General features: G+C 61.3%; 57 protein-coding genes, 1 tRNA gene and 1 rRNA gene (1 of these 59 cut by a window edge). 39 read left to right on the forward strand and 20 right to left on the reverse strand.

Features of this window, described 5'->3' with window-relative positions; translation table 11 throughout:
• Positions 1-205 precede the first annotated feature (205 nt).
• Together rrf and IE061_RS13510 are read left to right on the forward strand one after the other, a co-directional pair.
• Positions 206-321 (forward strand): 5S ribosomal RNA (gene rrf, locus IE061_RS13505).
• A gap of 357 nt (positions 322-678) precedes the next feature.
• Entirely contained in the window at positions 679-867 is a 189-nt protein-coding gene (locus tag IE061_RS13510; protein WP_016915953.1) for a hypothetical protein, read from the forward strand.
• A 128-nt stretch (positions 868-995) separates the two neighbouring features.
• On the opposite strand, the gene IE061_RS13515 is transcribed toward IE061_RS13510, so the two are convergent.
• Positions 996-1,847: a Tim44 domain-containing protein gene (locus IE061_RS13515; protein ID WP_144984767.1), complete on the reverse strand. Its 852-nt coding sequence runs from the start codon at positions 1,845-1,847 to the stop codon at positions 996-998.
• A 142-nt stretch (positions 1,848-1,989) separates the two neighbouring features.
• Here IE061_RS13515 and IE061_RS13520 point away from each other — a divergent pair, with 142 nt between their 5' ends.
• Positions 1,990-2,565: an isochorismatase family protein gene (locus tag IE061_RS13520; RefSeq protein WP_144984764.1), complete on the forward strand. Its 576-nt coding sequence runs from the start codon at positions 1,990-1,992 to the stop codon at positions 2,563-2,565.
• Here IE061_RS13520 and yaaA read toward each other — a convergent pair.
• A complete protein-coding gene (gene yaaA, locus IE061_RS13525) occupies positions 2,562-3,347 on the reverse strand; it encodes a peroxide stress protein YaaA (protein ID WP_193461840.1) in 786 nt (261 codons plus the stop codon). The genes IE061_RS13520 and yaaA overlap by 4 nt on opposite strands.
• A gap of 150 nt (positions 3,348-3,497) precedes the next feature.
• Positions 3,498-4,529, reverse strand: coding sequence for an NADP(H)-dependent aldo-keto reductase (locus IE061_RS13530; RefSeq protein ID WP_144984761.1), 1,032 nt, complete (start codon positions 4,527-4,529; stop codon positions 3,498-3,500).
• Positions 4,530-4,778: 249 nt separating this feature from the next.
• Between IE061_RS13530 and IE061_RS13535 the strand changes: the two genes are divergently transcribed.
• Both IE061_RS13535 and IE061_RS13540 read left to right on the forward strand, forming a co-directional pair.
• Positions 4,779-5,276, forward strand: a complete 498-nt coding sequence (locus IE061_RS13535; protein ID WP_039183448.1) for a tetratricopeptide repeat protein — start codon at positions 4,779-4,781, stop codon at positions 5,274-5,276.
• 50 nt (positions 5,277-5,326) lie between these two features.
• On the forward strand, positions 5,327-5,836 hold the full coding sequence (locus IE061_RS13540) for a hypothetical protein (protein WP_039183447.1): 510 nt from the start codon (positions 5,327-5,329) through the stop codon (positions 5,834-5,836).
• Here the strand turns inward: IE061_RS13540 and IE061_RS13545 are convergent, their stop codons facing one another.
• The 5 genes from IE061_RS13545 to IE061_RS13565 all read right to left on the reverse strand — a co-directional run bounded on the left by IE061_RS13545 (position 5,837) and on the right by IE061_RS13565 (position 8,587).
• On the reverse strand, positions 5,837-6,382 hold the full coding sequence (locus IE061_RS13545; protein WP_039183446.1) for an LOG family protein: 546 nt from the start codon (positions 6,380-6,382) through the stop codon (positions 5,837-5,839).
• 50 nt (positions 6,383-6,432) lie between these two features.
• Positions 6,433-6,954 carry a DUF501 domain-containing protein gene (locus IE061_RS13550; protein WP_193461841.1) on the reverse strand — a complete coding sequence of 174 codons (522 nt, stop codon included), beginning with the start codon at positions 6,952-6,954 and terminating at the stop codon, positions 6,433-6,435.
• Positions 6,955-6,966: 12 nt separating this feature from the next.
• Positions 6,967-7,269: a hypothetical protein gene (locus tag IE061_RS13555; protein WP_016915962.1), complete on the reverse strand. Its 303-nt coding sequence runs from the start codon at positions 7,267-7,269 to the stop codon at positions 6,967-6,969.
• A gap of 39 nt (positions 7,270-7,308) precedes the next feature.
• Positions 7,309-7,716, reverse strand: coding sequence for an acyl-CoA thioesterase (locus IE061_RS13560; protein ID WP_039183441.1), 408 nt, complete (start codon positions 7,714-7,716; stop codon positions 7,309-7,311).
• 64 nt (positions 7,717-7,780) lie between these two features.
• Entirely contained in the window at positions 7,781-8,587 is an 807-nt protein-coding gene (locus IE061_RS13565) for a hypothetical protein (protein ID WP_039183438.1), read from the reverse strand.
• Between the two features lie 66 nt (positions 8,588-8,653).
• On the opposite strand from IE061_RS13565, the gene IE061_RS13570 reads away from it, so the two are divergent.
• Positions 8,654-9,013 carry a hypothetical protein gene (locus tag IE061_RS13570; RefSeq protein ID WP_039183435.1) on the forward strand — a complete coding sequence of 120 codons (360 nt, stop codon included), beginning with the start codon at positions 8,654-8,656 and terminating at the stop codon, positions 9,011-9,013.
• 19 nt (positions 9,014-9,032) lie between these two features.
• On the opposite strand, the gene IE061_RS13575 is transcribed toward IE061_RS13570, so the two are convergent.
• Positions 9,033-9,464 carry a hypothetical protein gene (locus IE061_RS13575; RefSeq protein WP_193461842.1) on the reverse strand — a complete coding sequence of 144 codons (432 nt, stop codon included), beginning with the start codon at positions 9,462-9,464 and terminating at the stop codon, positions 9,033-9,035.
• A 38-nt stretch (positions 9,465-9,502) separates the two neighbouring features.
• Here IE061_RS13575 and IE061_RS13580 point away from each other — a divergent pair, with 38 nt between their 5' ends.
• Complete coding sequence (locus IE061_RS13580; protein WP_193461843.1) at positions 9,503-10,666, forward strand: MalY/PatB family protein; 1,164 nt, start codon at positions 9,503-9,505, stop codon at positions 10,664-10,666.
• Between the two features lie 23 nt (positions 10,667-10,689).
• On the opposite strand, the gene IE061_RS13585 is transcribed toward IE061_RS13580, so the two are convergent.
• On the reverse strand, positions 10,690-11,634 hold the full coding sequence (locus IE061_RS13585) for a tetratricopeptide repeat protein (protein ID WP_081193835.1): 945 nt from the start codon (positions 11,632-11,634) through the stop codon (positions 10,690-10,692).
• A 437-nt stretch (positions 11,635-12,071) separates the two neighbouring features.
• Positions 12,072-12,148: transfer RNA gene (locus IE061_RS13590), tRNA-Met, on the reverse strand.
• A gap of 276 nt (positions 12,149-12,424) precedes the next feature.
• On the opposite strand from IE061_RS13590, the gene phbB reads away from it, so the two are divergent.
• Entirely contained in the window at positions 12,425-13,171 is a 747-nt protein-coding gene (gene phbB / locus IE061_RS13595; protein WP_039183428.1) for an acetoacetyl-CoA reductase, read from the forward strand.
• Positions 13,172-13,270: 99 nt separating this feature from the next.
• On the opposite strand, the gene IE061_RS13600 is transcribed toward phbB, so the two are convergent.
• Positions 13,271-16,084, reverse strand: a complete 2,814-nt coding sequence (locus tag IE061_RS13600) for a DUF349 domain-containing protein (RefSeq protein ID WP_193461844.1) — start codon at positions 16,082-16,084, stop codon at positions 13,271-13,273.
• Between the two features lie 181 nt (positions 16,085-16,265).
• Between IE061_RS13600 and minC the strand changes: the two genes are divergently transcribed.
• From minC to sbcB, 4 genes are all read left to right on the forward strand, one after another.
• Positions 16,266-17,012 carry a septum site-determining protein MinC gene (minC, locus tag IE061_RS13605; protein ID WP_144984738.1) on the forward strand — a complete coding sequence of 249 codons (747 nt, stop codon included), beginning with the start codon at positions 16,266-16,268 and terminating at the stop codon, positions 17,010-17,012.
• Between the two features lie 158 nt (positions 17,013-17,170).
• A complete protein-coding gene (gene minD / locus IE061_RS13610) occupies positions 17,171-17,989 on the forward strand; it encodes a septum site-determining protein MinD (protein WP_144984735.1) in 819 nt (272 codons plus the stop codon).
• Positions 17,986-18,237 (forward strand): cell division topological specificity factor MinE, encoded by a 252-nt coding sequence (minE, locus tag IE061_RS13615; protein WP_016915987.1) that lies wholly within the window; start codon positions 17,986-17,988, stop codon positions 18,235-18,237. Before minD ends, minE begins: the two co-directional genes overlap by 4 nt.
• A gap of 121 nt (positions 18,238-18,358) precedes the next feature.
• The gene (sbcB, locus tag IE061_RS13620; protein ID WP_189463768.1) at positions 18,359-19,852 is read left to right on the forward strand and encodes an exodeoxyribonuclease I; all 1,494 of its coding nucleotides are present in this window, start codon (positions 18,359-18,361) and stop codon (positions 19,850-19,852) included.
• A gap of 13 nt (positions 19,853-19,865) precedes the next feature.
• Here sbcB and IE061_RS13625 read toward each other — a convergent pair whose 3' ends face one another.
• Both IE061_RS13625 and IE061_RS13630 read right to left on the reverse strand, forming a co-directional pair.
• Positions 19,866-22,709 carry an insulinase family protein gene (locus tag IE061_RS13625; RefSeq protein WP_189463767.1) on the reverse strand — a complete coding sequence of 948 codons (2,844 nt, stop codon included), beginning with the start codon at positions 22,707-22,709 and terminating at the stop codon, positions 19,866-19,868.
• On the reverse strand, positions 22,709-23,395 hold the full coding sequence (locus IE061_RS13630) for an SOS response-associated peptidase (RefSeq protein WP_096921550.1): 687 nt from the start codon (positions 23,393-23,395) through the stop codon (positions 22,709-22,711). The genes IE061_RS13625 and IE061_RS13630 overlap by 1 nt, the downstream gene beginning before the upstream one ends.
• A gap of 199 nt (positions 23,396-23,594) precedes the next feature.
• On the opposite strand from IE061_RS13630, the gene IE061_RS13635 reads away from it, so the two are divergent.
• On the forward strand, positions 23,595-24,209 hold the full coding sequence (locus IE061_RS13635; protein WP_039183407.1) for a TetR/AcrR family transcriptional regulator: 615 nt from the start codon (positions 23,595-23,597) through the stop codon (positions 24,207-24,209).
• Entirely contained in the window at positions 24,206-24,868 is a 663-nt protein-coding gene (locus IE061_RS13640; protein ID WP_039183404.1) for a 1-acyl-sn-glycerol-3-phosphate acyltransferase, read from the forward strand. The genes IE061_RS13635 and IE061_RS13640 overlap by 4 nt, the downstream gene beginning before the upstream one ends.
• Before the next feature lie 5 nt (positions 24,869-24,873).
• Here the strand turns inward: IE061_RS13640 and IE061_RS13645 are convergent, their stop codons facing one another.
• Complete coding sequence (locus IE061_RS13645) at positions 24,874-26,148, reverse strand: HlyC/CorC family transporter (RefSeq protein ID WP_039183401.1); 1,275 nt, start codon at positions 26,146-26,148, stop codon at positions 24,874-24,876.
• A gap of 69 nt (positions 26,149-26,217) precedes the next feature.
• Positions 26,218-27,015 carry a cytochrome C assembly family protein gene (locus IE061_RS13650; RefSeq protein ID WP_096921549.1) on the reverse strand — a complete coding sequence of 266 codons (798 nt, stop codon included), beginning with the start codon at positions 27,013-27,015 and terminating at the stop codon, positions 26,218-26,220.
• A gap of 257 nt (positions 27,016-27,272) precedes the next feature.
• Between IE061_RS13650 and ffh the strand changes: the two genes are divergently transcribed.
• The 11 genes from ffh to IE061_RS13705 all read left to right on the forward strand — a co-directional run bounded on the left by ffh (position 27,273) and on the right by IE061_RS13705 (position 38,254).
• A complete protein-coding gene (gene ffh, locus IE061_RS13655) occupies positions 27,273-28,700 on the forward strand; it encodes a signal recognition particle protein (RefSeq protein WP_189463766.1) in 1,428 nt (475 codons plus the stop codon).
• A 301-nt stretch (positions 28,701-29,001) separates the two neighbouring features.
• Positions 29,002-29,250, forward strand: a complete 249-nt coding sequence (gene rpsP / locus IE061_RS13660; RefSeq protein WP_009098555.1) for a 30S ribosomal protein S16 — start codon at positions 29,002-29,004, stop codon at positions 29,248-29,250.
• A 57-nt stretch (positions 29,251-29,307) separates the two neighbouring features.
• Entirely contained in the window at positions 29,308-29,853 is a 546-nt protein-coding gene (rimM, locus tag IE061_RS13665; protein ID WP_016915997.1) for a ribosome maturation factor RimM, read from the forward strand.
• Positions 29,854-29,942: 89 nt separating this feature from the next.
• Positions 29,943-30,719 carry a tRNA (guanosine(37)-N1)-methyltransferase TrmD gene (gene trmD, locus IE061_RS13670; protein WP_039183457.1) on the forward strand — a complete coding sequence of 259 codons (777 nt, stop codon included), beginning with the start codon at positions 29,943-29,945 and terminating at the stop codon, positions 30,717-30,719.
• A 149-nt stretch (positions 30,720-30,868) separates the two neighbouring features.
• Complete coding sequence (gene rplS, locus IE061_RS13675) at positions 30,869-31,225, forward strand: 50S ribosomal protein L19 (protein WP_016915999.1); 357 nt, start codon at positions 30,869-30,871, stop codon at positions 31,223-31,225.
• 104 nt (positions 31,226-31,329) lie between these two features.
• Complete coding sequence (xerD, locus tag IE061_RS13680) at positions 31,330-32,211, forward strand: site-specific tyrosine recombinase XerD (protein ID WP_016916000.1); 882 nt, start codon at positions 31,330-31,332, stop codon at positions 32,209-32,211.
• A gap of 7 nt (positions 32,212-32,218) precedes the next feature.
• Positions 32,219-32,977 carry a DsbC family protein gene (locus IE061_RS13685; RefSeq protein WP_230478470.1) on the forward strand — a complete coding sequence of 253 codons (759 nt, stop codon included), beginning with the start codon at positions 32,219-32,221 and terminating at the stop codon, positions 32,975-32,977.
• An 84-nt stretch (positions 32,978-33,061) separates the two neighbouring features.
• The gene (locus IE061_RS13690) at positions 33,062-34,378 is read left to right on the forward strand and encodes a homoserine dehydrogenase (RefSeq protein ID WP_081193954.1); all 1,317 of its coding nucleotides are present in this window, start codon (positions 33,062-33,064) and stop codon (positions 34,376-34,378) included.
• A 2-nt stretch (positions 34,379-34,380) separates the two neighbouring features.
• On the forward strand, positions 34,381-35,769 hold the full coding sequence (gene thrC, locus IE061_RS13695; RefSeq protein WP_193461845.1) for a threonine synthase: 1,389 nt from the start codon (positions 34,381-34,383) through the stop codon (positions 35,767-35,769).
• Positions 35,770-35,847: 78 nt separating this feature from the next.
• Positions 35,848-37,566, forward strand: a complete 1,719-nt coding sequence (locus tag IE061_RS13700) for a single-stranded-DNA-specific exonuclease RecJ (protein WP_373294986.1) — start codon at positions 35,848-35,850, stop codon at positions 37,564-37,566.
• 70 nt (positions 37,567-37,636) lie between these two features.
• The gene (locus IE061_RS13705; RefSeq protein ID WP_193461847.1) at positions 37,637-38,254 is read left to right on the forward strand and encodes a YitT family protein; all 618 of its coding nucleotides are present in this window, start codon (positions 37,637-37,639) and stop codon (positions 38,252-38,254) included.
• Positions 38,255-38,329: 75 nt separating this feature from the next.
• Here IE061_RS13705 and IE061_RS13710 read toward each other — a convergent pair whose 3' ends face one another.
• Both IE061_RS13710 and IE061_RS13715 read right to left on the reverse strand, forming a co-directional pair.
• Positions 38,330-40,876 carry a heavy metal translocating P-type ATPase gene (locus IE061_RS13710; RefSeq protein ID WP_016916006.1) on the reverse strand — a complete coding sequence of 849 codons (2,547 nt, stop codon included), beginning with the start codon at positions 40,874-40,876 and terminating at the stop codon, positions 38,330-38,332.
• Complete coding sequence (locus tag IE061_RS13715; protein ID WP_040461254.1) at positions 40,843-41,286, reverse strand: MerR family transcriptional regulator; 444 nt, start codon at positions 41,284-41,286, stop codon at positions 40,843-40,845. Before IE061_RS13715 ends, IE061_RS13710 begins: the two co-directional genes overlap by 34 nt.
• 268 nt (positions 41,287-41,554) lie before the next feature.
• Here IE061_RS13715 and IE061_RS13720 point away from each other — a divergent pair, with 268 nt between their 5' ends.
• From IE061_RS13720 to rimI, 8 genes are all read left to right on the forward strand, one after another.
• Positions 41,555-42,901: an OmpP1/FadL family transporter gene (locus IE061_RS13720; protein ID WP_193461848.1), complete on the forward strand. Its 1,347-nt coding sequence runs from the start codon at positions 41,555-41,557 to the stop codon at positions 42,899-42,901.
• A 256-nt stretch (positions 42,902-43,157) separates the two neighbouring features.
• A protein-coding gene (gene prfB / locus IE061_RS13725; RefSeq protein ID WP_139788488.1) for a peptide chain release factor 2 occupies positions 43,158-44,256 on the forward strand; the annotation gives its coding sequence in 2 pieces (ribosomal slippage) (positions 43,158-43,232 and positions 43,234-44,256; 1,098 coding nt in all).
• Positions 44,257-44,290: 34 nt separating this feature from the next.
• Entirely contained in the window at positions 44,291-45,802 is a 1,512-nt protein-coding gene (gene lysS, locus IE061_RS13730) for a lysine--tRNA ligase (protein WP_081193964.1), read from the forward strand.
• An 89-nt stretch (positions 45,803-45,891) separates the two neighbouring features.
• Positions 45,892-46,278 (forward strand): hypothetical protein, encoded by a 387-nt coding sequence (locus IE061_RS13735; protein ID WP_016916012.1) that lies wholly within the window; start codon positions 45,892-45,894, stop codon positions 46,276-46,278.
• Between the two features lie 89 nt (positions 46,279-46,367).
• A complete protein-coding gene (locus tag IE061_RS13740) occupies positions 46,368-47,771 on the forward strand; it encodes an MFS transporter (RefSeq protein ID WP_100732346.1) in 1,404 nt (467 codons plus the stop codon).
• Between the two features lie 42 nt (positions 47,772-47,813).
• Complete coding sequence (locus IE061_RS13745; protein WP_081138839.1) at positions 47,814-48,122, forward strand: BolA family protein; 309 nt, start codon at positions 47,814-47,816, stop codon at positions 48,120-48,122.
• The gene (locus IE061_RS13750) at positions 48,119-48,940 is read left to right on the forward strand and encodes a hypothetical protein (RefSeq protein WP_230478471.1); all 822 of its coding nucleotides are present in this window, start codon (positions 48,119-48,121) and stop codon (positions 48,938-48,940) included. The genes IE061_RS13745 and IE061_RS13750 overlap by 4 nt, the downstream gene beginning before the upstream one ends.
• Entirely contained in the window at positions 48,924-49,370 is a 447-nt protein-coding gene (gene rimI, locus IE061_RS13755) for a ribosomal protein S18-alanine N-acetyltransferase (protein ID WP_100732344.1), read from the forward strand. The genes IE061_RS13750 and rimI overlap by 17 nt, the downstream gene beginning before the upstream one ends.
• Here rimI and IE061_RS13760 read toward each other — a convergent pair.
• Together IE061_RS13760 and rsmD are read right to left on the reverse strand one after the other, a co-directional pair.
• Complete coding sequence (locus IE061_RS13760; protein ID WP_016916017.1) at positions 49,367-49,561, reverse strand: cell division protein ZapB; 195 nt, start codon at positions 49,559-49,561, stop codon at positions 49,367-49,369. The two genes, rimI and IE061_RS13760, sit on opposite strands and share 4 nt — an antisense overlap.
• A 105-nt stretch (positions 49,562-49,666) precedes the next feature.
• Positions 49,667-50,287: a 16S rRNA (guanine(966)-N(2))-methyltransferase RsmD gene (gene rsmD / locus IE061_RS13765; protein ID WP_193461849.1), complete on the reverse strand. Its 621-nt coding sequence runs from the start codon at positions 50,285-50,287 to the stop codon at positions 49,667-49,669.
• Between the two features lie 90 nt (positions 50,288-50,377).
• Between rsmD and ftsY the strand changes: the two genes are divergently transcribed.
• From ftsY to rpsT, 6 genes are all read left to right on the forward strand, one after another.
• Positions 50,378-51,715: a signal recognition particle-docking protein FtsY gene (gene ftsY / locus IE061_RS13770; protein ID WP_193461850.1), complete on the forward strand. Its 1,338-nt coding sequence runs from the start codon at positions 50,378-50,380 to the stop codon at positions 51,713-51,715.
• Positions 51,712-52,380 (forward strand): cell division ATP-binding protein FtsE, encoded by a 669-nt coding sequence (gene ftsE / locus IE061_RS13775; RefSeq protein ID WP_016916020.1) that lies wholly within the window; start codon positions 51,712-51,714, stop codon positions 52,378-52,380. Before ftsY ends, ftsE begins: the two co-directional genes overlap by 4 nt.
• A complete protein-coding gene (gene ftsX, locus IE061_RS13780; protein ID WP_081138844.1) occupies positions 52,377-53,435 on the forward strand; it encodes a permease-like cell division protein FtsX in 1,059 nt (352 codons plus the stop codon). Before ftsE ends, ftsX begins: the two co-directional genes overlap by 4 nt.
• 206 nt (positions 53,436-53,641) lie before the next feature.
• Positions 53,642-54,511: an RNA polymerase sigma factor RpoH gene (gene rpoH / locus IE061_RS13785; RefSeq protein WP_026001966.1), complete on the forward strand. Its 870-nt coding sequence runs from the start codon at positions 53,642-53,644 to the stop codon at positions 54,509-54,511.
• A gap of 205 nt (positions 54,512-54,716) precedes the next feature.
• Positions 54,717-55,427: a P-loop NTPase family protein gene (locus tag IE061_RS13790; RefSeq protein ID WP_081138845.1), complete on the forward strand. Its 711-nt coding sequence runs from the start codon at positions 54,717-54,719 to the stop codon at positions 55,425-55,427.
• 233 nt (positions 55,428-55,660) lie between these two features.
• A protein-coding gene (gene rpsT, locus IE061_RS13795) for a 30S ribosomal protein S20 (protein ID WP_016916025.1) crosses the window boundary here: on the forward strand, positions 55,661-55,807 show its 5' portion. The gene runs 120 nt beyond the window's last position; only the first 147 of its 267 coding nucleotides appear in the window; the start codon lies at positions 55,661-55,663; its stop codon lies beyond the right edge, outside the window.

The raw sequence follows: 55,807 nt of genomic DNA on the forward strand, positions 1-55,807 counted from the left end.
CGCTGCAAGGCGTTGAGCTAACGTGTACTAATGGCCCGTGAGGCTTGACCCTATAACACCCAAGGGGTCTGGTCGTGATGATAACGAAGAGTGTGAACGCACTCGCAACACCGGATACGCCGCAGTGAGCCAGAGCGCTTGCTGACAAGAGACGCACACAATACACGTCAACGAATACTCAGCATGATATGCATTACCTGTTACGCCTGACGACCATAGCACGCGTGAACCACCTGATCCCATGCCGAACTCAGAAGTGAAACCGCTTAGCGCCGATGGTAGTGTGGGGTCTCCCCATGTGAGAGTAGGTCATCGTCAGGCACTTATTACGAAACCCCGGCCTTATGGTCGGGGTTTTGTTTTTTGGGGGTCTCCCCCTGAAGAGTAGCGGAGCGCCGCCCGCCGGGTGGCCGGCCCGAACATCGTCAGGCACTTATATCGTAGAAAGCCCCGAGCACATTGTGTTCGGGGCTTTTTGCTGTGCGTTGCATATCTCAGGTGCTGAATACGCCGTATCGCTGATCAATGTATCGCTGATCAATGCACGATATTTGCTCAAAGCTGGCTGGCTTAACATAATTTATAACAACTCCTTACCCTTCTCATCTGGTGTACAACCCTGTGCTCTTTTAGGATATGACTGAACGATCTGGAGTTATGGCTCAGGAGGAGAACTACATGAATACGACGATCATCAAGAAGCTGGCGACTGCGCTTTTCATTGCGCTGATGGTAGGTGGTCTGGCGGCCTGTGATAATCAGGGCCCCGCCGAGGAGGCTGGCGAAAGCATTGATAACAGCATCGAAAGCGCCGGTGAAAGCCTGGAAGAGATGGGCGAGAGCATCGAAGAGTCTGCCGAAAACTAAATTTGAAAAACCAAATCTGAAAAACGAAGCAATGCATTACCCGCTATCCGAACATGACGGGTCAAGCATAAAAAAACAGCCGCTGAATCAGCGGCTGTTTTGCGTTGCAGCGGTCAATGACCAGCGTATCAGGCACCCGGGTTCTGCTCGATGCCTTGCAGGTACCAGGGAGCCTGGTCACGCATGGCGCGTGTGAGGTGCCAGGTTTCGTTGAACTCGGTCTGTTCGCCGTTCTCTTCCAGTAGGCCATGGAAGATGACCGTGGCTTCGGCAACGCCGTCGTACTCATTGATATCGCCAAGCTCGGCGAACAGGCGCACGACTTCCGTGCGGTTGTTGGCAGGCTCCTGCGCGCGCTCTTCGCGCAGCAGGTTGTAGAGCTCGGGGGTCACGTACTCCTGAATCTGGCTGAAGTCGTTATTGTCCCAGGCGCGCTGCAGCGTCATGAAGTGCTCCTTGGCGCCGCCGAGAAAGCGCTCTTTGTCGAACCAGTCAGGTGTGCTTTGCAGGCCGCTGGCTAAACTGCCGGGAGCCGCAGACGAAGAGAAGCTGGTGGGAGCGGGGGCAGCGTTACCATGCTGCTCGCGCTGGTAACCCGCTTGCGTGGCAGGACGACGTTGGCGCATGAAGGCGCGGAACGCAAAGATGGCGAGCGCCGCAACACCTACCATGACCAGCAGGTCCATCATGCGCAGCTCATCGAAGGCACCGCCAAAGAACAGCGCTGCCAGCAAGCCACCGGCCAGCAAGCCGCCCATCATGCCTCCCATACCGCCACGGCGTGCTGCGGCAGCGCCTGCCTGGCCCTGCTGGGCAGGCTGTGCCTGTTGCTGTGCGGGCGTGCTGGCAGGGCGGTCCGCCGAGCGAGACATGCTGCCCACGTTACCACCACCGCCCATGCGTCGTGCTTCGGCATGCTCGATGGCAGCACTCATACCCATCACGCTGACCAGCAGCATGACAAAAAACTGTCGTAACATTGAGGTTTCTCCCTTCAGGATGCAGAAAACGGAAGGCGCTGGGGACCCAGCTCCCAATCCATAAGCGATGGCCAGTGTACCGTGTAACGTCCTGTCTGGGTTATGCTGACACTCACTATAAAGACAAAAGTAGGGTGAAAAAGTGCGTATTCAAAAGACAGATAGTCTGCTGCTGCTGATCGATTTCCAGGCCGGATTGCTCCCCGTCATCGAGGGTGGCGAACTGGCCATTCGCGAAGCGGCCTGGCTGGCTGGAGTAGCCGAGATGCTGCAGGTGCCACGCTGGCTGACCGAACAGTACCCGGAGCGTTTAGGCGGCACGGAGGCGGGGCTGGTAAAGGCCGTGGGCACACATGAACGATGGCAAAAAACGCATTTCAGCGCCATGGAAGAGCCAGATTTTGCACAGGCCCTCAAAGCGCTGGGGCGGCATCAGATCGTCGTGTGTGGCACGGAAGCCCATATTTGCGTACTGCAAAGTGTGTTGGGCCTGCGAGAGGCGGGCTACGAGGTGTTCTGGCTGAGCGAAGCAACGGCTAGCCGTCGCCGCGAAGAGGCGCAGCTGGCCAAAGCGCGTGCCTGTGCGGCAGGCGCGGTGGCCGTCAGCGCCGACATGGTGGCGTATGAATGGCTGCACCGCTGTGACACCCCGCTTTTCAAGGAGGTGCACCAGCGATTCCTCAAACCGCGCTCACCGCAGCCGGTGACCTTTTTCTAGCGGTCCCGGTCGGCTTCCTTGCGTGTAAAGACCAGCGTATCGCCTTCCGATGCAGCCGAGTCGAAGCGATAACCTGCCACATCGAACAATGCCAGGGCATCGGGGTCGTTGATCTGTTGCTGGATGATCCACGCGCTCATCAAGCCACGGGCTTTCTTGGCATAGAAGCTGATGATCTTGAACGTACCGTTCTTTTCATCCTTGAACACTGGCGTAATGATGCGTGCATCCAGCTTCCGAGTGTCGATGGCCTTGAAGTATTCGTTCGAGGCCAGGTTGACCAGTACCCTGGAACCACTTTCTTCCATTGCCTGGTCGAGCGCGGGAGTCACCACAGGTTTCCAGTAGGCATAAAGGTCCTTGCCAGCATCGTTGGGCAGTTTGGTGCCCATTTCCAGACGGTAGGCCTGAATGAGATCCAGCGGGCGCAGCAAGCCGTAGAGACCTGAGAGGATACGCAGGTGCTGCTGCGCAAAGCGGTTGTCTGCCTCGCTGAAGGTCTCGGCCTGCAGGCCGGTATACACGTCCCCTTGAAATGCCTGAACGGCGGGCTTGGCGTTGTCGAGGGAGAAGGGGGGCTGCCATTCGGCAAAGCGCGCGGCATTGAGCCCGGCCAGCTTGTCGCTGATGCCCATCAAATCGCTCAGCTGTTGCGGTGAATAACCACGCAAGATATCGATCAGCGGCTGGCCATGCTCCAGAAAATCAGGCTGTGTCACCTGGTCGGTAGTGGATGGCGTTTCGAAATCCAGCGTTTTGGCCGGGGAAATGACGCTCAGCATGGCGGGCTCCTTTTGCCGTGACCAAGGATAAGCCACTGCCCTACGCTAACGTGCGGGCAGTGACGAGAAATCGTGCAGCTATTATATCAAGCCTTGGGGTGTGCCAAGGCTATCGGGGTGATAGCGGCAGGGCTATCGGGCGCAGGGGCATCAGGGGCAGGGATTTGGCATGCGGCGATGAATGTCATCGATGGCCGTAAGCACGTCTTCGTCCAGTTTGAGCCCTTCGCTGGCGAGGTTGCTTTCCAGCTGGTCCATGGTCGTCGCGCCGATGATGTTGCTGGTCAAGAAGCTGCGCGAGTTGACGAAGGCCAGCGCCATCTGCGCGGGGTCCAGGTCGTGCTCTCGGGCCAGGTCCACGTAAGCCTGTGTCGCTGCTTCCGCTTCGGGCGAGGTGTAGCGCTTGAAACGCTCATACAGCGTCAGGCGGCCCTTGGGAGGCTGGGCGCCGTTGAGGTATTTGCCTGACAGAACGCCAAAACCCAGTGGAGAATAGGCCAGCAGCCCGACGTCTTCACGATGAGCGATTTCCGCCAGTCCGACCTCGAAGGAACGGTTCAGCAAGTTGTAGGGGTTCTGAATGGAGGCGACCCGGGGCAGGCCCAACTGCTCCGACAGATGCAGCATGCGCATGACGCCCCAGGGGGTCTCGTTGGAGAGACCTACGGCGCGAATTTTGCCTGCATCGACGAGTTCCTTCAGTGCCGACAGTGTTTCTTCGAGCGATGTGGTCTCTTCTTGGGCATCGTGCACATAGCCCAGCTTGCCAAAAAAGTTGGTGCTGCGCTCGGGCCAGTGCAGTTGATAAAGATCCACGTAGTCGGTCTGGAGCCGCTCGAGACTGGTGTCGATGGCCTGATGAAGGTGCTCCCGGCTCATCTTGGGCCCGCCGCGAATATGATCCAGGCCCGGGCCGGCTGCCTTGGTGGCGATGATCACGTCATCACGGGCGCCGCGCGCCTGCAGCCATGTGCCAATGTAGCGTTCGGTGAGCCCCTGCGTCTCTGCCTTGGGGGGAACCGGATACATTTCCGCCGTGTCGATGAAGTTGATGCCAAACGCAACGGCGCGATCCAACTGTTCGTGAGCTTCGGCTTCGCTGTTTTGCTCACCAAAGGTCATGGTGCCTAAACACAGACGACTGACGTCGATGCCCGTTCTACCCAGGGGGCGCGTTTGCATTGACTCTCTCCTTAATTGAGACGTGATGTGCTCGGGTGGCAAGGCGCTGAGAAGCGCCATATTCGACCACTGGCAGCCATGTTAACGAGGCGCTACAAAAGCAGCAAATCAATAGGGTTGAGTCGGCGCCAAGGCAAGCGTATGCTTGCCAGCCCATTGATCGGCCCAGCGCTGATTTATCGCGTGGTTAGCGGCTCCTGAACGGCGCTAGCCGAAGTTTTCCAAGCAAAAGAGGCAGGGTGGTTTGCCATGCCGCAAGTATCATCGCTGTTGACTCGGCTGGAGTTTCGTCTGGCCGAGCAGCTGTTTCACACGCGTTGGCTGTTGCCGCGCTCGCCGCGTACCCAACGGCTGACGATGCGTCTTTTCAAGCGTTGTGCCGAAGCGGGCCACCCCGATGCGCAGTCGCTGTACGGACACATGCTGTTTCACCGTAGCGTGTCGCCTCAGGATAAAGCGCGCGGGGCTCGCTATGTATTGGAAGCTGCCCAGGCGGGTGATGTAAAGTCACAGTATCAGGTTGCGCATATCTACGAGCATGGCTGCGTGCAGTATCCGCGGCGCGAGGATTACGCGGTGACCTGGTATGCACGAGCGGCTCAAGCAGGCCATTATCTGGCGGCACAGCGTTTGGCACGTGCTTACAGCCGAGGTGAGCTAGGGCTGGTGGTGGACCAGGCTCAGGCAGCCTACTGGCTGCGCCTGGCTGAACAGCCTTTACTGGCAGGGCGCAGGGCTGCGGCGTGAGTGCGCTTGCAGCAGGTCGTTTGCCCGACGATAGACTGATGAGGAATGCAGTGTCCGAGACGCTACCAACAGTGCTGGATATTGAAGCGTCCGGATTTGGACGTGGCAGCTACCCGATCGAGGTTGGCATCGCGCGTGCCGACGGCAGCTGCTGCGCGTTTCTGATTCAGCCCCTCGAAGAGTGGACCCACTGGGATCCGAAGGCCGAACTGCTGCATGGTATTTCCCGTGATCGCTTGATCAAGGAGGGCTACCCGGTGCGCCAGGTGGCCCACTGGCTCAACGACGAGCTGCGCGGGCTTGGCAAGGCATACAGTGATAGCTGGGGCTACGACAATACCTGGCTGTCGCTGCTGTTCCATCATGCGGGCATGCTGCCTCGGTTTCGTCTGGAGGCGCTACGCATTCTGATGAGCGAAGAGCAGCAGGCGATCTGGAGTGCCACCAAGGAAGCCATCGTGGCCGAACGCAGTATCCATCGCCATCGGGCAGGCGAGGATGCGCGCCTGTTGCAACTGACGTATCAGCGCACCCTCGCCCAGCTGGTTCGCGCGTCCTGATTAGCGGAGCTGCGCTTCCAGCATGTCCAGCAAGTGAGCAGGCGTGGGCGCGTCCAGCAGCATGTCCCGCGTTGCCTGGGCCATGAATCCGTGGCCAACGGTGCCATCCAGGAAGGTCAGTAGCGGGGCATAGAAACCGTCGGTGTCCAGCAGGCCCATGGGCTTGTCATGGAGACCCAGATAGCCCCACGTCCATATCTCGAACAGCTCTTCAAACGTGCCAATGCCGCCGGGCAGGGCGATGAATGCATCGGCGTTGGCCGCCATGGTCGCCTTGCGTTCGTGCATGTTGGGTACGCGAATCAATTCGGTCAGCCCGAAGTGCGCCTGTTCGCGCTCCACCAGGTGGTCCGGCATGACGCCGATGACGTCACCGCCCGCAGCCAGGGCTGCATTGGCCAGCTCCCCCATCAGACCAACCCGTGCGCCACCATATACCAGGGTGTGGCCGCGCTGTGCCAGTGCGCTTCCCAGCGTATTCGCAGCGTGACGAAAGGCGGGGCTGCTGCCCTCGCGTGAACCGAGGTAGACACATATCCGTGACATGGTGACGAGTCCTTATCGTAAACGGGTAGGGGCGATATTTTGCTGCCGTATCAAGCTAGGCAGCGTTGCACGTCGTAATGCTCATCCATCCATTGGCCGATCACATTGTGGCCGCACAAGTGGTGTGCATACTGCGTGTGCAGGCAGCGTACCTGCTGCCAGTTGCTGATGCCGCCAACGCCACGTTCGGTGAGCACATCGGTATAGCCAAGCCGCGCGACTGCTTCCCGCTGGGCCTCGCTCATGAAATGCCAGCGTGCCGCCACGTAATCCTCATGGCTGTGTCGATAGGCGGCGAGAAACTCGGGTTCCTCCTGCAGGCGCTGCTCCAGCGACTTGATGACGCCCACGGCCTCGATACGCGAGATCTCGATCTTGAGCAGGTCCGAGCAGAGCCAGTACAGGGTAGGAAACGGTTTGTCGTCAACGATGGGGGCCATGCGCAGCACGAGAGGGGTGCCATGCGCATCGGTGGCTGCAACGGCTTCGATACCGCGTGGGGCACGCCCGAGCTGCTGGGTAATAATCGCCAGTTGGCGTTCGTCGGGTGCTTGGTCGGTACGAATAACCATTGCTGAGGGGTCTCACTGTTGGTCGTCTTGGACGAATTTGGTCGAACGGCCTACGGCTCTGAAAAAGCAGCGGTTCAGCTGTTCCGGTGACGCCACGTAGCGCCATTTCTCTTCACAGTACTCCGCCGCACGGGCCATCAGGGCGTCGTAGAGCCGATTGAACGGGGCATCATAATCGTAGGGGTCTGCGCCAAACAAGCGGATGTGCGGGTAATCGGCAAAACGCTCCATGAAATAGCGCTCCAGGTCGGCCTCGACGGCGCGGTGCTGCGCCGTATTGTCGGGATCGATCCAGAGATTGTAGCGGATAGCCATAAGGACTCCTGATGCCCTGCCCTGGGTGGCCCAAGCGGATCAGGCTGTTGCGGGCTCGGCGACTAAATGGGTGGAAAGTGCCCGACGCAGCTCTCCTTCGAGGGGGACGGCACGCTTGGCATGATGGTCATAATGCACCATGACCGTGTGTCCCAGGTTCGTCAACGTTTCGCGCTGGCGTGCTTCCTGTGTCACGGTGAAGGAGCTGTTGCCCAGCCGAGTCAGGTAGGTACGTATTTCGATATCGTGGCCATAAAACAGTTCAGCACGATAATCGATTTCCATTCGGGCCATGATCAGCCGCCACTGGCGTGGGTTCAGGTCGGGGGTGAAAAGCTTGAACAGATCGTTGCGTGCCAGCTCGAACCAGGCGGGCAGGCGGGTATTGTTGATATGGCCCAGAGCGTCGGTGTCGTAAAAGGCAGGCTCGATGATACGTGTAAACATCGTTTTATCCTTGTTATGGAGGCGTCAAAACACCTTGTCAGCATTCACCCAAGCGAGCGCTTGGTCAAGCGCGGCGTCGATGATACCAGGCAGTGAGCTGCATCCAGCCCAGCAGCCAGAGCGTCGCCACGGCAAACCCGGCCAGCGTGCCCCAGAAAAGCCCCAGCGTGTCATAGGTATAGGAAACGCACAGCGCATAGCACAGCAGTGAGCCCAAGCCCATGGGGTAGTGTTTGATGACCGTGGCCACCGGCGCATGTCCGTGATTCAAGTGCAGGATGAGCAAAAAAGGCAGCATGGTGACGGGGAAAGCCGCCAAGGTTCCCGCCCACTGAGGGGGCACCCAATGGGCAATCCGAGTGATGGTGAAGATGATGACGGTGGCCAGCGTGGCGCGTGCCAATAACGCTGACCAGGAAAACGCTCTGCCTGCCGAGCTTTTGACATCGGGCACCACACGAAATAGCCAGCTGAACAGCACGATGGCACACAGCGTGACCAGCGTACCGGTGACCCGCGTGAAGCTGAATTGTGCCAGCAGCGTACTGACGGCCAGCCAGGCAGCGAAACCGCCCAGTACGCCGCCGAGTACGCCCGGCATGCCGGGTCGGCGCCCCGCCACGATGTAACCAGCCCCAAGGGCCATGGTGGCGGTAAAGCCCGCCAGGGTGTGAACGGCACTTTCGCTGGCAAAGGCGGGTGAGATTTCCAAACCGATGAAAAACAGCGCCAGTGCCGTGCCCAGCGGGTAGCCCGAGAGCAACCCGGCCACGCGCGGGCTGGCGCGAACGGCGACCGCCCCCAGACCCAATACCATGCTGACTGACAACCCCAGTTTGGCCAGTTGCCAGGTGAGCGGAACTTCTATCATGCGGCGTTTTCCTTGCTTTATTATGTGATTTATTAGTGGTGTGACAAACGTACGAGGCTCCAGACCGTGACGCGGACGACCCCCTCAAAACAGCATGCGCTTTCACCGCCCCCCAAGCCGCCGTGCTGTGAGCTATGTCAGCGCGACACCGCATTGACCAAGCATCACCTGATCCCCCGCACGCTGCATGACAAGCCGCGTTACCAGAAGCGGCATAGCCGTGAAGAGCGGCTGACGGCGATCGTCTGGATCTGCCACCCCTGCCATAAGCATATCCACCGCCTCTATAGCGAGCGTGAATTGGCCGACCGCTTTGCCAGCTTGGAAGCGCTGCAGGCAGACCCGGAGATTCACGCCTTCGTGACGTGGCTGGCTACCAAACCTGCTGGTTTCAAGCCCAAATCGCCGGTGCGCAAGCGCCGCTGAGCCCGTTTTCAGCCAGAGCCTAAACCAGGCGCAGCCCCTGCTGGTCTTGCCAGGCCGCCTCCAGCGCTTGCTCGAGCGGTGCCTTGAGATGCTCGGGCAGTGCGGCATGGGCATCGTTCAGCGACACGAAATCACGGTTGCGCAGCCAGCAGTAGGCCCAGGCGCACGCCTCTTCTTCGCTTTGCGGCGCAGGGCGGGCAGGCATCTGGTTGAGCAGAAACACCGCCGTACGAGGCGCCCAGAGCGGTATTTCAGCGCTCTTCTCTACGCTCCACTGTCGGAGTGTCGCGCCATTGGGGGTCGATTCCGGCGTGCCCAACTTCGCGACGCGAGCCGTTTCCGCCAGAATCAGCGCCAACTGGTCTCCATCGGCTCTGCCTAGCGACAGCCACTGATGCAGCAGCGCCGGGAGCCCCCTGCGCACCTTGGTATAAAAGTCATCTTGCGGCATGCTGCGTGACTACCTCGTAAACATAAGTGAGACCGATCATGGCATTCGATTTTGCCACGCCTGTTGAGCGACGCGCCCCTGCTGGAGGTTATGCATCCCAAAAATGGCACCGCTTTGGTGCCGACGTGTTGCCGCTGTGGGTGGCCGACATGGACTTTCGCTCGCCCCCTGCCGTGATAGACGCGCTGCGGGCACGGGTCGATCATGGCGTCTACGGGTACGGCGAAGTGCCCGCCAGTTTGCCCGATACTCTCTGCCAATGGAGCGCCCAGCACTATGGCTGGACGATTGAGCCGAGCTGGCAGCAGTGGCTGCCAGGCGTGGTGCCGGCGCTGCACTTTGCCGCCATGGCGCTGACCCAGCCAGGCGAAGGCATCTTGACGGTCGCCCCGATCTATCCTCCCTTCATGGCGGTGGCTGCCCGTACAGGGCGCGTGGCGCAGCAGGCGATGTTAGCCGAGCCCGCCGCCCCTGGCGAGCCCTGGACGCTGGATATTGCCGCGCTGGAAGCGGCCATTACCCCACAAACGCGGCTGCTGCTATGGTGCCATCCCCACAACCCAACGGGGCGCGTCTGGTCCACAGAGGAACTGACGGCCCTGGCAGCGTTTGTGGAGCGCCATGACCTGTGGGTGGTCTCGGATGAACTGCACTGTGACCTGCTATTGGGAGAGGGCGACAAGCATCGCCCGTTGGCGGCCATGTTTCCCACCCTGGCCAAGCGCACCATCACGCTGTGGGCACCGTCCAAAACCTTCAACCTGGCCGGGTTGACCAGCGCCTGTGCCGTCATCGCCGATGCCGAACTGAGAGAGCGCTTTGCCACGGCCACCAAAGGGTTCTTGCCCGATGGCAATGTGCTGGGACTGGTGGCTGCCGAGGCCGCCTACCGTGACGGGGAGCCGTGGCGGCAGGCGTTGCTGGAGGTGCTACGCAGCCACCGGGCAACGCTGGAAGCACGCGTGGCCACGTGGCCCGGTGTTTCGCTGAGCGCGCCAGAGTCCACCTATCTGGCGTGGCTGGATATGCGTGAGGCGGGTCTGGGGGCGTCTCCCGCTCAGGTGCTGTTGGAGCAGGCAGGCGTCGCGTTGTCGGACGGTGCCGCGTTTGGCTGCCCGGGGTTCGTGCGGCTCAATTTTGGAACCACCGCTTCCCAGCTGGAAGCGGCGTTATCGCGGATGGATACGCTATTAAACGCGTGATGCGCTGTGCCGACTGTGCAGCATCAATAAAGCAGGGCAAACAGCTTGCGGCGGTAGGTGACCGTCAACGGGTGGTCGGCTCCCAGCGCATCGAACACCTGCAGTAGCGTTTTGCGGGCCGCGTCGTCGTTATAGGCGCGGTCCTGCTTCATCAGCGCCAGCAGGGCTTCCAGGCCTGCGTCGTACTGGCCATCGGCCACCTGGCGCAGCGCCCGCTGGTATTGAGCTTCGCTATCCGTGCGCTCGCCCAGTGCAGCGATCTCTTCGGCAGGTAGCGCCTGTTCGCTGAACTCGATGCTGGCGCGCACACCGCGCGCGGGCGCGGCATCGCGCTCTTCGGGGGGCAAATTGTCCAACACACTGCGCGCCTCTTCACCGCGGCCTTCGGCGACCAGCGCTTTGGCCAAACCCACCTGATACGCGTAGTGCTCGGGATATTGGCCCATCAGCGTTTGGTAGATCTCCCGTGCGCCAGCGGCGTCGCCAGCCCCCAAGGCTTCCTCTGCCTGCTCTTCGGGGCTGAGCGGTGCGTCACCGGGAGCAGGGAAGTAGCGATTGAGCCACTCGCGGACTTCTTTCTCTGGCAACGCCCCCTGGAAGCTATCCACCAGTCCACCCTGGCTCACCAGCTTCACGTCTGGTACCGAACGCACGCCAAGCTGGCTGGCAATTTCCGGGTTGGCTTCCACGTCCAGCGTGGCCAGCAGAAACGCCCCGGCATACTCGACGGCCAGCTTCTCGAGCACCGGCATCAGGTTTTTGCACGGCTCGCACCAGGGAGCCCAGCAATCCAGGAGTACCGGTACCTGCATGGACGCTTCCAGCACCTGCTGAATATTGCCCGCGTTCAGTTCGATGATGACCTCTTCGCGAGTAACGGAGGGGCGCTCGCCCTGTGCAGCAGCACTCTGGCTGGTCGCGGGGTCGGCCGTCAAAGGGTTGCCGGTGCGTGGATCGATAATCGACATGGGTAAACTCTGCATCGCGTGAAAAAGGGATTACCCTTGGATATGCAGGCGCGAGGCGGAGGATTCAAGCAATGTGTTGGAAATAAAACGTTGGCCGCAAAAGTTTTGCTGCACAAATGACACGCACAAAAAAGCCGATCCTCGAAAGAATCGGCTTTTCTATGTTGGGTAGCGGGGACCGGATTTGAACCGATGACCTTCCCGGGGTGATCAAGAGCTGAGCCCGACGAGCTGCCTCCCTGTGCACTTACCGCATAGGCACAAAAAAGCCGATCCTCGAAAGAATCGGCTTTTCTATGTTGGCTAGCGGGAAGCGGATTTGAACCGATGACCTTCCCGGGGTGATCAAGAGCTGAGCCCGACGAGCTACCTCTCTGTGCACTTACCGCACAGGCACAAAAAAGCCGATCCTCGAAAGAATCGGCTTTTTCTATATTTGGTAGCGGGGACCGGATTTGAACCGATGACCTTCGGGTTATGAGCCCGACGAGCTACCAGACTGCTCCACCCCGCATCAACGTGTGGCGTATTCTACGCATTTTTATCGCCAAGTCAACCCCTTCGATAAAACGCTTTTATGCTGGCGGTCATGGTCATCGTGCTGCAACATGGCCAGAGTATAGCTATGCTTTCAATAGGCATAATAAAAAGCATGCTGTCAGCAGGCCGTCTCTACATTCACGCGGCGTGCTGTAAGTGAAAAAAGCGTGAAGGCGCTTATTCAAAGTGGCTTGCGACGCCATAACAGTGCTTACAGTCCAAGCCATTTGTCATATCAGGGAGGTAGTCAATGGCCAATCAAGCCCCCGTCGCCTGGGTAACTGGTGGAACTGGTGGAATCGGAACGGCAATCTGCCGCGCGTTGGCAGATGCGGGTTATTTGGTAGTGGCGGGGTATCACAACCCTGACAAGGCCAAGACGTGGCTGGAAGCGCAGCAGGCCGATGGCTATGACAACATTGCATTGTCCGGTGTGGATTTGTCCGACCACAATGCCTGTGTCGAAGGTGCCCGCGAGATCCACGAAAAGCATGGTCCCATCAGTGTGCTGGTCAACTGTGCCGGTATCACTCGCGATGGCACCATGAAAAAGATGTCCTACGAACAGTGGTATCAAGTCATTGATACCAACCTCAATACGGTATTCAACACGTGTCGCAGCGTGATCGAGATGATGCTGGAGAATGGCTACGGCCGGATCATCAACATCTCTTCCATCAACGGACGTAAAGGCCAGTTTGGCCAGGTGAACTATGCGGCGGCCAAGGCCGGTATGCATGGTTTGACCATGTCGCTGGCGCAGGAAACGGCCACCAAGGGGATTACGGTCAATACCGTGTCGCCGGGCTATATCGCCACCGATATGATCATGAAGATCCCCGAGTCGGTGCGCGAGGCGATCCGCGAAACCATTCCGGTGAAGCGCTACGGCACACCGGAAGAGATTGGTCGCCTGGTGACGTTCCTGGCGGACAAGGAGTCAGGGTTCATTACCGGCGCCAATATCGACATCAACGGCGGTCAGTTCATGGGTTAAGCCCTGCTGCCAAGCGCGGCGCTCCACAAGAGCGACGTGGAAAACGGGAGGCCATGCGCCTCCCGTTTGCATGCGTGCCGAACGACGTGTGCGGTTAGTTCAAGGCTGGGGCGGTCTGGCCAGCCGCTGCAGCATGCGGTCGATTTCAGACGCTTCTTTTTGCCACAACGGGCTGGGTAACGGTCCTAGGGCGAGCAGTTCGGCCAAGACGTCATTCAGCTCATCGACGGGGCTGCGCGTTTGATGGATACCGCTGTTGAGCCGCTCGACCTGAATGGCCAGGCGCAGCGGCTCGTCACGTTGATTGACGGTTCCTAGCGCCAGCAACGAAAGATGCACCCTCAGGCGGGCCAGTGGCTCTTCCAGAGCGTTATCCTGCGCGGGCGTGCTGGCGGCAAGCAGTGCTTGTCGCGCCTGATTGCGCTGTTGATGAGCGTGTGCAAAGGGCTCGGGTAGCGGCCTGTCATGCATGTCGGGCAACTCGACGTCAGCAGCAGGCCCGCCTTGCAACACTTGCTGGTCGGCCTGCAGGTGCGCATGGACGAGTGGCATCAGCGCTTGCCATTGGTGCACGGCCTCGGTCATGGCCAGCCGGTTCAGACGCTCGCGTTTGGCGCGCACGATGCCGCCCAAACGGCGCTGCATGCCCTCGCTGCGCCGATGCCTGGGCAGGGGTTCCCACTGCTCGATACGAGAGAGATACTCCTCGAGGGTGCGGGTATCGCTGGCGCGGGTGGGCTGCCAGCTTTCCATTTCATCGATGATCTCCTGCAACTGATCCAGGGACTGCTGTTGTCGCGTGGCTTGGGCCTGCTTGCGTGCTTCCCGCTGTGCAAACAGCTGGTCGCAGGCGCTGCGGAAGGCTTTCCAAAGGGCCTGTTCCTCACCTTTTGGCGCACGTCCCAGGGTTCGCCACTGCTGTTGCAGCTGTTTGGTGCGCGCAATGCGCGCTTCCAGCGGCTGGGCGTCATCGCTTTGCAGAGCATTGACCTGTTCGATCAGATCGCGCTTTTGGTTGGCAATCTGCTCCGCTCGCTGATCGATCAAGGCCTGGAGGCGATGGCGAATGGCGCCAAATCGTCGGCCAATCGCTTCGCCATGCTCGCGTGGCACGGGAGAGTAGTGGCGCCACTGAAGACGTGCCTTGTCACGAATTTCTCGTAGCGCGTCCGGGTCGGCATCCTCGGCCGGCTGGGCCAACAGGGTTTCGAGCTGTTCGCAGAGCGCTTCACGGCCACGCAGATTGGCGTCGCGCTCGGCGTCGAGCTGAGCGCGCCAAGGGGCCAGGCGCTCGTGAATCCGGTCGGAGGCGTGGCGAAAGCGTGCGGATTGCTCGCGATTGGCGGCGGCATCTCCCAGCGCTTTCCACTCCTTGACCAGTTGACGGTGATGGCGGTCCAGTGCCGCTTCGGCCATGTGCTGGTCATCGGCCAGGGCCTCGATGCTGGCGCACAGCTGTTCACGTTTGGGGCCTGCCACGAAGCCGCGCCAGTCCCGCAGTTCGGCCAGTCGGGCGCCTAGCTGCTTGAGTCGGCGCTTGAGGGGCTGGGCCTCGTCGCCGGACAGCGCTTCTATCAGAGGCTTGAGGCGCTGGTGCTGGCGGCTGGCGCTTTTGAACGAGCCGCGCTCCAGCAGATGCTCGAAGCTGTCCAGGTCGGCTGCCAGGGCCTCGAGCGAGGGCCCCGAGGGTGGTGAGGCGCTGGTCTTGGGCGTATGTGCCAGCTGTTTTTGCGCCTGGATCAGCAGGGCGGGAGGCGTCAAGGTGGCAGGCCAGTCGCACTGGGTCATCAGTGCGCGGAGCGCCGTGGTGTCATGCTGGACCACCGCTTGTTCCAGTGCACTGCGTACCGACAGCCAGCGCTGCCAGGCCTCCACGCAGTGTTCGTACTGCTGCAGCACATGGAAATAGCGCTGCTGGGCAGTCTCATGGGGGGCGTGTTGATCGGAGAGCGCTTGCCAACGCTGGTCCAGCAGCTGTCGCTGGGCGCGCAGGCTATCGATATCCTGAGCCGTCAGGTCGGTGCCGTGGGTCAGGCCTTCCAGCGTTTCTTCGAGCCCGCTCAAAAGCTGATCGCGAGTGTTCTCTAGTTCGGCTCTTCTTGCCAGGCTTTGCTGGCGTGCCTGCTCCTGTGCTTCATGGTCTTGCAGCGTTTTGCGGCAACCCAGTACGGCCTGCTGGAAGCGTTGCTCCTGTTCGGCAGTGGCCGGGTGATCCAACTGACGCCATTCCCGCTCGAGGTGGCGAAAGCGACCGCCATAGAGTGGTTCCCAGGGCGCGTGAGCGTGCTTTTCCATTTGCGTCAGGAGGTGTTCGCGTTGAGCCAACTGATTGGCCAGCCATTCGGCATCGTCGCGACGCTGGGTGAGCTTTTCCTTGGCCAGCCGCACCACTTGTCGGTCGCGCCGGGCTTCTTTCAACAAGCGCTTGAGGTTGTATTCTCCGGTGATGCGCTCGGCTGCCTGCTGGCGAACGACTGCCACGCTGTTATGACAGGCGTGCTCCACCAGGACCTGCTCATCGGTAATCCGCTCCAGGGCGGCAAGGCGCAGGCTCAGGTTGTCGCCTTGGCCAGCCAACGCGTTCAACACTCGTGGGTCGCTCAGCTCGGCCACCAGGGTTTGGCGCGTGGTGAGATCGGTGCGGCCCTCGGCCCCGGCAAGTCGCTGGCAAAGCGCGTTGAACCACGCCTCATTAGCGGCTTGCCCGGAATAGCCTGCCATCAAGCCTTTCAGGTCATCCAGCGCCAGCAAAGCGGCCAGTGCGACGTCGGCGTTGTCGTCCCGGGCGAGCGTGACAAGCGCGGTGCGCTGCTCAGGATGCTGCGGGTCCAGCGTGTGAAGTGCCTTGAGACGCACCTCGGGATCGGGGTGTTGCCACCGAGGAGCGAACAGGCGTCGTAACAGTCCGTGCATGGATCATCCTGCCAAGAGGTGCGTAACATGAAAAAAATCAGCCATCGATGAGTAGGCGGTTGCAGTCATCGTCGCTGTCGCTTAGCTTTGCCCTATGGTTGTGAGTTTTCCAGTCAATCACAACCCAAGGCGCGAGATTGCGCTACCCTTATTTTACCTGAACAAGACATGGAGTTCGGCCATGAGCCTCAACGCCAACAGTGCCGACATAGCCTTCACCTTCAAAGGCGGCATGCTGCCGATGACCGTCATGGAGTTGACCAGTGCTGATCCGGAGCGCATCCGGCGTCAGTTGGCAGGCAAGTTGTCGCAATCACCCGCGTTCTTTCAGCATACACCGGTTGTGTTGAGTGTGGAAAAGCTCGATGAGCCGCACCTGGCGCTGGAGCGTATCTGTGCCGTATGTCGCGATCACAAGCTGTTGCCCGTGGCCGTACGCGGAGGCGCCGAGCCGATCCGCCAGTCTGCCTGGGCGCTGGGGCTGGGCTGGTTTGCCCCGGTAGAAGAGGGGCGTGCAAGGGCATTGGAAAGCGTCGCGCCGCTGGCTGAACCAACCCAAGAAGATGAGGAAGAAGCGCTTCAGCCCGCGCAAGTGCCGGGGGTTACGCGCCTCTACAGAGGGACGGTGCGCTCCGGGCAGCAGGTAAGCTCTGCCGCAGGCGACCTGATCGTGATTGGCGCGGTGAACGCAGGCGCCGAAGTATTGGCGGCAGGCAGTATTCATATTTACGGTGCCTTGCGAGGGCGTGCCCTGGCAGGTATTCATGGCAATACCGATGCCGGCATCTACTGCCGGGAACTGGAAGCCGAGCTGCTGTCTGTGGCGGGCAACTACAAGCGTCTGGAAGATATCGACTCTCAACTGCTGGGGCGGGCAGCTGAGGTGCATTTCATCGCGGAACAGCTGGATATCAAACCTTTGGACTGAGCCGAGTGGCTGAACCGCCGGGCAGAGGCTGATGTTTTCTGCCTAGCGACGCCGCCCTCGCGATCCGTTACAGTACCGCTTTTGACGACATTGATGTTCCCGTTAGGTGAATAGCGCCACGGCGCTCGCCATAAACGACTTCAAGAAGGAAGTGACTCTTGGCCAAAATTATTGTGGTGACCTCTGGTAAAGGGGGGGTCGGTAAAACTACCAGCGCTGCGGCGATTTCGACGGGCCTGGCACTGCGCGGAAAGAAAACCGTAGTGATCGATTTCGATGTGGGGCTGCGTAACCTGGACCTGATCATGGGGTGCGAGCGTCGCGTGGTCTACGATCTGGTCAACGTGATCCAGGGAGAGGCTGGTCTGAATCAGGCGTTGATTCGTGACAAGCGGGTAGAGAACCTGTTTATCCTCCCCGCGTCGCAAACCCGCGACAAGGATGCGCTGACTCAGGAAGGCGTGGAAAAGATCCTGGAGCAGTTGAAGGAAGACTTCGACTTCATCCTGTGTGATTCCCCGGCAGGTATCGAGCGTGGCGCCCAGTTGGCCATGTACTTTGCTGACGAAGCCATCGTGGTGACCAATCCCGAAGTGTCGTCGGTACGTGATTCGGATCGTATTCTGGGCCTGTTGGGCTCGAAAACCCAGCGTGCCGAGCAGGGGCTGGAGCCGGTCAAGGAGCACCTGTTGATCACCCGCTACAACCCGTCGCGTGTGACCTCGGGCGACATGCTCACGCTGGAAGACATTCGCGAGATTCTGGCCATCGACCTGTTGGGGTTGATTCCGGAATCCGAAGCGGTGCTGCGCGCTTCCAACCAGGGGGTGCCGGTGACCCACGATGCGGCCAGTGATGCTGGGCAAGCCTACACCGACACTGTGTCTCGGCTGCTGGGTGAAGAGATGCCGCTGCGTTTTCATGAGCTTCAGCGCAAGGGATTGCTGAGCCGGATGTTTGGGGGTAGTCGTCGATGAAACTGCTGGAATTCTTGAAGCGTGAGCGCAAGAAATCCGCCTCGGTGGCCAAGGAACGATTGCAAATCATCGTGGCGCATCAGCGTAGCCAGCGTGGTCAGCCAGACTACATGCCGCTGCTTGAGCGCGAACTGCTGGAAGTCATCCGCCGCTATGTGCACGTGGATGACGATGCCATTCAAATCTCCCTGGACAGTGAAGACAACTGTTCGGTACTGGAGCTGAACGTGACGTTGCCCAAGAGCTAGAGGCTGGGCGATGTAGCGGCGATAGGCGTCGTGGGTGTGCTAGTCTTGAGCTTTTGTTCCCACCCGACCCGCATGGGCGTTGCCTGTGGGTGGGGGATTTCGCTCAAGGGAGTATGCATTCATGGCGCCATCCCATGCCGCCCCGGCCAGTTTTCTATGGCACGACTACGAGACCTTCGGTGCTGACCCACGCCGTGATCGGCCTGCCCAGTTTGCGGCACTGCGCACCGACGCCGAGCTCAACGAAATCGGCGATCCCATCGAGCTCTACTGCAAGCCCGCCGACGACTACCTGCCGCATCCGGCAGCCTGTCTGATTACCGGCATCACGCCTCAGAAAGCCCGTCGCAAAGGGCTGCCGGAAGCCCAGTTTGCCCAGCAGGTACAGCGCGCCATGAGCGAGCCGGGCACCTGTGTCGCGGGTTACAACAGCCTGCGCTTCGACGATGAAGTCTCCCGCCACCTGTTTTATCGTAACCTGCTCGACCCCTATGCCCGTGAGTGGCAGAACGGCAATTCTCGCTGGGACCTGATCGACGTCGTACGGGCTTTTTACGCGCTGCGCCCGGAGGGTATCGAGTGGCCGCTACGTGACGATGGCGCACCCAGCTTCAAACTGGAGCATCTGACGGCGGCCAACGGCATTGCCCATGAAGGGGCCCACGATGCGGTGGCCGATGTGCGTGCCACCATTGCCCTGGCCAGATTGCTCAAGACGCGTAATCCCAAGCTGTTCGACTACTTGCTGGGCCTGCGCGGCAAACGGGCGGTGGCCCAGCAGCTGGATTTGCCGAATGCCAAGCCGCTGCTGCATATCTCGCGCCGCTACCCGGCCAGTCGTGGCTGTAGCGCCCTGGTCATGCCCTTGGCCGAGCATCCCACCAACCCCAACGGGGTGATCGTCTATGACCTGAGCGTGGCACCGGACGACCTGCTCTCATTGAGTGCCGAGCAGATTCGTGAGCGGGTGTTCGTCAGCCAGCAGGATCTTTCTGAAGGCGAGGCGCGTATTCCCCTCAAGGTGATTCACATCAACCGCTGCCCGGTGGTCTTTCCAGCCACGGTGCTCAAGGATATCGAGGGTGAGCACAAGGGAGAGTACGGGGCGATTGCTGCTCGGCTGGGCGTCGATATTGCGGCCTGCCGAGGGCACTGGAAAACCCTGCGCGCTGCCACCGGGGTGGCCCAGAAGGTCAGAGAGGTGTTTGATGCCAAGCATGACGCATCGCCCCAGGACCCTGACCTGATGCTGTACGCCGGCAGCTTTTTCTCGGCGGCAGACCGCCAGCAGATGGAAAGCGTGCTGGCCATGGAGCCGTGGGATCTGGTGGGCCAGCGCTTTGCCTTTCAGGACCCGCGTCTGGAAGAGATGCTGTTCCGTTTCCGCGCCCGTAGCTATCCGGAAACGCTGGAAGGCGATGAGCGTGAGCAGTGGGAAGCTTTTCGCTGGATGCGCATGAACGATCCGGCGTTATCCGGGTTTACCTTGAAAGCGTTTGCCCGAGAAATCGAACGGTACAATCAGCAGTCGCTGAGTGACCATGAGCGGCAGATACTGGAAGAGCTGGTGATGTACGTGGAGGCCATGATGCCCGCCCAGGCGTTCGACGCCTGAGCGGGGTGGAAGGCTAGCGCTCGTTGAAGGAGGCGCGTGCGTTTCGGTAGGCCGTGATGTCGCTGGGCGCGTCACCTGGGTCGAAGCGGATGTCCAGACGATGGCCGAGCAGCTCGGGCCACAGTGTCTGCAGCGCTTCCGGGGTAACGTCCAGAGCCAGCTCGGCCAGCCGCTCGCGGCGGTCAAAACGAATCTCTTCCAGCGCCGTGGCCTGCCAGTAGCGGTTGGCCATGCCCTGCAGGCTGGTGTCCCGCTGGCGCAGCCGGTCGTGCACGGCCTGACGGTGCGCGGCCAGCTCCTCATCGCTCAGCGCCTCGAGGCGCGCTTGCGCCTGGTGCAAGAAGTCATCCATACGCTCGGCGATCGTGGCGCTATCCACATCGGGCGACTGCACGATCAGCGCAACCCCCGGTGCTTCCAGTAGCGGCGAGTAGCCCGCATTGACGATATAGCCCAGCTGCTCTTCGGTACGCAGCTGCTGGTAGAACGGCGTATCCAGCCACTGTGCCAGGACGCTGAGTCGTGCCTGCTCTTCGAGGCTCTGATCTCGCCCTTGCAGGTAGCGGAGTACCAGCGACTCTTCACGGGTGCTGTGAGGCTGTAGCGTGGTGGATTCATCGGCCACCCGCAGCGGCTGCAGGGTGGGAATGTCGTCACGGCTCAGACGTGGCGTCAGGGCGCCGCGGATCAGACTGGCCTGCTCCCGTGCCTGGTCGGCGGTCAGGTTACCCACGGCCATGGCGTCGATGTACAGATTGCCCAGGAAGCGGCGCCGGAAGTTGTCTAGGTGCTGTTTCTCCAGGCGCTGGCTTGCTTCCAGCAGCTCGGCACTGGACCACTGCGGGGTCAGCAGGGCTTCGCCCAGCGCGCGGCTGGCCTGTCCGGTGAGCGATGCCTGCGGTGCATTACGCCACTCGCGTTGCAGCTGGTAGCGCACGCGCTCGAAGGCACTTGCCGAAATGTCGGCCTGCTGGAGCTGCGCAATGGCCTGCTCGATCAGCGGCGTTTGCCCATCCCGCCAACCCGAGAACGACAGCGTGATGCCGCGTGCATGGGGGTAGGCGCTGAAGGCTTGCCCTGCCAGCCAGGCGGGGTAGAGCGATTCGTTGAGGCTGTCGTTCAGCCAGCTGGCCAGCAGACGTGTCAGCACCGCTTCTTCGGCTGAGTAGCTGGCGCTGGGGTGCTGCAGGCTGACCCGCCATTCGACGCTGGGCGTGTTGAATCGGCTGTCCTGCATGTGCCAGGCGGCAAAGGTCTCCGTGTCGATGAGCGAGGAGGGGCGCTCGTCCTGGCCGGGTTGCAGCGTCAGGTCTTCGGCAATGAAGGGGTTGGGTTCTGCCAGCGCCAGGCCCTCCAGGGCCCGGCCCGGCTGGGCGGGCGTCTGCTCGCGCCACTGGGTGTTGAACCAGGGCGAGACCTGTTCGCTTTCGATATCCGGGGCGGAGTAGAAACGCAGCATGTTCTGAGGCGTCAGCGCATCCAGGTACTCCTGCTGGCGCTCGCTATCCATGCCATCCATACGATACGGCGCGTACTGCACGTCTTCCACGGGGTAGCGCGAAAGGCTCATGGCCAGGCGCGTGGCTTCCTGTTGGGGCGCGCCGTGCTGCTGGAAGCGGAAGGCTTGCTCGCTCAACCGCTGCTGTTCCTCATAGCGCCATTCGGCCAGGCCCTCTTCGCGGATCTGTTCGATGGCGGCAAAGAGGGTAGCCTCGATATCGTCCAGCCGCTCGGCCCCGGCGGGGGTCAGGCTGATGGAGACGGTGAACAGAGCGTCGTTGCCGTCACCGCGGCCCACGCCGGCCGACAGCCCATCGGCCAATCCTGCCTGGCGGAGCACGGCCAGTAAGCTGCCGTCGCTCTCGTCACCCAGAAGGTGAGACATGAGCTGGGTAGGCTTGGTGCGGTATTCGTCCGTGGGGTCTGGGATCGGAAAATAAAAGCGCAGCTGGCGGCGGTCCTGCAGTGACTGACGCTCGATATAGCGGGGGAGCGTGTCCGAATCCACCAGCGGTGCATCGATCACCGGCACGCTGAGACCGTGATCCGGGATCTCGGCAAAGCGCTCGACCACCAGGCTTTCCAGCTCGTCCAGCGGCTGGGGAGCGACCACGGCCAGGTTCATCACATTGGCATCGTAGTAGCGATGATAGAAGTCGATCACCCTTTCGCGCAGCGTGGCCTCGCCCTCTGGCGGGCTGGCCAGGGTGTCACGGCTGCCCACGGCAAAGCCGGTGGTGGCGTTCGCCGGGTTGAGCAACTGGTTCAGGACGTCGTTCTCGCGCCGCGATTCGTCACGTATGCGCGCCATGTACTCGGAGTGGACGATATTGCGTTCGCTCTCCAGCTGGTCGGCATTGAACAGCGGTGAGAGGAAGAATTCGCTGAAGCGGTCCAGGGCGCCGGGCAGTGCCGAGGGCGCGACATCGAAGAAGTAGTTGGTGTCCTGCTGGGCAGTGAAGGCGTTGTGGGAGCCCGCATTATCGGAAATGAAACGCTGGTAGGCATCCGACTGGGGGTAGGGTTCGGTGCCCAGAAACAGCATGTGTTCCAGGAAGTGCGCCAGCCCCTGCAGGTCTTCCGGGTCTTGTGCACTGCCGACCCGCACGTTCATGGAGGCCGCCGCCTTGTCGGCATTGGGATCGCTGACCAGCAGCGCCTGCAGGCCATTTTCCAGCGTCAGTACCCGGTAGTCACGCTCGTCGAAGGGGCTGACGGTGGGGGTCACGACGTCGGTAATAGGGCTCTCTTCGGCCCAGGCGCCGGGCAGAGCCCCCCAAAGTAGCCCTGTAGACAGGCCAAGGACGATGTGCCGCGCAGCAAGGCGCGGCGGGTAAGCAGGGATGAGTCGCAGCATTACAGCTCCTGTGGCACGGTCCAGCGCAGCATGGGCCCAACGGGATGCGCGCAGGAGGGTGACTGAAAGGCAGGGTTGTTCACATGCCTTGATACCGGAAAAGCGCCCAACAGTTCCAGAGGGGCCGGCATCAATAGCGGTGTCAGTTGGTCGGGGTCGGTGTTCGGGTCCAGCCATGTCGATACGTCTTCGGGGGCGATCACCACCGGCAGGCGATCGGTCAGCGGTGACAGGCAGGCATTGGCCGGCACGCTGATCAAGGCCGTCGAGTCGGTAAAGGTCGTCAAGGTGGTGTGGTAGCGGCACCAGAGGGCGCCCAGCAGAAGGGGCGCGCGCTGCACGTGGGTCACCAGATAAGGCTGCTTGTTGCGCGCCTGGGGCTTCCAGACATAAAAGCCGCTCACCGGGATCACGCAGCGCCGGGCGTTGAACGCCTCCTGAAACATGGCGCGTTTGCTCAGGGTTTCGGCCCTGGCACAGTGGGGGGCGTGGTCGAGCACTTTCAGCCAAGGGGGGGTAAGGCCCCAGAACAGCGGTGCCAGCGTCATGCGGCCCTGCGCCATGCGAATGGCAGAGACGGGCTGGCGCGGGGCCATGTTCGGCGACTCGATCAGCGGCGCCGCCGAGGCCAGCGCTGGCAATAGACGAGCGAGCGGTAAGCGCTGTACGTGTAGGCGTCCCGTCATGCGGTCTCCTCGAGTGCAACGCGGTCGCTTGACTGCCACTGGGCAAGGTCAAAACGGTGTAAGCGGTGTGAATACGTTAAATGTCGTGTTTTAGTGTCGAAAACAGTGTTCGATGTAAGGTATCCTATCGTAGTCCTTGCTCTCGCTAAAGCGCGATGAGGCAATCTTTCCTGTTTGCCGTTGACCCTAAGAGATCGCCATGGCCCGTCCCAGACAGCATGCGCCCGACGCCCTCCATACGCAGGTCATGCACGCTTGTGATGAGTGGTTGGCTCAGCAGCCAGTTCATGGCCTATCACTGCGTGCCCTGGCCCGAGAAGTGGGCTGTGCGCCCAGTACCCTGCTCAAGTTATATGGCAGCTTCAATAACCTGTTGCAGCATGTCAACGTTGAGACCCTGGCCCGGTTGCAGCAGACCATTACCGGCTTGGCGGCCGATGACCCTGAACCCTGGCTGCGTGCTCTGGCGCATGCCTATTGGCGCTTTGCCGAGCAGGATTGTTACCGCTGGCAGCTGTTGTTCGACTATCCGCTGGCCCAGGAGGGTGAGCTGGATCAGCGCCAAAGCGATCTCATCGAGGCGCTGTTTACCCAAGTGGAAACCTCACTGAAACAGTACCAACCCGCGCTGGACGACCTCGAAGCGCGCCGCCTGGGGCGCACGCTGTGGGGAAGTGTGCATGGCCTGGTGCAGTTGGGGTTGAATGAACGGCTTGGCTACTGGCAGGGGCAGCAGCTGAAGGTCGATGAGTTGCTGGACCAGTTGATGAGCACGGTTCTGGCCGGATTGCGGCACCGGGAGGCGGTGACGTGACAGGAGGGGTGAAGGCGCTTCGCCGCCTGCTACGTCGATTGATCTATCTCGCCATGCGTGGCTGCTATCGGCTGACGGTGCATGGGCAAGGGCATGTGCCGAAACAAGGCGCTGCGCTGGTGGTGTGCAACCATGTCAGTTTCATGGACGCTCTGGTGCTGGGAGGCGCCAGCCCCCGACCGCTGCGGTTCGTGATGGACCAGCCCATCTTCGAGTCCCGCTGGCTCAAGTGGTGGTTTCAACTGGTAGGTGCCATTCCCATCGAGTCGGAGCGCCATAGCCCCGGCGCGCTGCGGCGCACGCTGGACGAGGTCAGCAAGGCGCTGCGCGACGGCGACGTGGTCATGGTGTTTCCAGAAGGGCGCTTGACCCCCGATGGCGAGATTCACACCTTTCGCCGTGGGCTGGAGACCATTCTGGCTCGTGACAACGTGCCGGTGATCCCTGCCGGGCTGGCCGGGCTGTGGGGTTCGTGGACGTCACATCACGGCGGAAAAGCCTTGAAGAAGTGGCCGTCGCGGTTCAGGGCGCCGGTCAGCCTGCACTTTGGCCCGCCCATTGCCGTGCAAGAGGTGGAGGGAGTTGCCCTGCGGCGCTACCTGGAGACTCGGGTAAGAGCGCTCAAGGCAGCGGCCGATAGCGACATCGCGCACCGTTAGCCGCGTCAACGACGCGGCAGGCGGAGCTTCTGCCAACAGCGGGCGGAAGTGATCAGGTTGTCGCGAATCTCGAGAATTTCCATCCGCGTATTGCCTATCTGCAGGCAGGCCGGGCCGTCCGGGAAAGATTCCAGATGTTCGAGAATCAGCCCGTTGAGGGTTTTCGGACCGTCAGTGGGCAGTTGCCAGCCCAGCATCTTGTTGATCTCGCGGATATTGGCCGTGCCTTCTATGACGTGGCTGCCATCGTCCTGCTGATGAATCTCTTCGTCTTCGGACACGTCGGTGGTGAACTCGCCGACGATCTCTTCCAGAATGTCTTCCAGAGTGACCAGTCCTTCCACATCGCCATACTCGTCGACGACGATGCCGATGCGCCGTTTCTGTTTCTGGAAATTCAGCAGTTGGGTATGCAGCGGTGTCGACTCGGGAATGAAATAGGGCTCGCGTGCTTCCTGAACGATGGCGGCCTTGGTGACTTCATCGCGGGATAAAAAGCGCGCTGCGTTACGCAGGTGCAGCATGCCGATGATGTTGTTGATATCACCTTTATAGACTGGCAAGCGAGTATGCTGGCTGGTGCGGATCTGGGTCAGGATCTCTTCCAGGGAATCATCCAGATCGATACCCAGCACTTCATGCCGCGGCACCATGATGTCGTTCACCGTGACGTTTTCGAGATCCAGAATCGACAGCAGCATGGCCCGGTGGCGGTAAGGAATCAGGGTGCCTGCTTCATGCACCACGGTACGCAGCTCGTCGCGGGTCAGGCTGTCACCGCCGTTGTCGACGCTTTTCACGCCAACGAGCCTCAGCAGTCCATTGGAGACTACATTGACCAGCCATACCAGCGGGTAGAGCAGCTTGAGCAACGGCTCCAGGGCCATCGAAGTGGGGTAGGCGATGCGTTCGGGCTTGATGGCCGCGTAGGTCTTGGGCGTGACCTCGGCAAAGACCAGGATGGTGATGGTCAGCAATGCTGTCGAGATGGCCGGGCCCGTGACATCGCCAAAAAAGTGAATGGCGATGATGGTCGCGATGGATGCGGCTAGGTTGTTGACGAAGTTGTTGCCAATCAGGATGACGCCAATCAGGCGGTCGGGACGTGTCAGCAGGCGCATGACCCGTTTGGCACGGCGGTCGCCGCTGTTTGCCTGGTGGCTGAGTCGATAGCGGTTGATCGACATCATGCCCGTTTCGGAGCTGGAGAAGAAGGCAGACAGTAAAATCAGCAAGGCTAGCAGGCCGAACAGTAACCCCAGGGGGAAGTCGTCGCTCAAGTCGAATGTTCCTTTATGGCGTGTCAGGCTCGATTTGTAGAGTCATGCGGGTAGCGTGTCAAGGAGCGCTTAGCGATTCAGCAGGATTTCCAGCACGAACTTGCTGCCGAAATACGCCAGCAGCAGCAGGGCGCAGCCCCCGAGGGTCCAGCGCACCGCGCGCATGCCACGCCAGCCGAAACGGTAGCGGCCCACCAGCAGCGTCGTGAAGATGATCCAGGCCCCCAGCGACAGCACGGTCTTGTGGGCCAGGTGCTGGGCAAACAGGTTGTCCAGGAAGATCAGGCCGCTGGCGATGGATACCGTGAGCAGCAGAATGCCCGCCCACACCAGCTCGAACAGCACCCGCTCCATGGTGGTCAGCGGTGGCAGTGACTGCACGATGCCGCGAATGTGGTGATGGCGCAGGGCCTGATTTTGCAGCCCCACCAGTACCGCCTGCACGGCAGCGATGGCCAGCACGGCGAAGGCCAGGGCAGAGCTGACCGCGTGCAGCAGAATGCCGGGGGTCAAGCCGCTGTGGCTCCCCTGGCTGGGTAGCCAGGTGGCGACGATGAGCGCGATGCCCGCCAGCGGAAACAGCACGATACCGGCGTTCAAGACGGGCTTGAACAGGCTGGCCACCAGCACCACGTTGACCGCCACGGCCATCAATAGCGTGGCGCTGGTGGTGAAGCCCGGCAGCAGGCCAGGGGCGGCGCCCACCAGCTTGACCACCACGGGGATATGCAGCAGCAGGCCAAGGGTGCCCAGCAGGCGCACCATGCCCTGGCGTGGCGGCACGCGGCGAAACAGCGTCATGCCCTGCCAGATGGCAGCAGCAACATAGAGTACAAAGGCAATCGTGGCGAAAGGTAGCGCCTGCATGATGCTATCCGTGCGCCTGGCAGCGCGTCATGGGGTAAACGTGGCGACCGGCCAAACGTTTCTGCAAAACGCCGCAGGGCCCGGTCACTGCCGCTCCTTCCAGAGCGGTACTGCTACTATAACGAATCATGGCAGCGTCGCACAGTCATGGCTAGCCAACGCTCGCGGCCATGGAGACTCGCGGCGTGAGCGCGTATAATCGGCGCCACATTCGTCCGGTGAGGACTCCCGGCGACAGCGACGGAGGCAGAGGCCCCATGTTTCAGAATTTGAGCGAGCGTCTATCCCAGACGCTGAAGTCTATCAAGGGTCAGGCGCGCCTGACCGACGACAACATCAAAGACACGCTGCGAGAAGTGCGCAAGGCATTGCTCGAAGCCGACGTGGCGCTACCCGTGGTCAAGGCGTTCATCGAGCGGGTGCGTGAACGTGCGGTAGGCCAGGAAGTCTCCAAGAGCCTGTCGCCGGGTCAGCAGTTCGTCAAGATCGTCCAGCAGGAGCTGGAAGCCATCATGGGCGAGGCCAATGAAGGTCTCTCCCTGAAAGGCTCTCCTGCCGTGGTGCTGATGGCCGGTTTGCAGGGCGCGGGCAAGACCACCTCGGTGGCCAAGCTGGCCCGTTACCTGCGCGAGCGCGAAAAGAAGAAAGTGCTGGTGGTTTCGGCAGACGTCTATCGCCCTGCGGCCATCGACCAGCTGGAAACCCTGGCCAAAGAGGTGCAGGTCGACTTCTATCCATCGCGCTCCGACGAGAAGCCGGTCGATATCGCCACGGCAGCCATCAGGCATGCCAAGATCCAGTTCCATGACGTCGTACTGGTAGATACCGCTGGCCGCCTGGCCATCGACGACGCCATGATGGCCGAAATTCAGGCGCTGCATAAAGCCATTGCTCCCCAGGAAACGCTGTTCGTCGTCGACGCCATGACCGGCCAGGATGCGGTGAATACCGCCAAAGCCTTCCATGAAGCGCTGCCGCTGACAGGTGTCATTCTGACCAAGGCCGACGGTGACGCCCGTGGCGGTGCCGCGCTGTCGGTGCGCCACGTGACCGGCAAGCCGATCAAGTTCATGGGGGTGGGTGAAAAGGTCGATGCCCTGGAACCCTTCCATCCCGATCGAGTAGCCTCGCGCATTCTGGGCATGGGCGACATGCTGTCGCTGATCGAAGAAGCCGAGCGCACCGTCGACAAGGACAAGGCCGCGAAGCTGGCCAGCAAGGTCAAGAAAGGCGATGGCTTCGACCTGGAAGACTTCCGCGACCAGCTCCAGCAGCTCAAGAAAATGGGTGGCATGGGCGGCCTGTTGGGCAAGCTGCCGGGCATGGGTCAGATGGCAGAGATGGCCCAAGGCCCCGGGCCAGAAAAGGAGCTGGGCAAGCTGGAGGCGCTGATCAACTCCATGACGCCCAAAGAGCGCCGCAAGCCCGATATCATCAACGGTTCGCGCAAGCGCCGCATCGCGGCAGGTGCCGGACTTCAGGTGCCGGACCTGAACCGGCTGCTGAAGCAGCACAAGCAGATGCAGAAAATGATGAAGAAAGCCGGGCAGAAGGGCGGCATGCAGAAGATGATGCGTGGCATGTCTGGCCTGATGGGCGGTAAAGGCCCCGGCGGCCCAGGTGGCCCCGGCGGTATGGGAGGCATGGGCGGAATGGGTGGCCCGGGTGGTTTGCCCTGGCGCTGAGCCCGCCTGATGCTCCTTTGCAAGGTTGACGGCCTGTGAGTTTTCTGGCTGTCAGGCTTTCCAAGCAGGTCGCATTTGCGTAGAATGCGGCCTCTTCATGTTTGGGTGTTGCTGAAAAGTGCTCTGGCACTGGGCGATATTCCATGGATGAAGGTCCTGAAGGTGCCCTCTGCTGGGCCAGGCAAGCGCTTCGCAAGCCCTGGTGAGGCAGGAGCACCAAGAAAACAGTATGACGAGTGTTCTGATAGCGCATTGGCGCTATGCCCCACTCGCGTAACCTCAACCGAAGGATAGTTATCGTATGGTTACCATTCGTTTGGCACGTGGTGGCGCCAAGAAGCGTCCCTTTTATCACCTGACCGTGACCGACTCTCGCAACGCCCGTGACGGCCGTTTCATCGAGCGTATCGGTTTCTTCAACCCGGTTGCCCGTGGTCAGGAAGAGCGTCTGCGCGTTGATCTGGACCGTGTGACTCACTGGCAGAGCCAAGGCGCCCAGCTGTCTGGTCGTGTTGCCGAGCTGGTCAAGGAAGCACGCAAGCAGGCGTAAGCCTGAGCGTTGTGTGAGATATCGCCGTTCATCAATGCTGTTGTGGAGTGGTCGTCAATGACGCGTTTTGAAACCAGCCCGACTGACGACACGCACGTTGTGCTTGGTAAGCTGACCAGCCCTCACGGGATCAAAGGTTGGCTGAAGGTCTACTCCTATACCAATCCCATGGACAGCATTCTGGAATACCCTGAGTGGTGGGTGCGTCAAGGTAATACGTTGACCCCCATGCGCGTCGTTCAGGGCAGTCGGCAAGGCAAGGGACTGGTTGTGCAACTGAAAGGGGTCGATGACCGTACGGCGGCCGAAGCGCTGGCCCAGGCGGACATTCTGATGCCCAAGGACGCACTGCCCGAGCTTTCCGACGATGAGTATTACTGGCATGAGCTCGAGGGCCTCGCGGTCTTTACTCAGTCAGGCGAGCGGCTGGGACGGGTCAGCTACCTGTTCGAGACCGGCGCAAACGATGTCATGGTGGTACGTGGAGACGACGACGCAATCGACAAGCGAGAGCGATTGTTGCCTTTCCTGCCCGATGACGTGATCGTTGAGATCCACCTGGAAGAGGGCCGTATGGTCGTCGACTGGGACCCCGAGTTTTGATGAGCCAGAACGCTTTGACGGAACGAACGGAAACGGATGCGACGATGACTTCACCGGCACCCGTGGAAAGTGCGACAGACGCGCCCGCCATGTGGATTGGCGTGGTATCGCTGTTCCCTGACATGTTCGATGCGATTACCCAGCAGGGTGTGATCGGTCGAGCCGTCGAGAAGCAGCAGATTGCCCTGGAGTTCTGGAATCCACGCGACTACGCCACCGACCGCCATCGCAGTGTCGATGATCGCCCTTACGGGGGTGGCCCCGGCATGCTGATGAAGGTCGATACCCTCAGGGCTGCGATTGCCGATGCCCGCCAGCGCGCGGAGCAGGCAACCGGTTTGACGCCCACCGTGATCTACTTGTCGCCCCAGGGGCGCAAGCTCGATCAGCAGGGAGTTCAGGCGCTGGCCGCCGCAGGACCCCTGGTGGTGGTTGCCGGACGCTATGAAGGTATCGATGAGCGTGTGGTGGAGAGTGACATCGATGAAGAGTGGTCGATCGGTGATTATGTGCTCAGTGGCGGCGAACTGCCGGCCATGGTGCTGATCGACGCAGCGGCAAGGCTGATACCCGGTGTACTGGGTCATCAGGACTCCGCTATCGAGGACTCGTTTAACGACGGCCTGCTGGACTGCCCGCACTATACTCGCCCGGAAGTGATCGACGGGCGCAAAGTGCCTGACGTGCTGTTGAGCGGTAACCATGCCGCCATCAAGCGCTGGCGGTTGAAGCAGTCTCTGGGGCGTACCTGGCAGCGTCGACCTGACCTGCTGAGCGGACGTACCCTGGATGCCGAGCAGCAACGGCTGCTGGATGAGTTCATCGAGGAACACGCCTCGTCTGTGGTGTCGACAACGACACCCTAGAGGATGGCGGCGGTGCAGGGCGAAGGCGTTGGCCAGCGCACCTGTGTCACCCATAACGACTCCCGCGTGGCTCGCTTCGAGCGCCGGGATCACGGTTTGCCCCTTTCACAACTGCGCGGCAAGCCACTACGTTATTTAGGAGCATGAAGATGAGCAGCAAGAACAAGGTGATCCAGGCGATCGAAGCCGAGCAAATGAGCAAAGAGATTCCTGCTTTTGCACCGGGCGACACCGTTGTCGTTCAGGTTAAAGTAAAAGAAGGTACTCGCGAGCGTCTGCAGGCGTTTGAAGGTGTGGTCATCGGCAAGCGTAACCGTGGCCTGAACTCCGCTTTCACCGTGCGCAAGATTTCTCACGGTGTTGGCGTTGAGCGTACTTTCCAGACCTACAGCCCGCTGGTTGACTCCATCGAAGTCAAGCGTCGCGGTGACGTTCGTCAAGCCAAGCTTTACTACCTGCGTGAGCGTAGCGGTAAATCTGCACGTATCAAGGAAAAGCTGGTTTAATCACCACGCTTTCACGGGCGCTTGGCGCTCGGATACGGAAAACCCCGTTACCGCTTTGCGGAGCGGGGTTTTTGCTTATCGTTCTAGCATGAGACCGTTTGCGTATGAGCATGATCGATGCCTATCTGGATGCCCTTTGGCTGGAACAGGGTGCCAGTGACCATACGCTAGCGGCCTACCGGCGAGACTTGACGGCCTGGCAGCAGTGGCTGGCGGAAGAGGGCGAGACGCTGTTGACGGCCTCGCCGGACCGCCTGGGCGTGTGGCTCGACCAGCGCCGTGAGCAGGGGTATCAGCTGCGCAGCAATGCGCGCCTGGTGTCGTCGCTGCGCAGCTTCTATCGCTGGGCGCGGCTGTACGGGCATATCGATGCCGACCCGTTGGCCCGCGTGGCGCTGCCACGGGTGCGCCCCAGCCTGCCCAACACGCTGGAAGAGGACGAAGTGGAGCGGCTGCTGCTGGCGCCGGACATCGAAACGCCGCTGGGCGTGCGTGACCGCGCCATGCTGGAGTTGCTGTACGCCTGTGGGCTGCGGGTTTCCGAGCTGGTGGGTTTGACCGGCGATGCGGTGAACCTGCGCCAAGGGGTGGTGCGAGTGCGAGGCAAGGGCGACAAGGATCGCCTGGTGCCCATGGGAGAAGAGGCTGCCGAGTGGCTGGAGCGCTACCTGCGCACGGCGCGTCCTGCCTTGATGCAGGACCCGACGCGGCCCGCACTGTTTCCCGGCCGGGGTGACCGTGCCATGACTCGCCAGACCTTTTGGCACCGTATCAAGGCCCACGCCATCACGGCCGGCATCTCGAGGCCACTGTCGCCGCATACGCTGCGTCATGCGTTTGCCACCCACTTATTGAATCATGGTGCCAATTTACGTGTCGTACAGCTGCTGCTGGGTCATAGCGATCTATCGACCACGCAAATTTATACGCACGTCGCCCAGGCGCGCCTGGAGCAACTGCATGCCGACCACCATCCAAGAGGTTGAGAAAACAATGCGTCAACGTATGCCTGAATGTGTAGCGTCCCGTGCCCCCTGGTGGGTGTTGGCAATCAGCCTGCTGCCCGCGCTGGCTCTGGCGGATGCCACGGCCGACCGCCTGGCCGAAAGCCTGAGTGTCAACGGCCAGCCGATGCCGGTGGAGCAGGTCAGCGTCACGCCGATGGAGGGCATCTACCATGTGCGCCTGGAGAGCGGTGAGTCGTTCTACTCCAATGCCGATGGCAGCCACTTTCTGGTGGGGGATCTGTTTGAAAACGCCGATAATGGGCTGGTCAACCTGACCGAGCAGTCGCGCAATCAGCAGCGGGCCGAGGCGCTGGCCGCGGTCCCCGAAGACGAGCGTGTCATTTTTCGCGGCGTCGGTGAGCCCAAGGCAACGGTCATCGTGTTTACCGACCCTACCTGCCCCTACTGCGAGCGTCTTCACGAGACGATTCCAGAGCTCAACGAGCGCGGGATTGCGGTACACTATCTGGCCTTCCCGCGCGCGGGCATGAGCAGCGCCGCTGCGGAAACGCTTCAGCAGGTATGGTGCTCCGACAATCGCAGCGAAGCGATGAATCAGGCCAAGGAGCGGCTGGCCATTGGCGCCAGTGCGCGGTGCGACAACCCGGTGGCCGAGCAGTATGCGCTGGGCCAGGCGCTTGGGGTTCAAGGTACCCCTGCCATCGTGCTGCCCAGCGGCCAGATGGTGCCGGGTTTTGTGCCTGCCGAGCGGCTGGTGGCCATGTTAGGCTTGGAAGATGAATAACGTCACCCGAGTGACGAACATAGCGCTGAGACACTGAATCACGAGGCGGTGCCCAAGGGCGCCCAACACGAAAGGGGAAGTATTTTGAAACCGGTAAGAGTAGGCATTTGTGGGCTAGGTACGGTCGGTGGTGGCACGTTCAACGTGCTGACGCGTAATGCGGACGATATCAGTCGCCGCGCGGGCCGTCCCATCGTCATCGAACAGGTCGCTCACCGCAGTATTCATGCTGACTGCGATATTACCGGCATCAACGCCACCACCGACGTGTTCGCAGTGGCCAACAACCCCAACGTGGACGTGCTCGTCGAGTTGATCGGTGGCTACGACATCGCCCGTGAGCTGGTGCTGACGGCCATTGCCAATGGCAAGCACGTGGTGACGGCCAACAAGGCGCTGATCGCGGTGCACGGCAACGAGATCTTCCGTGCGGCCCACGAAAAGGGCGTGATCGTGGCGTTCGAGGCGGCGGTAGCTGGCGGCATTCCCGTCATCAAGTCCCTGCGTGAGGGGCTGGGTGCCAACCGTATCGAGTGGGTGGCCGGTATCATCAACGGCACCGGCAACTTCATCCTGACCCACATGCGGGACGAGGGCCGTGCCTTTGAAGACGTGCTGGCCGAAGCCCAGGCGCTGGGCTACGCGGAAGCCGACCCCACCTTCGACGTGGAAGGCATCGATGCGGCGCACAAGCTGACCATTCTGGCCTCCATCGCCTACGGCGTGCCGCTGCAGTTTGAAAAAGCCTTTACCGAAGGCATCTCGCGGATCACCGCCGAAGACGTGGAGCAAGCCGACAACCTCGGTTATGTGATCAAGCACCTGGGCATCTCCAAGCGTACCGATCAAGGGCTGGAGCTGCGGGTGCATCCCACGCTGATTCCAAAAGAGCGTTTGCTGGCCAATGTCCACGGGGTGAAAAACGCCATCGCGGTCATGGGCGATGCCGTGGGCCCGACGCTCTATTACGGCGCCGGTGCCGGGGCCGAGCCAACGGCTTCGGCCGTGGTGGCCGACCTGCTGGACGTGGCGCGTGATATCGCCACCGACCACCACTATCGAGTGCCTTACCTGGCGTTCAGCGGCATCGACGAAGACGTCAGCCAGCTGCCGATCATGCCCATGGAAGAGATCACCACGGCCTACTACCTGCGCTTGCTGGCAGTGGACCGTCCTGGTGTGCTGGCGCGTGTGGCGACGATTCTTGCCGAGCAGGGCATCTCCATCGAAGCGCTGATCCAGAAAGAGGCCACCGAAGGTGAGCTGGTACCGATCATTCTGCTGACCCATCGCACCAAAGAGCGCCAGATGAACGCAGCGATCCGCGAAATCGAGGCCATGGCCGATATCGCAGGCCCCGTCACCCGCATTCGTGTGGAAGCTCTGGACGAAGGAGAGTGAGCATGCGCTACGTCAGTACTCGCGGTCAGGCCCCCGCGCTTTCGTTCGAGGAAGTCGTGCTCACCGGCATGGCCAGCGACGGCGGCCTCTACGTGCCGGAAAGCGTCCCGACCTTCAGCCGTGAAGAGCTGGCCAGCATGGCCGGGCTCTCCTATGCCGAGATCGCCTTCCGGGTCATGAAGCCCTTCGTCAACGGCGAGATCGACGACGAGACGTTCCATGGCCTGGTCACCGATGCCTACGCCACGTTCAATCACGACGCGGTGCTGCCGCTGAAGCAGCTCGACGCCAACCACTTCCTGCTGGAGCAGTTCCACGGGCCCACGCTGGCGTTCAAGGACGTGGCACTGCAACTGCTGGGGCGGCTGTTGGATCACTTCCTGAAAAAGCGTGACGAGCGTGCGGTGATCATGGGCGCCACGTCCGGGGATACCGGCTCGGCGGCCATCGAAGGCTGCCGCCATTGCGACAACCTGGATATCTTCATTCTGCACCCCCACAACCGCGTGTCGGAAGTGCAGCGTCGTCAGATGACCACGGTACTGGCAGACAACGTGTTCAACGTGGCCATCGAGGGCAACTTCGACGATGCCCAGGCCATGGTCAAGGCCAGCTTTGCCAACCAGGGCTTCCTGAACGGCACCCGGCTGGTGGCGGTGAATTCGATCAACTGGGCGCGCATCATGGCCCAGATCGTCTACTACGTGGCCGCCGGGGTCGCACTGGGCGCACCGCAGCGGGAAGTGAGCTTCTGTGTGCCATCGGCCAACTTCGGCAACGTCTTTGCGGGCTACATGGCCTACAAGATGGGGCTGCCAGTGAAGCAGTTCATCATTGCCACCAATGCCAACGACATTCTGCATCGTACCCTGGCGGCCAACGACTTCTCCAAAAAGGAGCTGGCTGCCACGCTAGCGCCCTCCATGGATATCGTCGTGTCGTCCAACTTCGAACGTCTGCTGTTCGATGCCTACGAGCGTGATGGCGACGCCGTGGCCGCCCTGCTGGAGCGCTTCCAGCAGGAGCCCACGGCGCTGGCCGATGCGCCGCTGGCCAAGCTGCGGGAAAAATTCGCCAGCTACAGCGTGGATGACGCCACGATTCTGGAAGTCATTCGCGAAGCCCATCGCCGCACGGGTGAGATTCTCGACCCCCATACCGCCACCGGTTATCGCGCGGCGGAGCGGGCGCGTCAGGATACCGCCACGCCGATGATCACCCTGGCCACGGCCCACCCGGCGAAATTTGCCGAAGCCGTGGTCAAGGCGGGCTTCCAGGGCGTGCCGCTACCCACGCACATGAACGACCTGCTGGAGCGTGAAGAGCGCTATACGGTGCTTCCGGCGGAGCTGGGTGCGGTGCAGCAGTTCGTTGCCGACAACCGTCGCTGAGGTGGCATGACGACAGTGTCACCCCTCTCAGCCAGTCACCCTCGCCTCGAGCCTCGTCCCCTGGACGAGGCTGTTTACATGCGCGCCCAGGCGCAAGGGCTAAGCGAGCTGCAGGCGCGCCTGTTGGCGTCGCGGCTGCCCGGCTATACCGGCGAACTGACACCGCTGGTGTCGCCCAGCCTGCGCTATCTGGTGCACCCTGAAAAGCTGGCCGATGGTCGGCGCGCCGCGGAGCGTATCGCCCAGGCCGTCGCCGAAGGCGAGTCCATCGGCATCCTGACCGATTACGATGTCGATGGCATCACCTCTCACGTGGTCATTCGGCGTACGCTGGTCGAGCTGTTTGGCGTGCCAGAGCGTAAGCTGCACAGCCTGATTGGCCACCGTATTCACGATGGCTATGGCATCAGCCTACCGCTGGTGGAGCGTACGCTCGGCTTGAAGCCGCTGCCCACGCTGGTGATCACCGCCGACTGTGGCAGCTCCGACGAGCCGCGGATCGCGCGCTTGAAAGCGGCGGGGATCGACGTGGTGGTCAGCGACCACCATGCGCTGCCCTTGGAAGGCCCGCCGCCCTCGGCTTACGCCTGCGTCAACCCCACCCGCAGCGACTGTCGCTATCCGGATAAAACCATCGCAGGTTGCATGGTGGCGTGGCTACTGATGTCACTGGCCCGTAGCGTGCTGGTGGAGTGGGGCGCGCTGCCGGATGCCACCCCCAAGCTCTCACCCTGGCTCTCCTACGTGGCCCTGGGCACGGTGGCCGACTGCGTCTCGTTGGGGGGCAGCCCTGCCAACCGAGCGGTGGTCAGCCATGGGTTGACCCTGATCAACCGTATGGATGCCGCCTGCTGGCGGGCCATGGCCGCGCGCTTAGGGGCCGACAGTGTCCCGTTCAACGCCGAAACCCTGGCGTTTCAGATGGGCCCGCGCATCAATGCCCGCTCGCGGCTGGACGACCCCTATGCGGCGCTGCACTTCATGCTGGCCGAGAGCGACGGTGTCGCCAATCGGCAGTTGGAGGTGCTGGATCAGGATAATCAGTCGCGCAAGGCCATCGAAGCCGACATGACCGAGGAAGCCAAGGCGCTGGCGGTCGCGGCTCTGGAGGCCAATGAGCCCGCTATCGTGGTGCTGCTGGAAGACGGCCACCCCGGCGTGCAAGGGATCGTCGCTTCCCGCCTGGTACAGGCCTATGGCCGTCCGGCGCTGATACTGACGCGGGCCGCTGCACCCAACATGCTGACCGGTTCTGGCCGCTCCATCGACGGCCTGCATCTGCGCGACGCGCTGCAAAGAACCTTCGAGCTGGCACCAGAGGCGCTGCCGCGCTTTGGCGGGCACCGCGGTGCCGCAGGGGTCGGTGTACCCAGGGAGCAGCTGGTGGCCTTCAAGGCGGCCTTTCTGCAGGCCGTTGGCGAGCAACTGGGCAACATGCCGCTCTACCCTCGCCTATGGACCGATGGCGAGCTGTCAACGGCCCAGCTTAGCCTGGCCACGCTGGAAGAGATCGAGACCCTGGGCCCCTATGGCCGGGAGTTCGAACCTCCGCTGTTCGAAGGACGCTTCATCGTGGAGGCACTGCGCCCGGTGGGGGCCGAAGGCTCGCATCTGATGATGGAGCTTTCCATGGGAGCGGTGACCAGCAAGGCGATCTGGTTTCGCGCCCTGACGCCGGGCGAGCTGCCTTCGTTTGGGGTGGGCGACACCCTGCACTGTGCCTACAAGCTCAACCGCAACCGCTGGCGCGGTCGCGAGGCACTGCAGTTGATGGTGGAGCACGCTAGCCCCGTTTGACGCGCTCCGCTATCCTCGCGTCCTTGGCCGATGCCCCGGCCGCTCCAACAATCCTAAAAAGGACGCATCGATGCGTATGGAAGATCTTCCCAAGGACCCCCACAAGCCCTACGAGGACGTGATGGCGATGCTGCTGGGCACGCTGTTCGTGGCGCTGGGAGTCACCCTGTATACCCACGCGGTGCTGCTGACAGGCAGCACCGCCGGGATGGCGCTGCTGCTGAATTACCTGACCGGATGGGGGTTCGGCGTGTGGTTCTTTGCCATCAACCTGCCGTTCTACTATCTGGCCATCAAGCGCATGGGCTGGAGCTTTACGCTGCGTACCTTTGCCGCCATTGGCCTGGTCTCGCTATTCTCCGAGTTGACCCAGCGCTGGGTCAGCTTTGAAAGCGTCCCTTCGCTGTACGCCGCCGTGATGGGCGGCGCGCTGATGGGCATTGGCATGCTGATGCTGTTTCGCCACCGTACCAGCCTTGGCGGTATCAATATTCTGGCGCTCTACCTGCAAGACAAGCATGGCCTGCGGGCAGGCTTTGTGCAGCTCGGCATCGACGCCGTGATCCTGCTGGTGGCACTCACCCAGCTACCCCTAGACCGCGTAGGCTACTCGGTGTTGGGGGCGCTGATGCTCAACTTGATTATCGCCCTGAACCACAAGCCAGGGCGTTATATCGGGGTTAGCTAAGCGGTTGCTAGTTAAGCCAAAACCACCAGACGATCAAGCCAATGACGGCGATACCCGCAAGATTGATCAGTAAACTCATACGGCCTCCTGCTGGGTGGGCTTCCATAACCGCAGGCGGTTGGCGTTGCTGACCACGGTGATGGAGGAGAGCGACATGGCCGCGCCCGCAATAATGGGTGACAGCAGCATGCCGGTCATGGGGTAGAGCACGCCAGCGGCAATCGGGATGCACAGCACGTTATAGCCAAACGCGCCGATCAGGTTCTGCTTGATGTTAGAGAGCGTGGCACGGCTCAGTTCAATCGCCGTGGCCACGCCGTGTAGTGAACCGCGCATCAGCGTAATACCGGCGCTCTCCATGGCGATATCGGTACCCTGGCCAATGGCAAAACCCACGTTGGCTCGGGCCAGCGCGGGGGCGTCGTTAATACCGTCGCCCACCATGCCGACCACTTCGCCCGCCGCTTGGCGGCGCTCAATTTCTGCGTGCTTGTCGTCAGGCGTCATACCTGCCTTGAACTCGCTAATGCCGACCTCGCGGGCCACCGCAGCAGCGGTATGCTCGTTATCGCCCGTCAACATCACCACGGTTAACCCATCATCCTGCAAGCGCTTCACGGCGGCGGCGGCATCTTTGCGCAGCGGGTCGCTAACGCCGAAGAGGGCGGCCAGCTTGCCATTCACCGCTAAATAAACCAGCGAGCGCGCCTTGGCTTCCAACTGGCGAATGCTCTCGTCTGCTGGGGAAAGATCAACGCCAGCCTCATCCAGTAGCCGCGCATTGCCTAGCAGCAGCGTGTCATTAGCTTGGCTGGTGCCTTTAACACCGCCGCCGGTCACGCTATCAAAGCTAGCCAGCGTATCGGGTCGGGCGCCTTGCTCTTCGGCGTAGGCCGTCAGCGCTTTGGCAAGGGGGTGCTCGGAGCGGCTCTCTAAGGCGGCCACCCAGGCCAGTACTTGGGTGCTATCATCGTGCAGCACCGTTGCCTCGGTGACGCGCGGTTTGCCTTCGGTCAGCGTTCCCGTTTTATCGACGACCAGCGTGTTCAGGCGGCTAGCGGTTTGCAGCGCTTCGCCGCTGCGCACCAGCACGCCATGCTCGGCGGCTTTGCCCACGCCAATCATGGTAGAGATCGGGGTGGCCAAGCCCAGCGCGCAGGGGCAGGCGATAATTAGCACGGTAGTAGCAGTAACCAGCATATGAATAGCCACCGGAGCGGGTCCGAGGTTGTACCAGGCAAGGGCCGTTAGCACCGCAATAATCATCACGGCGGGTACAAATATGCCTGAGATCGTATCGGCCAGCTCGCCAATCGGTGGGCGGGAGTTTTGTGCGCTGGCCACCTGCTCGGTAATGCGCCCCAAACGGGTATCGCGGCCGATGCGCGTGGCGCGGTACACCAAGCTACCGTTACCGTTCACCGTGCCCGCGCTTACGTCATCGTCCGCTGTTTTATGCACGGGCACCGGTTCGCCGGTAAGCATGGATTCATCGATATAGCTCTGGCCGTCGAGCACTACGCCATCCACCGGCAGCCGCTCACCGGGGCGCACGCGAATATGGTCATCCAGCGCTACATCGTCCACCGCGATTTCTTGTTCAACGCCGTCGCGTATCACCCGGGCGGTTTTCTCCTGCAGGTCGAGCAGCCGTTTAAGGGCGCTGCTGGTGCGGCCGCGGGCCTTGAGCTCCAGTGCATTGCCCAACAAAATCAGGCCGATCACCATGGCAGAGGCTTCAAAATAGATGCCGTGAGCCACCTCAGGCAACCAGGGGGCAAAGAGCACCACCATCATGGAGTAGAGCCAGGCGGTGCCGGTACCCATGGCCACCAGGGTGTCCATGTTGGCTTGATGATGCTTGAGGTTCTTCCATGCATTCACAAAGAAGTGGCGGCCAGGAAAGACCAGAATGGCCAGGGTGAGCAGGCCAATCACCAGCCAGAACAAGCGCCCCATCCCCACCGGGTGTGGGTGATAGAAAAACATGCTGAGCATGAGCGGTAGCGCCAAGGCGAGCGAGTAGGCACTACCCTTCAGGCGGATTTTATAGAGCCGCGCTTCTTGTTCTGCACGCGTCTCTTCGGCGGCGCGCATATCGACAATCGGTTCGGCGCGGTAGCCTGCGGCATCGACGGCGGCCAGCAGCGTTGCTACATCGACGTGGCCAAACACCTGGGCGGTATGGGTCGCGAAATTGACGCTGGCCGTATCCACGCCTTGTGCGCGTTCCAAGGCTTTCTGGACACTTTTGACACAGCTGGCGCAGGTCATGCCGGTGATGGCCAGGCGTATTCGCTGGCTGCCCTGGTGGGAGCGTGGCGTGTCAGCCGTGTGGGCCGCTGCCGTCGAGTCGTTACCTTCGGCCTCGGTTTTGGTGTCGTCAACAGCTGGCGGGGCCAGCTCGCTGGGAGGGTAGCCTGCCTTTGCCAGGGCGTCATCCAGAGCCGTCATGCTCAGGGTGGTGGTGACCTCCAGGCGTTTGTCGGCTGGAAAGCCGGTTACCTCGGCAGTGGCGTCCTCGGCGAGAATTGCTTCCCGCATGCGCTTGACGCAGCCCTGGCAGTTCATGCCGGGCACGGTGCGGGTCAGCGTTGTTGGCGGTGCGTGGCGTTGGGGCATGCTGCCTCCTCGGGAAAACTTTCGATCAAGCGGCACAGGCTGTGGCCATCGGGGGTGCCGTCGGGCATGGTCTGCCAGCTCTCCAGCGCCTGCTCCATGCGGTGCGCTAGCGCTTCCAGCTCGGCAATGCGCGCCCTGATTTGCGGCAGACGATGGGCCAGCAGGTCGCGTACCAGTGGGCAGGGCGAGTCGCCCTGGTCGGCATGGGCCAGAATGTCGCGTATTTCGGCCACGCTAAAACCCAGTTTGCGGGCGCGCTGAATGAAGTGCAGGCGCTCCAGGTCCCCAGCGGTGTAGAGCTGATAGCCATTGTCTGGATGCCTGCTCGGCGTCAAGAGGCCTTCACGGGTGTAGTGACGCACCGTTTCCGCCGTGACGCCACCGCGTTTGGCCAGTTCACCGACTTTGATGGCGCTCACGAAGCCTCCTTTTTGACATCGCTTTTGAAAAAGATAGTGTAAAACCCTTGGGTAACCCATAGGTCAAGGGCCGCCCTTATCTCCATCGAAATGACTAAAACACTGATTTCAAACGACCGTGTGACTAATGTATAAGTAAAAAACAAAATAAAACGCTCGTTTGCCCTTGAACCAACCCCTACATTGGGCGAAAACTTAGGTGTCAAAACAATGCGGATGGAACGCACCGTCCGACGGATCATCGGGAGAGAGGCCCACTATGTATAATAACTTTAAAAAGCTCACCCTGACCGCTGCAGTAGCAGCGGTAGCATTTGCCAGCCAAGCTAACGCAGGCGGGTACCAAATCAACGAACAGAGCGTTAGCGGCCAGGGGTATGGTCACGCAGGCCGTAGCTCAAACGTCAACGATGCAACGATTGTTTACGGTAACCCAGCGGGTATGTCGTTTCTCGACCGTGCCCAAATCACGGCAGGCGGAACGTTCCTGAATGTAAATAGTTCCATCTCTAACGCACAGGCATCGCAAAGTAGTCCTGCTATTGCGCAAGCAACAGGTGGAATGACGGATACACTGCCTGTATCAGGCACCAACGATGGTGATATGGTGCCGGGGACGTTAGTTCCATTTGCTTTCTATGCTCATCCAGTGAATGAGCAGTTGGCTTTCGGTTTCGGGGTTTACGCTCCCTTTGGTTCGAAAACCGACTATGAAGACAGCTTTATGGGTCGCAACCAGGGCAACTTTACCGAAGTGACAGTAGTATCGGCCCAGCCCACGGTTTCTTACCGCTTTAATGAACAGTGGGGTGTAGGCGTTGGTTTAACCTATAACCGTGTTGATGGTGAGCTACGTCGTCAAGTGCCAGTAGCAACACCGCTTGGGCTTTCTGAAGTAGATTCGCGAGTAGAGGGCGATGATGAGGCATGGGGCTATAACCTGGGCGTAATTTATCGGCCTGTGCCAGAAACAACCTTCGGTTTAACTTACCGTTCAAAGGTTGAATACACGCTTGAAGGTGATTTTACAGCAAGCTCTCCAGTGCTTGATCAATTAGGCATAGGCACCATTACTGACGACGCTTCTTTAGACTTAACGACACCTGAGACGGTCAACTTCTCGCTCACCCAGCAAATGAGTGACGACCTCAAGCTCATGTTTGGTGCTTCTTGGGCACGGTGGAGCCGTTTCGATCAGATTCTCGTGACCGGTGCCGAACGCGGTGAAGTAACTAATGAGCAGCAGCGTTATTCAAACGCCTGGGCATTTTCAACCGGTGGTGAGTATCAGTTAACGCCTGCTTTGGCACTGCGCGCAGGGGTAACGCTGGACTTTACGCCAACCCAGGATGCCACCCGTAGTGTACGCATTCCGTCAGATGACCGTCGTATCTTCTCGATTGGCGCAGGCTGGAGTCCAACACCTGATATGACGTTAGACTTTGCCTACTCTTACCTTACAGAGCGTGGCACCCACGTTAATCAAAGTAAGACCGATAGTTTCAACGTGGGAGGCCAGCAAACACCGCCAATTACCTCTAACTACTCTGGTGATTACAAAAACGAGGCGCATGGTTTTGGTGCTCAGCTGACGTATCGGTTCTGATTGGCTGCTCGCGCTTACTGATCGGTCTTCGACCTACCTGACCCGGCTTCGGCCGGGTTTTTTACATGGTGAACACTGCCTGGGGTGGGTGCGATTGGCAGCGGGTTTGGTTACAATGCCTGCCAGAATGTCGCCGTTGGGGTGGCTGGCACCGTCTCAGGTGGCCAGGCCACCCCAACGGCGACTGTCTCTTTTGCGGCGCGAGGCGACCCCCGCGTCAGCGAGCTTTATTTACCGACCAAGATTAGGGCGATCCATGCTGGAAACCAACCCGATTCACAACCAGATCAAGGACCTGTCTGAGCGGACAGACGTTCTTAGGGGGTATCTTTGACTATGCCGAGCGTAAAGATCGGCTAGAAGAAGTTTCCCGCGAGCTCGAAGACCCCAACGTCTGGAACGACCCGGAATACGCCCAGAAACTGGGCAAGGAACGGGCCTCCCTGGAAGCCATCGTGGCCACCATCGACGAGCTGGAACAGGGCCTGGCGGATAGCCGCGACCTGTTGGAGCTGGCCGAGATGGAAGAAGACGAGGCCACGGTCGAGGAAGTCCGCAAGGAGCTGTCCGGGCTGCAAGACGCGTTGGAAAAACTCGAGTTTCGCCGCATGTTCTCGGGAGAAATGGACGAGAACAACGCTTATCTGGATATTCAGTCAGGATCGGGCGGCACCGAAGCTCAGGATTGGGCCAACATTCTGCTACGCATGTACCTGCGTTGGGCCGAAAGCCACGGCTTCAAGACCGAGATCATCGAAATCTCTGCCGGGGAAGTCGCGGGCATCAAGTCGGCGTCGCTGCATATTCAGGGTGACCATGCCTTTGGCTGGCTGCGTACCGAAACCGGCGTCCATCGTCTGGTGCGCAAGAGCCCCTTCGACTCGGGTGGCCGTCGCCACACCTCGTTTGCCTCCGTCTTTCTGTCGCCAGAAATCGACGACAGCTTCGAGGTCGAGATCAACCCGTCGGACCTGCGCGTGGACACTTACCGCTCCAGTGGTGCGGGTGGCCAGCACGTCAACACCACCGACTCGGCGGTGCGGATCACCCACGAGCCCACCGGCATCGTGGTGGCCTGTCAAAACCAGCGTAGCCAGCATGCCAACCGCGACTTCGCCATGAAGCAGTTGAAAGCGAAGCTGTGGGAATTCGAAATGCAAAAGCGCAACGCTGCCAAGCAGGAAGCGGAAGACTCCAAGGCCGATATCGGCTGGGGTAGCCAGATTCGCTCTTACGTACTGGACGATCAGCGCATCAAGGATTTGCGCACCGGCGTTCAATCCAGCAACTGTGACAAGGTACTCGACGGCGATCTGGACCAGTTCATCATCGCCAGCCTGAAGCAGGGTCTGTAATCTTTTTAGCGTGTGAATTTGAATAGGGTGCCCGATGACCAACCAAGACGCGTCTTCTTTCGACAATGAAAATCACCTGATCGCCGAGCGCCGTGCCAAGCTCGCCGCCCGCCGTGAGCGGGCGGCAGAGCAGGGCAAGAGTGCCTTTCCAAACGACTTTCGCCGCGACAGCCTGACCGTAGAGCTACAGCAACTGCTGGGTGACAAGGACAAGGCCGAGCTGGAAGCGCTTGACCATCAGGCGTCGGTAGCGGGTCGTGTCATGCGCCAGCGTGGCCCCTTCATCGTGATTCAGGATGTGGCTGGCCAGATTCAGCTCTACGTGGACAAGAAAGGGCTGCCGGAAGACGTGCTGGAGGATATCAAGGGCTGGGACATCGGCGATATCGTCGCGGCCCGCGGCCCGGTGCACAAATCCGGCAAGGGCGACCTTTACGTCATGATGGTGGAAGCGCAGCTGCTCACCAAGAGCCTGCGCCCCCTGCCGGACAAGTTCCATGGCCTGACCGACCAGGAAGCGCGCTATCGTCAGCGTTATGTCGACCTGATCATGAACCCGCAGTCGCGCAAGGTATTCGAAACCCGTGCGGCGGTGATCAGCTCCATGCGGCGCTTCTTCGAAGCGCGCGGCTTCATGGAAGTGGAAACGCCCATGCTGCAGCCGATTCCCGGCGGCGCGGCGGCGCGCCCGTTTATTACCCACCACAATGCGCTGGATATCGATATGTATCTGCGTATTGCGCCGGAGCTTTACCTCAAGCGCCTGGTGGTGGGTGGTTTCGAGAAAGTGTTCGAGATCAACCGCAACTTCCGTAACGAAGGGCTCTCCACGCGCCACAACCCCGAGTTCACCATGGTGGAGTTCTACTGGGCCTACGCGGATTACCGCGACCTGCTGGACATGACCGAAGCCATGCTGCGCACGGCGGCTCAGGAAGTGCTGGGCACCACCACGCTTACCTACCAAGGGGCCAGCTACGACTTCGGCCAGCCCTTCAAACGCCTGACCCTGCGCCAGGCGATTCTGGATCACGGCGACGGCATTACCGAGGCCGACCTGGCAACGCTGGACGCTGCTCGCGCGGCTGCCGAGAAGCTTGGTATCAAGGTGAAAGAGAGCTGGGGCCTGGGTAAGCTGCAGACCGAGATCTTCGAGGAAGTGGCCGAGCACAAGCTCGACCAGCCCACGTTCATTACCGAATATCCCGCCGAGGTGAGCCCCTTGGCGCGCCGCAACGACGCCGACCCGTTCGTCACCGACCGCTTTGAGTTCTTTGTCGGTGGGCGTGAAATCGCCAATGGTTTCTCGGAGCTGAACGACGCCGAAGACCAGGCGGAGCGTTTCCGTGAGCAGGCAGCCGAAAAAGACGCCGGGGACCTGGAAGCCATGTACTACGATGCCGACTACGTTCGCGCCCTGGAGTACGGCATGCCGCCCACGGCAGGCGAAGGCATCGGGATCGACCGGCTGGTGATGCTGTTTACCGACAGTCCCTCCATTCGAGACGTGTTGTTGTTCCCGGCGATGCGCCCCGAGGTTGATTAACGTTAAACGTCGCACGGGCGGACGAAAAGTTGGTAAGGGCGCGTGTTAGCGCCCATAATGGTCAACGTTTCGACGGCGAGGAGAATCCCATGAAACTGCTAAATCGCTCTGCCTTGAGCGTCAGGCCGACCCAGACCTTCGTGGACTGGATCAATGCGCTCGAACCCACCATGGGAGACGACGACCTGACCCTGGCCGACGTCGAGCGTGAAAGCACGGTGTATCTGATTCCCGAAATGGATACCCCGGAGGCGCTGGAGACGTTTGTCCGCGACCGGCACGTGGAGATTCTGGAAACCGAGCTGCGCGCCTGGGAAGAGGATGAGCGCCAGTGGCCCGAAAAACTCGACTGGGCGCTGTTCGAGGATTTCCTGCGCGTCGAGCACAGCTATCTGGCCATCGACCTGGATGACGAGACGGCCCTCGAGATCTCTGACGTTGACGATGCCCTGCTGCTCGACAACGAACAAGATTAGCGTGCTATTATTTTTAGCGTGAGCGCACTGTGAAACCGGCTTCGGCCGGTTTCGCCGTTTCAGAGGGGGTTGTTCAGGAAGTGATGACCATGCGACTGTTCGAAACTCGCCCCGGTGACGACGGCCTGCCCGGGCCGGAGCGACGGCTGGCCGTGCTGGCCTTGGTGACCGGTACCTTGATGGCGGTCATGGATACCACCATGATCAACCTGGCGTTACCGACGATTGCCGCCGATCTGGATATCCCGGCGTCTCGGGCCGTCTGGATCACCAACCTGTTTCAAGTGGTATGCGCCGCCTTTTTGCTGGTGTTTGCCGGTATCAGCGAGCTGGTCACACGGCGGCGGCTGTACCTGTTCGGCATCGGCCTGTTCATGGCCGCCTCGCTGGGGGCGGCGTTATCCCGACAGTGGGAGTCATTGCTGGTGTTTCGCGCCTTGCAAGGGCTGGGCGCTGCCGCCACCCTCTCCATAGGGCCATCGCTCTATCGTGCCATCTTCCCGTCGCGGCTGTTGGGCAGCGCGCTCGGCTTGAGTGCGCTGGTGGTGGCCGGGGGCTACGCGGCTGGCCCGACCTTGAGTGGCGTCATCCTGTCGTTCGCCGATTGGCCGTGGCTGTTTGCGCTGAACGTGCCCCTGGGGCTCTGCTCGCTCTGGCTGGCGGGCCGGGCCTTGCCACGCGACATTCCCCGGCAGGGCGCCTTCGATACCCTGGGTGCGCTCTACTCCATGCTGATGCTGGCCAGCTTCTTCGTGGCCATGGACGCCGTCGGGCACGCTGCGCCCCTGTGGCAAAGCGGGGGCTGGGCACTGCTGGCCGTACTGGCTTGCGGGCTGTTTATCCGCCGCCAGCGGCACGCCCCTTATCCGCTGCTGCCGCTGAGCGTCTTTGCCGAAAAGCGTTTTACCCTGGCCGTGTCGGCTTCTGGACTGGCGTTTATCGGCCAAGGGCTGACCTTCGTGGCGCTGTCGTTTTTCTATCAGGAGCAGATGGGCTTTTCACCGCTGGAAACGGCCTGGCTGTTCACCCCGTGGCCGCTGGCCATCATGCTGGTGGGGCCGCTGGCGGGCAGGTTGGCAGACCGTATCAACCCTAGCCTGCTGTCGAGCACGGGCCTGGTGCTGCTGATCATCGGGCTGGTGGCGCTGGCGCAGGTCGATGAAGGCACTGGCGTGGCGGGAAGCCTGTGGCGCACGGCGCTGTGCGGCATCGGTTTTGGCCTGTTTCAGCCGCCCAACAACCGCGAAATGATGGGCAGCCTGCCGCCGGAGCGTAGCGCCAATGTGTCGGGAGTCATGAGCACCATGCGCACGGTCGGGCAGTCTTTCGGGGTGGCCCTGGTGGGGGCTGCCCTGGCGCTAGGGGCGCCCGTTCAACTGACCCTTTGGCTGGGGGCGGTCACCACGCTCCTGGCGCTGCTGGCCAGCCTGTCGCGTATTCGCGTGGCGCAGCAGGCGTTATTGGCGCGGCGGGCATCGTCGGCTGGCAAGTAAGGGCGTACAATGGCGGCGTTGCGGACAGAAGGAGAACGCCCCATGGCGATACAGACACAGATCGAGCAGAAGTTGGCGGCGCTGACCCCTGAGCTGCTCCAGGTCGAAAACGAAAGCCACATGCACAACGTGCCGGCCAACTCTGAAACGCATTTCAAGGTCACGCTGGTCAGCGATAGCTTCGAAGCCATGATGCCGGTGAAACGCCATCAGCAGATCTATGCGCTGCTGGCCGACGAGCTGTCGGGGCCGGTGCACGCTCTGGCGCTGCACCTCTACACGCCCGCCGAGTGGCAGGCCCGGGGCGGTGCGCGCCCCGATTCGCCCCACTGTCGTGGCGGCGGAAAGTGACACCGGAAGCCGCGCGAAGGCACTATCTGGAGGCCATGGGCATTACCGCCTGGGCCTCCCGCTATCAACTGCCCAACGCACTCCCCACGCAAGCCTGTGAATGGGAAGACGCCCCTGCCAAGGCGCCACCGCGCGAGCGCCTGCATGCCCTGCTGGACGATGCTCCGCCGCCGCGCCCACGGCCCGCTGTGGCAGAGGCCAGCGCCCCCGCGCCTGCCAGTTCCCATGCCGCCCCCCAGGCGGTGCGCGCGCTGCTGGGCGGCCAACCTGTCGAAACGCCTGCGCCGCAAGCGTCAGACGATGCCGTACCCGAGACCCCCAAGGCAGTGGCCAAACCGCTGGAGTTCAGCCTGTCCTGCGTCTGTCTCGGTGGCCGCTGGCTCAGCCTGTGCGAAGGCGACATGTCGCCTCCCGAGCAGCAGCTGTTGGCCAATATGCTGCGTGCGGCAGGCCTTTTGAAAGGCGAGCTGCCTACGGTGGTCACTTTCAAATGGCCGCCGATGGCCACCGCATTTACCCCAGAGGACCCGTTGGAAGAAGCCCAGGAAGGTCTGGCTGCCTTCGTCTCCGGCGCGGCCAGCCGTCAGGGCTGGGCGTTGGAAAACGTGCTCTGGTGGGGCGCGAGCGATGCCGTCGAGGCATCGGCCATGGCGCAGGTGATGGCCCTGACCGATGGGCGTAGCCGCAGCTTGTCCTTGCCGGTATGGGAGGCGCCAGGGTTGTCGGCACTGATGCAGCAGGCCGGGGCCAAACGTGCCCTGTGGCCACGGTTGGTGGCATTGGGGCAGCAGTGGAGCCCGCATGATCACTCGGCTTGATGGCCAGCACGCCGAAGGAGTGTGCTCGCTCGAAGCGCAGGCGCGCAGCGGAGCAAGTCGCGCCCAGTTGCTGGCAGCGCTGCAGGACGAGCAAGCCTGGGTGGCAGGGTATTGGCAAGAGAGCGTTCTGCTGGGCTATGCGCTGCTGGTCAGGCTGCCCTTCGATGCCGAGCTACAGGCCATTGGCGTAAGCCCTGAGGCACAGGGGCAAGGAGTGGGGAGGCAGCTGCTGGACGCCTGCGTGGCCGTGGCAAGGCAGTGGTCATCCGAGCGGCTATTGCTGGAAGTGCGCGCTGGCAACCAGCGGGCCATAGCGCTTTATCGTCGGGCGGGGTTCGCACAGGATGGGTGCCGTAAAGGCTACTACCCGGCCGCTGAGGGGACGACCGGGCGAGAAGATGCGCTGCTGATGTCGCGGGCGTTGCCTTAAGAGGCGCTGCCCCCTTCGATACCGTCGAACTTGCTCAGGACACCTTGCAGGCGACGCTCCCACTCTTCGCGCTCCTGCTTCAGCTGGCTGTTTTCATTGCGAAGCTCTTCGTTTTCCAACTTCATCATCTCCAACGCCTCGACGGTGTCGGTGACTTTCTGCTCCAACTGATTGAAAAGCTCCAGGCTCATGCCTACCTCCGGTGACGATCGGCAGGCAGCGGCCTGCCGACATGGGAATGAATAACGATGTCGATGCGCCGAGCGTAACGCTGCGGCGAGTCGTCGGCAAGCGCTTTACGCAGGCCTGCGACGATAGAGTCGGGCAACGCTTTCACCCGCTCGGGTTTCTCTATGTAATTGCCAGTTGGCCGGGACTTCCGGGGTCAGTGTGTGCTCGGTTTCGAGATAGATCATGGCGTCGTTGGCCAGCCAGCCACCTGCCTCCAGTTGGGCGCAGCAAGGTGCTGCCAGCCCCTGATGGAAGGGGGGGTCGAGAAACACCAGCGCCATGGGGTCGCCGGGCTGGGCGAGAAATGCCTGCGCCTCTTGGGTCACCACGTGCCCCTTGAGTGTGCCCAGGGTGGCCAGATTGTCGCCGATGAGTGACGCCACCGCCGGGGTGCGTTCGACGAAGGTCACGGCAGCCGCCCCCCTGGAGAGCGCTTCGATACCCAGCGCACCGGTGCCTGCGAACAGATCGAGGGCGCGCTGGCCGTAAAGCGCCTGGCCCAGCCAGTTGAACAGGGTTTCACGCACTCGGTCCGGCGTGGGGCGCAGCCCCGGCTGGTCGAGTACCGGCAGCAAACGGCGGCGGTAGTCACCACCAATGATGCGCAATTTTCCCGGTGGCCGAGTCGTGCCACGGGATGCAGAAGCGCCGCGAGGCGTTGAGCGAGAGGAGCGTTGTCGTTTCATGACGCGGATTGTAGCGGGCAACTTATCCAAAGTCTTGGCCTGCGGTGGTAGGATAATCGCAATGTTCACCTATTCAGTCGGATGACCCTTATGTTCGGTTTTTTCAAACGCAAGAAAAAGCACGACTCCCAGCAGGAGCCGCAGGAAAGTCAGGATCCGTCGCTAGGCGCTGAGCCCTCCGTCAGCGAGCGTGACACACCGGCTCCCGCGGCGGAAGAGGCCGCGCCAGAGGTGCCTCGCGAAGACGCGCCCGCCAGCGCCAAGGCGCTGGATGAGCCGCTATCTCCGCCAGCCACCGAGGAAGAGGCGCCGCTACCCCAGGACGAAGAGCCGGTGCACAGTGAGCTTGTGGAACATACGCTGCCAGAGCCAGAGCCAGAGCCAGAGCCAGAGCCAGAGCCAGAGCCAGAGCCAGAGCCAGAGCCAGAGCCAGAGCCAGTCAAGCCCGCGCTGCAAGAGAAGCCGGTGGCCGAGCAGGGCGAGAAGAAGGGCTGGTTTGCACGCATCAAATCGGGGCTGGGCAAGACCCGCGCCAACCTGACCGATGGCTTGGCCGATCTGTTTCTGGGCAAGAAGCATATCGATGACGAGCTGCTGGAAGACCTGGAAACCCAGCTGTTGATGGCCGATGTGGGCATCGAAGCCACCAGCGAGATCATCGAGCGCCTGGAAGCGCGGGTGTCCCGCAAGGAACTGAACAACCCGGAGGCGCTGTATCGCGGCTTGCAGGAAGAGCTGGCCGCGCTGCTGGGGCCGGTCTCCACGCCGCTGGATGTCCAGAGCGCCAATGGCGGGCCCTTCGTCATTCTGGTGGTGGGGGTCAATGGGGTGGGGAAAACCACCACCATCGGCAAGCTCACCCAGCGTTTTCAGCGCGAAGGCAAGAGCGTCATGCTGGCGGCGGGGGATACCTTCCGGGCGGCCGCCGTGGAGCAGTTGAAGGTCTGGGGTGAGCGCAACAGCGTCCCGGTGATTGCTCAGCACACCGGCGCGGACAGCGCATCGGTGATTTACGATGCGGTGGCGGCGGCCAAGGCTCGTGGGGTGGATGTGCTGATTGCCGACACGGCCGGGCGGCTGCATAACAAGAGCCACCTGATGGAAGAGCTCAAGAAGGTGCACCGTGTCATGCAGAAGCTGGATGACACCGCACCCCACGAGGTCATGCTGGTGCTGGATGCGGGTACGGGCCAGAACGCCATCTCCCAGGCCAGCACGTTCAATGATGCGGTGCCGATCAGCGGCATCACGCTGACCAAGCTGGACGGTACCGCCAAGGGCGGCATCATCTTCGCGCTGGCCAAACAGCTGGAGACGCCCATCCGGTTCATTGGCGTGGGTGAAGGCCTGGACGACCTGCGCCCCTTCGATGCCCATGATTTCGTCAACGCACTGTTTGACCGCCAGGGAGATGATAGCCGCGCATGATTGCCTTCGAGCATGTGGGTAAGCGCTATGGAGGGCGCTTTGATGCGCTGGCGCACCTGAACTTCCGCGTGGCCAGAGGCGAAATGGTTTTTTTGACCGGCCACTCGGGGGCAGGCAAAAGTTCGCTGCTGCGGCTCATCATGCGACTTGAGACTCCTAGCCGGGGCCGGGTGGTGGTGGCGGGGCACGATATTGCCCAGCTGCACCCCAGTCAGGTGCCGTTCTACCGCCGCCAGATTGGCGTGGTGTTTCAGGACCACCAACTGCTGTTCGACCGCAGCGTGTTCCACAACGTGTCGCTGCCGCTGGAAATCCAGGGCGTCGAGCCACGAGAAGCCGCCCGGCGGGTGCGTGCCGCCCTCGACAAGGTAGGTCTCTTGCATCGCGAGAAAGCGCTGCCCATCGAACTTTCTGGTGGTGAGCAGCAGCGGGTGGGCATTGCGCGGGCAGTGGTCAACAAGCCTGCCTTGCTGCTGGCGGACGAGCCCACCGGTAACCTCGACCCACAGCTGTCGGCGGATATCATGGGGCTCTTCGAGGATTTCAATCGGATTGGCACGACCATCATGATCGCCAGCCACGACCTGGCGCTGATTGCCCGGTTGCGTCACCGCATTCTGCGTTTGCAGGATGGTCGTCTGGTGGGTGACGAGGGAGCCTTATGAAGCGTTCGACACCCCGCCACCCTGCCACGCCGCGCCAGGGTGGCGCTGCCCCGCGAGCCAGACGCGCTGCACCCACCCCGTCTTCACCGAGCGAAGCGACAGCACGCAAGGGGGCGCGTTCGCAGCAGACGCGTTTCAGCAGTCGCCTGCGTGCCTGGGGCAGGCACCATCGTGCCATGGCCATCGACAGCCTGTACCGGCTGGTGCGCCAGCCGCTGGGCAACCTGCTGACCATGCTGGCCATTGCGATTGCGCTGGTGCTCCCGGCCGCGCTCTGGCTGACGCTGGACAGCGCTCGCCTGCTGAATACCGAGCTGGATGAAAGCGCGACGCTGACGGTCTACCTCGACGTTGCCGTGGACGAAGCGCAGGCGGCGCGCATAGAAGAGGCGGTCGTGGCAGACGAAGGCGTGGCGCAGACGCGCATGATCAGCCCGGAAGAGGGCATGGCCGAATTCCAGCAGTCGCTGGGCATCGATGACACTTTGGCGGGGCTGGATGACAACCCGTTGCCCACCAGCATCGTGATCGCACCGCAAAGCGTTGACCCCGATGCCATGGCGGAGCTGGCCCATCGGCTCGAAACCCTCACTGGCGTAGACGAAGTTCGTGTCGATCTGGCCTGGGTGGAGCGGCTGCGCCATTTGGCCGAGCTGGGGCGCCGGGTGGCGCTGGCGCTGGGCGTTCTGTTCGGCTTTGGCGTCTTGCTGGTGGTGGGCAACACCATACGCCTAGCGGTGGAAAGTCGTCGCCGCGAGATCGAGGTGGTGATGCTCATGGGGGCCACCCATGCCTTTGTCAGGCGGCCATTTCTCTACAGTGGTGCCTGGTACGGCATAGGGGGAGGCGTGATTGCGCTCGGATTGCTGGGGTTGGGAAATCACTGGCTATCGCTGCCAGTGGCGGCCCTGGCAGCCAGCTATGGCGCCAGCTTCACTTTGCCGCAGCTGGATGTGACGGGCTCTACAATTCTGCTATCTTGCAGTACACTATTGGGCTGGTTAGGAGCATGGCTGGCAGTGACCCGCCACCTTTCCAGTATCCGCCCGCGCTAGGTTCACAGCGCAGGACATCGGGCAGTCACGGTCATGTCATCTCAGGTTAATGGACCAGTGACAAGCTTGAAAGAGGTGCTACCGCTGATGAACTGGCCTAGTGAACCTTGACGGTTGGCCAGGGTCTTATCAGTCAATTCCAGATGCGCTGGCCGAGCATAGCCTACGCGTCGACTATAAAAGATTTTAAGGGAGACCGTTTGCACATGAGCACTAGTCTTCTACCGGTGGGACAGCTGTCGCCAGGCAACGATCTGGGCGGCTACATTCAGGCGGTCAACGGCATTGCCGTATTGAGCGTCGAAGAAGAGCGTGAGCTGGCGTTTCGCCTCTATGACGAAGGCGACCTGGAAGCGGCGCGTCGTCTGGTGTTGTCGCATCTGCGCTTCGTTGTCCACATCGCGCGCAGCTATTCGGGGTACGGCCTGCCCCAGGCCGACCTGATCCAGGAAGGCAACGTTGGCCTGATGAAGGCCGTCAAGCGCTTCGACCCTAACCAGGGCGTGCGCCTCGTATCCTTTGCGGTGCACTGGATCAAGGCAGAAATCCACGAGTTCGTGCTGCGCAACTGGCGTATCGTCAAGATTGCCACCACCAAGGCACAGCGCAAACTGTTCTTCAATCTGCGCAGCGCCAAGAAGCGTCTGGCCTGGTTGAACAACGACGAAGTCAACGCTATCGCCAAGGACCTGGACGTCAAGCCGGAAATCGTGCGTGACATGGAAGGCCGTTTATCGGCGTTCGACGCTGGCTACGACGCAGCGCCCGGCGATGACGACGAGAGCGCTTATCAGGCACCTGCCTACTTCCTCGACGACGCTTCGGCAGACCCGGCGACGCAGCTGGAAGATAGCGACTTCGAAGAGGATTCGACGCGCCGCCTTCAGCTGGCCTTGCAGGCACTGGATGACCGCTCTCGGGATATCCTCCAGCGCCGCTGGCTGACCGATGACAAAGCCACGTTACATGACCTGGCCGATGTCTACGGGGTGAGCGCCGAGCGTATTCGCCAGCTCGAAAAGAACGCCATGAAAAAGCTTCGTCAGAAAATGGGTGATGCTGCCATCGCCGCATGATGTGAGCTTGTTGGGTGGTGCTGCTACTTAGCGCCACCGCCTAACGCTGAAAAGCCCGAGCCCGAGAGGGATCGGGCTTTTTGCCTGATGCAGGTTGGCTTTACGGCAATGCCCGCGACTATTTCTGCGCCTTGTCTATTTTTCGCTCTGCTTTTCCTGCTAGATTCCCCTTTGGGCATTGGGCCCCGACGGCGGAGAGGCAAGGATGGGCAAGGTTCATTTCATTGGTGGTGAAAAGGGCGGTGTAGGCAAGTCAATGACGGCGCGGGTATTGGCGCAGTACTACATCGATCATCAGTGGCCCTTTCTGGGCTTTGACTGTGATGCCTCCCACGGGACGTTTTCACGCTTTTATCAGGACTACGCCTCTGCCGTCGTGGTGGGTGACGATGACAGCCTGGACGGCATGCTCTCTGCCGTGGAAGAGCACCCCGAGCGTGACCTGATCATCGACCTGGCGGCTCAGTCGGCGCAGCCGATCAATCGCTGGGTCGAGGAGACCGATGTCTTTGGCCTGCTCAATGAGCTGGGCATGCAAGTGGTCTGGTGGCATGTGATGGACGATGGCGCAGACTCGGTGACACTGCTGGAGCAGGTGCTGGACCGCTATCAGGGGCAGCCGGTCAGTCTCGTCGTGGTGCAGAACCTGGGACGCGGCGACAGCTTCGAGCGCTTCCAGCAGTCCAGGGTGTATCAGCAGGCCGTGGCACAAGAAGCCGCGGTGATCGAATTGCCACGGCTGCATACCAAACTGACCCAAAAGATCGACTTCAACAACAGCAGTTTTTGGGCGGTGGCCAATGACCGCAGCCTGATGAACATCGCCGAACGCCAGCGCATGAAGGTGTGGTTGCGCAAGTCCTACGAGCAGCTCGAGAAGCTGAAGTCGCAGCTTGAAACCATTGACAACGGCTAGCAAGCACGCTTGACGCGTGATAGACTACGCCATCCTCTCAGACAAGACCCGTGAACGGGCAGCGAAATGACTGCTCGTTACACTATTTGGCAGAATTGAAAGTGCTGCCAAATCAATCGGTTGTTGTGGAAAGATCCGTACGGAAATGTCGTGCCAAGGCAATTGCCAGCCGACAGACACATAGTTAATCCGTTGCCGTTGATGGGCAACCTTTATTCTCCAAGGAGATACCTGTGGCGAACAGCAAGCAAGCACGCAAGCGCGCCCGCCAGGCCGAGACTCGTCGCGTCCTGAAATCCAGCCAGCGCAGCATGGTCCGCACTTACATCAAGCGCGTGATCAAGGCGATCAACACTGGCGATCATGGCAAGGCCATGGAA

It is taken from the genome of Vreelandella hamiltonii, from assembly GCF_014651795.1.
GTDB lineage: Bacteria > Pseudomonadota > Gammaproteobacteria > Pseudomonadales > Halomonadaceae > Vreelandella > Vreelandella hamiltonii.

Excerpts from the sequence above, each read along its gene's own strand:
- IE061_RS13510 (WP_016915953.1), top strand. The coding sequence starts at position 679 with ATGAATACGACGATCATCAAGAAGCTGGCGACTGCGCTTTTCATTGCG.
- IE061_RS13515 (WP_144984767.1), bottom strand. The coding sequence starts at position 1,847 with ATGTTACGACAGTTTTTTGTCATGCTGCTGGTCAGCGTGATGGGTATG.
- yaaA (WP_193461840.1), bottom strand. The coding sequence starts at position 3,347 with ATGCTGAGCGTCATTTCCCCGGCCAAAACGCTGGATTTCGAAACGCCA.
- IE061_RS13530 (WP_144984761.1), bottom strand. The coding sequence starts at position 4,529 with ATGCAAACGCGCCCCCTGGGTAGAACGGGCATCGACGTCAGTCGTCTG.
- IE061_RS13535 (WP_039183448.1), top strand. The coding sequence starts at position 4,779 with ATGCCGCAAGTATCATCGCTGTTGACTCGGCTGGAGTTTCGTCTGGCC.
- IE061_RS13545 (WP_039183446.1), bottom strand. The coding sequence starts at position 6,382 with ATGTCACGGATATGTGTCTACCTCGGTTCACGCGAGGGCAGCAGCCCC.
- IE061_RS13550 (WP_193461841.1), bottom strand. The coding sequence starts at position 6,954 with ATGGTTATTCGTACCGACCAAGCACCCGACGAACGCCAACTGGCGATT.
- IE061_RS13555 (WP_016915962.1), bottom strand. The coding sequence starts at position 7,269 with ATGGCTATCCGCTACAATCTCTGGATCGATCCCGACAATACGGCGCAG.
- IE061_RS13560 (WP_039183441.1), bottom strand. The coding sequence starts at position 7,716 with ATGTTTACACGTATCATCGAGCCTGCCTTTTACGACACCGACGCTCTG.
- IE061_RS13565 (WP_039183438.1), bottom strand. The coding sequence starts at position 8,587 with ATGATAGAAGTTCCGCTCACCTGGCAACTGGCCAAACTGGGGTTGTCA.
- IE061_RS13575 (WP_193461842.1), bottom strand. The coding sequence starts at position 9,464 with ATGCCGCAAGATGACTTTTATACCAAGGTGCGCAGGGGGCTCCCGGCG.
- IE061_RS13580 (WP_193461843.1), top strand. The coding sequence starts at position 9,503 with ATGGCATTCGATTTTGCCACGCCTGTTGAGCGACGCGCCCCTGCTGGA.
- IE061_RS13585 (WP_081193835.1), bottom strand. The coding sequence starts at position 11,634 with ATGTCGATTATCGATCCACGCACCGGCAACCCTTTGACGGCCGACCCC.
- phbB (WP_039183428.1), top strand. The coding sequence starts at position 12,425 with ATGGCCAATCAAGCCCCCGTCGCCTGGGTAACTGGTGGAACTGGTGGA.
- IE061_RS13600 (WP_193461844.1), bottom strand. The coding sequence starts at position 16,084 with ATGCACGGACTGTTACGACGCCTGTTCGCTCCTCGGTGGCAACACCCC.
- minC (WP_144984738.1), top strand. The coding sequence starts at position 16,266 with ATGAGCCTCAACGCCAACAGTGCCGACATAGCCTTCACCTTCAAAGGC.
- minE (WP_016915987.1), top strand. The coding sequence starts at position 17,986 with ATGAAACTGCTGGAATTCTTGAAGCGTGAGCGCAAGAAATCCGCCTCG.
- sbcB (WP_189463768.1), top strand. The coding sequence starts at position 18,359 with ATGGCGCCATCCCATGCCGCCCCGGCCAGTTTTCTATGGCACGACTAC.
- IE061_RS13625 (WP_189463767.1), bottom strand. The coding sequence starts at position 22,709 with ATGCTGCGACTCATCCCTGCTTACCCGCCGCGCCTTGCTGCGCGGCAC.
- IE061_RS13630 (WP_096921550.1), bottom strand. The coding sequence starts at position 23,395 with ATGACGGGACGCCTACACGTACAGCGCTTACCGCTCGCTCGTCTATTG.
- IE061_RS13635 (WP_039183407.1), top strand. The coding sequence starts at position 23,595 with ATGGCCCGTCCCAGACAGCATGCGCCCGACGCCCTCCATACGCAGGTC.
- IE061_RS13650 (WP_096921549.1), bottom strand. The coding sequence starts at position 27,015 with ATGCAGGCGCTACCTTTCGCCACGATTGCCTTTGTACTCTATGTTGCT.
- ffh (WP_189463766.1), top strand. The coding sequence starts at position 27,273 with ATGTTTCAGAATTTGAGCGAGCGTCTATCCCAGACGCTGAAGTCTATC.
- rpsP (WP_009098555.1), top strand. The coding sequence starts at position 29,002 with ATGGTTACCATTCGTTTGGCACGTGGTGGCGCCAAGAAGCGTCCCTTT.
- rimM (WP_016915997.1), top strand. The coding sequence starts at position 29,308 with ATGACGCGTTTTGAAACCAGCCCGACTGACGACACGCACGTTGTGCTT.
- trmD (WP_039183457.1), top strand. The coding sequence starts at position 29,943 with ATGTGGATTGGCGTGGTATCGCTGTTCCCTGACATGTTCGATGCGATT.
- rplS (WP_016915999.1), top strand. The coding sequence starts at position 30,869 with ATGAGCAGCAAGAACAAGGTGATCCAGGCGATCGAAGCCGAGCAAATG.
- xerD (WP_016916000.1), top strand. The coding sequence starts at position 31,330 with ATGAGCATGATCGATGCCTATCTGGATGCCCTTTGGCTGGAACAGGGT.
- IE061_RS13685 (WP_230478470.1), top strand. The coding sequence starts at position 32,219 with ATGCGTCAACGTATGCCTGAATGTGTAGCGTCCCGTGCCCCCTGGTGG.
- thrC (WP_193461845.1), top strand. The coding sequence starts at position 34,381 with ATGCGCTACGTCAGTACTCGCGGTCAGGCCCCCGCGCTTTCGTTCGAG.
- IE061_RS13700 (WP_373294986.1), top strand. The coding sequence starts at position 35,848 with ATGCGCGCCCAGGCGCAAGGGCTAAGCGAGCTGCAGGCGCGCCTGTTG.
- IE061_RS13705 (WP_193461847.1), top strand. The coding sequence starts at position 37,637 with ATGCGTATGGAAGATCTTCCCAAGGACCCCCACAAGCCCTACGAGGAC.
- IE061_RS13710 (WP_016916006.1), bottom strand. The coding sequence starts at position 40,876 with ATGCCCCAACGCCACGCACCGCCAACAACGCTGACCCGCACCGTGCCC.
- IE061_RS13720 (WP_193461848.1), top strand. The coding sequence starts at position 41,555 with ATGTATAATAACTTTAAAAAGCTCACCCTGACCGCTGCAGTAGCAGCG.
- lysS (WP_081193964.1), top strand. The coding sequence starts at position 44,291 with ATGACCAACCAAGACGCGTCTTCTTTCGACAATGAAAATCACCTGATC.
- IE061_RS13735 (WP_016916012.1), top strand. The coding sequence starts at position 45,892 with ATGAAACTGCTAAATCGCTCTGCCTTGAGCGTCAGGCCGACCCAGACC.
- IE061_RS13740 (WP_100732346.1), top strand. The coding sequence starts at position 46,368 with ATGCGACTGTTCGAAACTCGCCCCGGTGACGACGGCCTGCCCGGGCCG.
- IE061_RS13745 (WP_081138839.1), top strand. The coding sequence starts at position 47,814 with ATGGCGATACAGACACAGATCGAGCAGAAGTTGGCGGCGCTGACCCCT.
- rimI (WP_100732344.1), top strand. The coding sequence starts at position 48,924 with ATGATCACTCGGCTTGATGGCCAGCACGCCGAAGGAGTGTGCTCGCTC.
- IE061_RS13760 (WP_016916017.1), bottom strand. The coding sequence starts at position 49,561 with ATGAGCCTGGAGCTTTTCAATCAGTTGGAGCAGAAAGTCACCGACACC.
- rsmD (WP_193461849.1), bottom strand. The coding sequence starts at position 50,287 with ATGAAACGACAACGCTCCTCTCGCTCAACGCCTCGCGGCGCTTCTGCA.
- ftsY (WP_193461850.1), top strand. The coding sequence starts at position 50,378 with ATGTTCGGTTTTTTCAAACGCAAGAAAAAGCACGACTCCCAGCAGGAG.
- ftsE (WP_016916020.1), top strand. The coding sequence starts at position 51,712 with ATGATTGCCTTCGAGCATGTGGGTAAGCGCTATGGAGGGCGCTTTGAT.
- ftsX (WP_081138844.1), top strand. The coding sequence starts at position 52,377 with ATGAAGCGTTCGACACCCCGCCACCCTGCCACGCCGCGCCAGGGTGGC.
- rpoH (WP_026001966.1), top strand. The coding sequence starts at position 53,642 with ATGAGCACTAGTCTTCTACCGGTGGGACAGCTGTCGCCAGGCAACGAT.
- IE061_RS13790 (WP_081138845.1), top strand. The coding sequence starts at position 54,717 with ATGGGCAAGGTTCATTTCATTGGTGGTGAAAAGGGCGGTGTAGGCAAG.